45 protein-coding genes and 2 pseudogenes (1 of these 47 running past the window's edge) are annotated in these 57,671 nt (G+C 48.0%); 29 read left to right on the top strand and 18 right to left on the bottom strand.

Going from position 1 to position 57,671, the window contains the following annotated elements; translation table 11 throughout:
* The 20 genes and pseudogenes from BWI97_RS17350 to BWI97_RS17260 form a co-directional block, all read left to right on the top strand.
* On the top strand, positions 1–669 hold the 3' portion of the coding sequence (locus BWI97_RS17350) for an ABC transporter ATP-binding protein (protein WP_094816970.1). 585 nt of this gene lie to the left of the window's left edge; only the last 669 of its 1,254 coding nucleotides appear in the window; the start codon falls outside the window, past its left edge; the stop codon is at positions 667–669.
* Positions 666–1,747: pseudogene (locus BWI97_RS17345) on the top strand (DegT/DnrJ/EryC1/StrS family aminotransferase). The gene BWI97_RS17350 and the pseudogene BWI97_RS17345 overlap by 4 nt, the downstream one beginning before the upstream one ends.
* 11 nt (positions 1,748–1,758) lie before the next feature.
* Complete coding sequence (locus tag BWI97_RS17340) at positions 1,759–3,813, top strand: glycosyltransferase family 39 protein (RefSeq protein WP_102202107.1); 2,055 nt, start codon at positions 1,759–1,761, stop codon at positions 3,811–3,813.
* Positions 3,814–3,928: 115 nt separating this feature from the next.
* A pseudogene (locus tag BWI97_RS17335) lies at positions 3,929–4,477 on the top strand (WbqC family protein); the annotation flags it as partial.
* 73 nt (positions 4,478–4,550) lie between these two features.
* On the top strand, positions 4,551–4,628 hold the full coding sequence (locus tag BWI97_RS29245; protein WP_369826602.1) for a hypothetical protein: 78 nt from the start codon (positions 4,551–4,553) through the stop codon (positions 4,626–4,628).
* Between the two features lie 38 nt (positions 4,629–4,666).
* Positions 4,667–5,653 carry a glycosyltransferase family 2 protein gene (locus BWI97_RS17330; protein WP_102202105.1) on the top strand — a complete coding sequence of 329 codons (987 nt, stop codon included), beginning with the start codon at positions 4,667–4,669 and terminating at the stop codon, positions 5,651–5,653.
* 12 nt (positions 5,654–5,665) lie between these two features.
* On the top strand, positions 5,666–6,769 hold the full coding sequence (locus BWI97_RS17325) for a glycosyltransferase (RefSeq protein ID WP_102202104.1): 1,104 nt from the start codon (positions 5,666–5,668) through the stop codon (positions 6,767–6,769).
* Positions 6,770–6,847: 78 nt separating this feature from the next.
* Entirely contained in the window at positions 6,848–8,026 is a 1,179-nt protein-coding gene (locus BWI97_RS17320) for a glycosyltransferase family 4 protein (protein WP_102202102.1), read from the top strand.
* Positions 8,027–8,138: 112 nt separating this feature from the next.
* Positions 8,139–9,128: a glycosyl transferase gene (locus BWI97_RS17315; RefSeq protein WP_102202100.1), complete on the top strand. Its 990-nt coding sequence runs from the start codon at positions 8,139–8,141 to the stop codon at positions 9,126–9,128.
* Positions 9,129–9,154: 26 nt separating this feature from the next.
* Entirely contained in the window at positions 9,155–10,204 is a 1,050-nt protein-coding gene (locus tag BWI97_RS17310; RefSeq protein ID WP_102202099.1) for a glycosyltransferase family 9 protein, read from the top strand.
* 4 nt (positions 10,205–10,208) lie between these two features.
* On the top strand, positions 10,209–11,159 hold the full coding sequence (locus tag BWI97_RS17305; RefSeq protein ID WP_102202097.1) for a hypothetical protein: 951 nt from the start codon (positions 10,209–10,211) through the stop codon (positions 11,157–11,159).
* Between the two features lie 126 nt (positions 11,160–11,285).
* Positions 11,286–12,266: a glycosyltransferase family 2 protein gene (locus tag BWI97_RS17300; protein ID WP_102202095.1), complete on the top strand. Its 981-nt coding sequence runs from the start codon at positions 11,286–11,288 to the stop codon at positions 12,264–12,266.
* Positions 12,267–12,280: 14 nt separating this feature from the next.
* Positions 12,281–13,003 carry a DUF5672 family protein gene (locus BWI97_RS17295; RefSeq protein ID WP_094816958.1) on the top strand — a complete coding sequence of 241 codons (723 nt, stop codon included), beginning with the start codon at positions 12,281–12,283 and terminating at the stop codon, positions 13,001–13,003.
* 20 nt (positions 13,004–13,023) lie between these two features.
* Positions 13,024–13,920, top strand: a complete 897-nt coding sequence (locus BWI97_RS17290) for a glycosyltransferase family 2 protein (protein ID WP_102202093.1) — start codon at positions 13,024–13,026, stop codon at positions 13,918–13,920.
* A 6-nt stretch (positions 13,921–13,926) separates the two neighbouring features.
* Positions 13,927–15,246: a hypothetical protein gene (locus BWI97_RS17285; protein WP_094816956.1), complete on the top strand. Its 1,320-nt coding sequence runs from the start codon at positions 13,927–13,929 to the stop codon at positions 15,244–15,246.
* Positions 15,247–15,249: 3 nt separating this feature from the next.
* Positions 15,250–16,398, top strand: a complete 1,149-nt coding sequence (locus BWI97_RS17280; RefSeq protein WP_102202091.1) for a glycosyltransferase family 4 protein — start codon at positions 15,250–15,252, stop codon at positions 16,396–16,398.
* Positions 16,395–17,534: a glycosyltransferase gene (locus BWI97_RS17275; RefSeq protein WP_102202089.1), complete on the top strand. Its 1,140-nt coding sequence runs from the start codon at positions 16,395–16,397 to the stop codon at positions 17,532–17,534. Before BWI97_RS17280 ends, BWI97_RS17275 begins: the two co-directional genes overlap by 4 nt.
* 16 nt (positions 17,535–17,550) lie before the next feature.
* Positions 17,551–18,495: a glycosyltransferase family 2 protein gene (locus BWI97_RS17270; protein ID WP_102202087.1), complete on the top strand. Its 945-nt coding sequence runs from the start codon at positions 17,551–17,553 to the stop codon at positions 18,493–18,495.
* The gene (locus tag BWI97_RS17265; protein ID WP_094816952.1) at positions 18,467–19,030 is read left to right on the top strand and encodes a WcaF family extracellular polysaccharide biosynthesis acetyltransferase; all 564 of its coding nucleotides are present in this window, start codon (positions 18,467–18,469) and stop codon (positions 19,028–19,030) included. Before BWI97_RS17270 ends, BWI97_RS17265 begins: the two co-directional genes overlap by 29 nt.
* Before the next feature lie 358 nt (positions 19,031–19,388).
* Complete coding sequence (locus BWI97_RS17260) at positions 19,389–20,435, top strand: MraY family glycosyltransferase (RefSeq protein ID WP_158242783.1); 1,047 nt, start codon at positions 19,389–19,391, stop codon at positions 20,433–20,435.
* Positions 20,436–20,492: 57 nt separating this feature from the next.
* Here the strand turns inward: BWI97_RS17260 and BWI97_RS17255 are convergent, their stop codons facing one another.
* The 11 genes from BWI97_RS17255 to BWI97_RS17205 form a co-directional block, all read right to left on the bottom strand.
* Positions 20,493–21,317 carry an alpha/beta hydrolase family protein gene (locus BWI97_RS17255; RefSeq protein WP_094816950.1) on the bottom strand — a complete coding sequence of 275 codons (825 nt, stop codon included), beginning with the start codon at positions 21,315–21,317 and terminating at the stop codon, positions 20,493–20,495.
* A 98-nt stretch (positions 21,318–21,415) separates the two neighbouring features.
* Positions 21,416–21,997, bottom strand: a complete 582-nt coding sequence (locus BWI97_RS17250; protein WP_102202085.1) for a chemotaxis protein CheB — start codon at positions 21,995–21,997, stop codon at positions 21,416–21,418.
* On the bottom strand, positions 21,979–22,788 hold the full coding sequence (locus BWI97_RS17245) for a protein-glutamate O-methyltransferase CheR (RefSeq protein ID WP_094816995.1): 810 nt from the start codon (positions 22,786–22,788) through the stop codon (positions 21,979–21,981). The genes BWI97_RS17250 and BWI97_RS17245 overlap by 19 nt, the downstream gene beginning before the upstream one ends.
* 14 nt (positions 22,789–22,802) lie before the next feature.
* Positions 22,803–23,168, bottom strand: coding sequence for a response regulator (locus BWI97_RS17240; protein WP_094816948.1), 366 nt, complete (start codon positions 23,166–23,168; stop codon positions 22,803–22,805).
* Positions 23,169–23,212: 44 nt separating this feature from the next.
* Positions 23,213–26,824 carry a response regulator gene (locus tag BWI97_RS17235; RefSeq protein WP_102202083.1) on the bottom strand — a complete coding sequence of 1,204 codons (3,612 nt, stop codon included), beginning with the start codon at positions 26,822–26,824 and terminating at the stop codon, positions 23,213–23,215.
* Positions 26,825–26,832: 8 nt separating this feature from the next.
* On the bottom strand, positions 26,833–28,419 hold the full coding sequence (locus tag BWI97_RS17230) for a response regulator (RefSeq protein ID WP_102202081.1): 1,587 nt from the start codon (positions 28,417–28,419) through the stop codon (positions 26,833–26,835).
* 380 nt (positions 28,420–28,799) lie between these two features.
* Positions 28,800–29,366, bottom strand: a complete 567-nt coding sequence (locus BWI97_RS17225) for a fasciclin domain-containing protein (RefSeq protein ID WP_158242782.1) — start codon at positions 29,364–29,366, stop codon at positions 28,800–28,802.
* A 56-nt stretch (positions 29,367–29,422) separates the two neighbouring features.
* Entirely contained in the window at positions 29,423–29,725 is a 303-nt protein-coding gene (locus BWI97_RS17220) for a hypothetical protein (protein WP_102202077.1), read from the bottom strand.
* Between the two features lie 112 nt (positions 29,726–29,837).
* On the bottom strand, positions 29,838–31,010 hold the full coding sequence (locus BWI97_RS17215; RefSeq protein WP_102202075.1) for a zinc-dependent alcohol dehydrogenase: 1,173 nt from the start codon (positions 31,008–31,010) through the stop codon (positions 29,838–29,840).
* A complete protein-coding gene (locus BWI97_RS17210) occupies positions 30,991–31,782 on the bottom strand; it encodes an SRPBCC family protein (RefSeq protein ID WP_102202073.1) in 792 nt (263 codons plus the stop codon). The genes BWI97_RS17215 and BWI97_RS17210 overlap by 20 nt, the downstream gene beginning before the upstream one ends.
* 369 nt (positions 31,783–32,151) lie before the next feature.
* Positions 32,152–32,868: a hypothetical protein gene (locus BWI97_RS17205; protein ID WP_102202112.1), complete on the bottom strand. Its 717-nt coding sequence runs from the start codon at positions 32,866–32,868 to the stop codon at positions 32,152–32,154.
* Between the two features lie 231 nt (positions 32,869–33,099).
* Between BWI97_RS17205 and BWI97_RS17200 the strand changes: the two genes are divergently transcribed.
* Positions 33,100–34,044 (top strand): glycosyltransferase, encoded by a 945-nt coding sequence (locus BWI97_RS17200; protein WP_102202071.1) that lies wholly within the window; start codon positions 33,100–33,102, stop codon positions 34,042–34,044.
* Between the two features lie 260 nt (positions 34,045–34,304).
* Here the strand turns inward: BWI97_RS17200 and BWI97_RS17195 are convergent, their stop codons facing one another.
* The 5 genes from BWI97_RS17195 to BWI97_RS17175 all read right to left on the bottom strand — a co-directional run bounded on the left by BWI97_RS17195 (position 34,305) and on the right by BWI97_RS17175 (position 41,344).
* Positions 34,305–35,330 (bottom strand): glycosyltransferase family 9 protein, encoded by a 1,026-nt coding sequence (locus BWI97_RS17195; RefSeq protein WP_102202069.1) that lies wholly within the window; start codon positions 35,328–35,330, stop codon positions 34,305–34,307.
* Positions 35,331–35,522: 192 nt separating this feature from the next.
* Complete coding sequence (locus BWI97_RS17190) at positions 35,523–36,491, bottom strand: glycosyltransferase family 2 protein (RefSeq protein ID WP_102202067.1); 969 nt, start codon at positions 36,489–36,491, stop codon at positions 35,523–35,525.
* Between the two features lie 96 nt (positions 36,492–36,587).
* On the bottom strand, positions 36,588–38,351 hold the full coding sequence (locus tag BWI97_RS17185) for a carbamoyltransferase C-terminal domain-containing protein (protein ID WP_102202065.1): 1,764 nt from the start codon (positions 38,349–38,351) through the stop codon (positions 36,588–36,590).
* Between the two features lie 38 nt (positions 38,352–38,389).
* Positions 38,390–39,472 carry a glycosyltransferase family 9 protein gene (locus tag BWI97_RS17180; RefSeq protein WP_102202063.1) on the bottom strand — a complete coding sequence of 361 codons (1,083 nt, stop codon included), beginning with the start codon at positions 39,470–39,472 and terminating at the stop codon, positions 38,390–38,392.
* 9 nt (positions 39,473–39,481) lie between these two features.
* Positions 39,482–41,344, bottom strand: coding sequence for an HAD-IIIA family hydrolase (locus tag BWI97_RS17175; RefSeq protein WP_102202061.1), 1,863 nt, complete (start codon positions 41,342–41,344; stop codon positions 39,482–39,484).
* Positions 41,345–42,461: 1,117 nt separating this feature from the next.
* Here BWI97_RS17175 and BWI97_RS17170 point away from each other — a divergent pair.
* The 6 genes from BWI97_RS17170 to BWI97_RS17145 all read left to right on the top strand — a co-directional run bounded on the left by BWI97_RS17170 (position 42,462) and on the right by BWI97_RS17145 (position 53,394).
* A complete protein-coding gene (locus BWI97_RS17170; protein WP_094816936.1) occupies positions 42,462–44,843 on the top strand; it encodes a GAF domain-containing protein in 2,382 nt (793 codons plus the stop codon).
* 98 nt (positions 44,844–44,941) lie between these two features.
* Positions 44,942–48,592 (top strand): BamA/TamA family outer membrane protein, encoded by a 3,651-nt coding sequence (locus BWI97_RS17165; protein WP_102202110.1) that lies wholly within the window; start codon positions 44,942–44,944, stop codon positions 48,590–48,592.
* A gap of 50 nt (positions 48,593–48,642) precedes the next feature.
* Positions 48,643–49,815, top strand: a complete 1,173-nt coding sequence (locus BWI97_RS17160; protein WP_102202059.1) for a Pycsar system effector family protein — start codon at positions 48,643–48,645, stop codon at positions 49,813–49,815.
* Between the two features lie 392 nt (positions 49,816–50,207).
* Entirely contained in the window at positions 50,208–50,939 is a 732-nt protein-coding gene (locus tag BWI97_RS17155) for a ferritin-like domain-containing protein (RefSeq protein ID WP_102202109.1), read from the top strand.
* A 58-nt stretch (positions 50,940–50,997) separates the two neighbouring features.
* Positions 50,998–51,765, top strand: coding sequence for a ferritin-like domain-containing protein (locus tag BWI97_RS17150; RefSeq protein ID WP_094816933.1), 768 nt, complete (start codon positions 50,998–51,000; stop codon positions 51,763–51,765).
* Between the two features lie 417 nt (positions 51,766–52,182).
* Entirely contained in the window at positions 52,183–53,394 is a 1,212-nt protein-coding gene (locus BWI97_RS17145; RefSeq protein ID WP_102202057.1) for a PQQ-binding-like beta-propeller repeat protein, read from the top strand.
* A 5-nt stretch (positions 53,395–53,399) separates the two neighbouring features.
* Here the strand turns inward: BWI97_RS17145 and BWI97_RS17140 are convergent, their stop codons facing one another.
* Positions 53,400–53,639 (bottom strand): tyrosine-type recombinase/integrase, encoded by a 240-nt coding sequence (locus tag BWI97_RS17140; protein ID WP_158242781.1) that lies wholly within the window; start codon positions 53,637–53,639, stop codon positions 53,400–53,402.
* Positions 53,640–53,812: 173 nt separating this feature from the next.
* Complete coding sequence (locus tag BWI97_RS17135; protein ID WP_094816930.1) at positions 53,813–53,992, bottom strand: Arm DNA-binding domain-containing protein; 180 nt, start codon at positions 53,990–53,992, stop codon at positions 53,813–53,815.
* A gap of 495 nt (positions 53,993–54,487) precedes the next feature.
* Here BWI97_RS17135 and BWI97_RS17130 point away from each other — a divergent pair, with 495 nt between their 5' ends.
* Complete coding sequence (locus BWI97_RS17130; RefSeq protein WP_233207892.1) at positions 54,488–55,840, top strand: site-specific integrase; 1,353 nt, start codon at positions 54,488–54,490, stop codon at positions 55,838–55,840.
* A gap of 608 nt (positions 55,841–56,448) precedes the next feature.
* Positions 56,449–57,671: hypothetical protein (locus BWI97_RS17125; RefSeq protein ID WP_199182029.1), on the top strand; the 1,223-nt coding region annotated here is incomplete at its 3' end.

The raw sequence follows: 57,671 nt of genomic DNA, 5'->3' as shown, positions 1-57,671 counted from the left end.
CGGAAGTGTCTCGGCAAAATGAAGGATGTATCAGACAGCGGCCGGACGATTTTGTTCGTAAGTCATAACCTCACGGCCGTACAAAGTCTGTGTAATAAAGCCGTATTCATGAACCGCGGCCAAATGGTGGCCGTCGGTGAAACGGGGCAGATCATTACCGATTACATGTCCAAGATCAACCAGACCAGTCTGGTACGGGAATGGACTACGCCCGAATCAGCTCCCGGTAATGATCAGGTACGGATCAAGAAGATTGAACTGATGCCTACGCTCGCCGGTACTCAGACCCGCATTGACGTACGTACGCCGATTCGAGTTCGGTTCGAGTTCTGGAATTTCGTTAAGAATGCCAAACTCAACCTGAGTATGCACTTCAATTCGATGACGGGTGAAACCATTTTTAATCTGGCCTCTCCCCAACTCGATGCCAATCCCGGATTGATTACGGGTGAAGTAGAACTGCCCGGCAACTTCCTCAACGATGGTACCTATACCATTACGATGATGATTGTGAAAGATGCCGCGACGGTACTCTATCACTTACAGGAATCCATTCTTTTTGAAATTGACGATTATCGCGGCGAAGTGGCCTGGTACGGTAAATGGCCGGGTTCCGTTCGTCCCTATTTCCCCTTCACTATCGAACAGGCAGAGGAGGTTAATGTATGAGCGAGAAAATATTTGTAACCAAGTCTTACCTTCCTCCTCAAGAAGAATATATCGCGTACTTAAACGGCATCTGGGAACGCTATCATTTGACCAACCAGGGGCCGCTCGTTCTGGAATTAGAACAAAAATTGCGACAATACCTCGGTCTTGAGCACCTGCATTTCAGCTCCAATGGTACCATTGTGCTGCAAATGGCTTTGAAGGCCCTCCGGATTACGGGCGAAGTGATTACAACGCCTTTTTCCTACTGTGCGACCTCCCACGCCATTGCCTGGGAAAATGCCACGCCCATTTTCGCGGACATCCGAAAAGAAGATCTCTGCATCGATCCGGACTGCATTGAGGCCCTGATTACACCAAAAACGCAGGCTATCCTGGCTACGCACGTGTACGGAATTCCCTGCCAGATTGAACGAATCGAAGCCATTGCCAAGCAACACGGCCTGTACGTCATTTACGATGCTGCCCATACCTTCGGCGTTCAGTACAAAGGCAAATCATTGCTGAGTTACGGCGACGTTTCGACCTGTAGTTTCACGCGACGAAAGTATTCCATACGGTGGAAGGTGGCATGATTACAACGCCTAATGCTGAACTCTCCGAGCAGTTAAAACTCTACCGTAGCTTCGGTCATGTAGGGGATGACTATTTCGACATTGGCATTAACGCCAAGAACTCGGAGTTTCATGCCGCGATGGGTTTGTGTAACCTGCCCCGGGTGGATGAAATCATTGCAGGCCGCCGTCGGGTTACGGAAAGCTACGATCAGCACCTGAACTGGGACAGGCTTACAAAACCTGCCATACCGGCAGATGTGGAGTGGAATCACGCGTACTATCCCGTTTTCTTCGAAACGGAAGCTGATTTGCTGAAGGTACGCGATGCCTTAGCCGCTCAGAACATCTTCGTTCGTCGGTATTTTTATCCTTCCTTAAACACGTTGAGCTTTTTGCACGCTCATCAGTCATGCCCGGTTTCGGAGTATATGGCGGTGCGTGCCCTGAGTCTGCCGCTGTATCCGGATCTGCCGGATCACGACGTCGAACGAATTATTTCGATCATCAACGAAAACCTGTAATAGTACCAAACATGTGGGATTGGTTGTACCGCCTACTCTTTCTGATGTTCGTGGGCTTCTGCTTCCGGGTAGCCGCCCAGGTCTCACGAAAGTCTTTAGTAGATGTAATCATCACGGCATTTACGGTCTTTGCCGGTAGTATCATTGTCTCCGGGTTCATTTTATCGTTTTTGCATAAAACGGCGGATGTACGCTTCTGGGCGGGCTTTGTATTCATTCCGCCTTTCATTTTTTACCTCTTATTCTCGAAAGTATTCATTCGGGAGTACGAGGATTTTTCTGTGATCAGTCTTCTGGGCAGTACGCTTCAAAAGACCTGGATCTGGTATAAAGAGCTGTCGCTGTACCTGAAAGTGGTTTTCGGCTTAATGATCACGACACTGGCTACGGTGTCTCTGATTAGTTTACTGCTGGTGCTGTTCACCGTTCCGAATGAATGGGACAGTATGACGGGCCATTTGGTACGTGTCATGTACTTCATTCAGCGGGGTACGATGGCTCCGTTCTACGGTACCAACTGGAATATTGACACCTATCCCCGTAGCGTTTGCGGCATTCAGATTTACAGCTACCTGATTACGGGAAAAATCGAGAATGCTTTCAAGCTCATCAATTACCTCAGCTACTGGATCTCCGTACTGGCGGCTTACGGCATTGCTCAATCCATCAGCCGAAATACCACAGCCAGTGTATTCAGTGCCCTGGCGATGGGTTTGCTACCGAACGTACTCCTGCAGTCTACAACGACCGATACCGACATCGTGCTGATGGGTTACGTTAGTTGTCTGGTGTACTTCCTGTTTGCCTACCACCAGACGCACCGCCGCCGGTATCTGTACCTGGCCGGACTCATTTTTGGTATTGGCCTGGGTCACAAGATCACGCTGGTTCTGCAATTCCCCTCGTTATTCATGGTGGCGTTGTACGTTTTTGTATTCGGTGTGCCCAATGTCAAATATTCCCTGGGTCAGCTGAAGCACTTCTTTACCTCGGCGGTTATCGGCGTGTTGCTGTTTACGTTGCCTACGGGTTATCTGTCTAACCTTCAGCGGTACAACCACCCCATTGGACCCCCAACGGCTACGCGTCACCAATCGGTGGAACGAGCCGGTGGTATCTTTAGCCCAAATCTTTACGAACAAGGCACCCGGAATTTCCTGCGTTACGGTTTTGATTTCATGAACCTGGACGGTCTTACCAACCTGCCCGGCGTGATTGAAGGGCCTAATCAATGGTTTAAAGCTCCGTTTGTATGGCTGGAAGGAAAGGTACACGCACGCCTTCGGGAAGAGACGGATTTTACGATCCGACCGTTCAGCTACAACCGGGATTACATTTTCATGAATGGCCTACCCTACTGGGGCATCATGGGTTTTGCTTTGTTGTGGCCGCTAGTATTTCTGGTGCTGTTTGGGGTTATTCGCTCCAAACCCTTGCTTTTCCTGGCCGGAGCGGCTTTGTTGCACGCGGCTGCGTTGTCATACTCGGCTCCCTACGATCCGTTCAAAGGTCGGTACTTCATCAGTACAAGCATTTACGTGATTCCTTTCCTGACGGTCCTGTTTACCAAACGGCATTCCTTACTAGGTTCGCGGGAACTCGTCCTGAAAAGTTATATTTTATTCATTGTTGCTCTCGCCTGTGCTTCCGCATTTTTTGCCGTATGGTGGAACGAACGTTGCCTGCCAGTAGCTCACAACGGCCATCCTTCGGCGTTTAACGAAGGTCGGATTGAACGTATGTCTTACGCCCGTGAGGATATTACACCAGCGTACAAGAATTTTGATCGAATCGTGCCTGAACATGCGACCGTTGCTCTGGCGGACATCAACGACGATTACGAATATCCTCTGTTCGGCAAAGACCTGACGCGGAAACTCATTCCCATCAATCCTTTTGAACGTGGATTGCAGCCCATTCCCAAAGAAGCGGAATATCTGTTTTTTGCGGCCAGCGTGATCAAACCCCAGCCCGGCGACATCCGGCTCGGAACGGATACAACAGCCGCTACCCGAGCGAAGATGATCGTTCCGGCGGAAGATTACTGGCTCCGGAAATTGAAATAAACAGCCGGGAAGGAGCAGACATTGAACGCTCTGCTCTTTCCCGCTTCAGTATCCTTCGTACATTCTCTCATTCGTAGAGAGCAATCAACCTTCTTTTACCTTGAACCCAGCCGATATGACTTTAGCCATCATGCAACCCTATCTGTTTCCGTACATTGGCTATTTTCAGCTAATGAAAGCGGTGGATACGTTTGTCCTTTACGATGATGTCGCCTTCATTAACCGGGGTTGGATCAATCGGAATAACCTGCTCAATAACGGCAAAGCCCAACTGTTTACGATTCCACTGAAAGATGCCAGTCAGAACAAACTGATTCGGGAAATTTCCATCGATACACAGCAGAAATGGCGGGATAAATTGCTAAAGACCATTCAGCAAACGTACCGGAAAGCCCCGCAGTACGCGACGGTGTATCCAGTATTGGAGGAAATTTTACAATTCCCGGAGGAAAACATCAGTACCTATATCTTTAATAGTCTGGTACAAATCAATACGTATCTGGGCATTACGACGAAGCTGGTACCCAGTTCGACGATTTACGAGAACCAGGATTTAAAGGCTCAGGAACGCATTCTTGACATCTGCTTGCAGGAAAAAGCGGATCATTACATCAATCCCATTGGTGGGAAAGAACTGTACAGCCACGAGCGGTTTGCCGAACACCAGATCCGGTTAAATTTCATTCGTTCCGAAACGGTAGAATATCCCCAGTTGGGCGGACGACTTTGTCCCCTGGTTGAGTATCGTAGATGTACTGATGTTCAACACCAAAGAACAAGTGGATGAGCTGTTAAAAGCGTACGTACTGGAGTGATCGTGTCTCAAAAGCCGGATTTGAAACGGCCCTTTTGTATGGTTGATGTTTCCATTCTGATTATTAATTATAAGTGTGCGGATCTGACGATTGCCGCCATTCAATCCGTTAAAGACTGGACCAGACGGGTCAGTTACGAAGTGATTGTGGTGGATAACGATTCACAGGATCAGAGTAAAGTCCAGGTACTGGAGCAACACCCCGATATTCAGTGGATCGATATGGGCTACAATGCGGGCTTTGCCCGGGCCAACAACCGGGCCATTCAGGCAGCTCAGGGTCGGTACTATCTGCTGCTGAATGCCGATACGCTGCAAAACATGGACGCCATTGATGTGTGCGTGGAACGCATGGATGCTGAACCGGACGTTGCTGCGTCAGCTCCCATGCAACTGTACGGGAATGGCAGCCCTCAACCCTATTTTGAGAGTTTTGCCGAGTTTCGTCGCATTTTCTACATCGTTCCCATCCGCTTACAGGCCTGGGTTGAACGCATGTTACCCGCTACGGTGTATACCGATCCCCGCCAGCACGACTGGCTCGTAGGAGCCTTTCTGGTGGTACGTCGGGAAGCCGTACAAAAAGTCGGTGCTCTGGATGAGAGTTTCTTTATGTACGGCGAAGATGTGGAATGGTCGTACCGGCTTGGTAAAGTTGGGAAGCTGTTGTACTATAAAGATTTAGGTTTCCTGCATCTTACCAGTGACTCCCCCTTCCGCCGGACGGATGTTTCCTACGTCAATCGGTTCAATGTACAGATGCAGGTCTCAAATCTGCTCTGGTTACGCAAGCAATACGGCGTGGGGGCGTACCTGGTCGTCATGCTGAATTATGCGGTATTGATTCCGATTTTTACGGGCTGGAAAGCCTTTGTGAATCTGAAGAATCGGCGACCCTTGGGCAGTGAAATGGAAAATCAACGTCGCTTTGCCCGGCGATTTCAAATGTTATTACGATATTTTTGGCCGACGGTATTCAACCGTCCGGGTTTTTACAAAATAAAACCGGAAGAAAACATTGCCTGAGTCTGTACACTTATGCCTACTCGTAAAATACTGATTATCACTCCCTACGCAGGTCGAACCGGATCAGAAATGATGATGGGGTATTTGCTGAATCGATTCAATCGGGATCTTTTTCAGTTGGGCTTGTGTACGCTGCAGCCCGGTGAATTACTGAATGACCTTCCCCCGGATGTTCCTACGTTTACGGCTCCGCACCACTTTTCAGTCGTTCAGAAATTACAAAATAAATTCGGCGAAAACCCGATTTTCCGGTACCTGCGAAACGTACAGAAACAGTTTAAAGCCGATATCTGGTATCTGAACACCTTAGTACCGGCCTTCTTATTACCGCTGGCTCAGGAGCTGGGTGTGCGGGTAGTGACGCATTTTCACGAACTACCCCTTGAATACATGGCTTTGAAGGGAGAGGCATTCCGGCGATTAATTACCGAAAGCGATCGCATCATTGGCTGTTCGGAAATCGTTTGCCAACGTATTCGCGAGGCTGGTGGACAGCGAATCGAACTCTGCCATTCCCTCATCGATCATTCTCGCATTCAGATTCAGCCGGACCGCGTACAGCAACTTCGCCAATCACTGGGTATTCAGCCCCATGAGTTCGTATGGGTAATGTCCGGACAAAGCACGTACCGCAAGGGGTTTGATCTCCTACCCGATTTCGCGGAGCAGTTAAAGGGCTCTCCTGCTCGTATCATTTGGTTGGGACAGGTTATTGATGACGGATTCGTAACGTATACACAGGAAAAATTAAAACATAATTCGGGCGTCCGAGTTGATGTACTGGGCGTGCAACGGGAGGATTATTATCACTATCTATCCCTCGCCAACGGCTTTCTGCTGACTTCCCGAGAGGACCCGTTTCCCTTGGTAATGATTGAAGCGGCAGCTCTGGCAAAACCCATCGTCGCGTTTAATTCAGGGGGTGTGGCTGAGTTTGTACAGGAAGAAATGGGCGAAGTTGTCGATTCCTGGAATGTACGGGATGTAGTTACTGTCCTACAGAAAGTAATGAATAAAGAGTTGATTTTCAACGCTGAAAAAGCGAAAAATCGAGCCCAACAATTTGATGTTTCCGTGATTATTTCCCGCTGGGAAACCATCATGCGACAGCTTTGATCGACGAAAAAGGCTTTCTTTCTGAGAAAGAGTCGTATTTTTGCCCCCTTGTTTGAGCAATAAACCCTTAATCCCCTTATGAAGAAAATTCTGTTCATCAGTCACGACGCCAACCGGGCAGGTGCACAGATTCTGTTGCTTCGTTTTCTGAAGAAGCTTAAACAACTTCCTGAGTATCAGTTTAAAGTTTTACTCAAACACGGCGGTACACTCATCCGTGATTTTGAAAGAGTAGCTCCCGTCTACCACTGGTATCACCGCGATACCCAGCAGCGGAGTAAGGTTTCGCGTTTATTGAACCGTAAAACCTTTCACGATCAGGTTCTTCAGGATATTCAGAATGAAGGTTTCGACCTGATTGTCTCGAACACCATTACCAATGGCGACCTACTGAATCTGCTACGCCCGCTGGTATCCTGCCCCATCGTGACTTACGCCCACGAAATGCCCATGGGTATTTCGATGTATACGGACCCTTCAAGTTTTAATCAGACCCTTCGGCATACTAGTCAATACTGGGCTTGTTCGCAGGCTCAACGTCTGGTGTATATCGAACGTTTCGGTATTTCACCCGAGTCCATTGCGGTACTGCCCTCGCTCCTGCCCGATGGAGCCTGGGATTTGCAGCCTTCCGCAGAAGCTACCCAGCAAATCCGGCAACTGCTGGATTTACCGGAACAGGCTCTGCTGGTAGGAGCTGTAGGTACCTTTGACTGGCGTAAGGGAATTGATGTTTTCGTGCAACTCGCCCGGCAATCGACGCCCAATACGCATTTTGTGTGGGTAGGCGGCCATGAGCATCAGGTCGAGTATCACATGATTACGGAAGATCTGCGTCGGCTGGGACTCAGCGATCGGGTCCATCTGATTCCGCATTCCGACCGGCCCTTCGACTTCATGGCTACCTTCGATGTATTCGTGCTGACGTCCCGGGAAGAACCGTATCCGCTGGTGGTACTGGAAGCCGCCCTATTGGCCAAACCCATCGTTTGCTTTGCTCAGTCGGGTGGAGCTCCGGATTTCGTGGAAAGCGATGCGGGCTTTGTAGCCGACTACCTGGATACCCAGATGATGAGTCAGCAAATCACCCAATTACTCGGCGACCCTGCCTTACGGGAAGCCATGGGGAACAAGGCTCGGGAAAAAGTGTTTACCCGCCATCAGGACGACCATGCCATGCAGGTGTTTGTGCAACTGCTGGAAAAGAGTCTGGCTGAAACCCGTGGCTCGAAGCCTACGCGGGCAACGTATTCCTGAGACGTTCGGGTGAAATCCGCCGGTTAGAAACACGACTGCCTGGTTGGCCGTTTTAATAAAAATTAGATTTTACATCGCTCAAAGCGGAAGAGCCCCTTAACGCTTCAACCCCTTGAAAACGCTTGCTTTTACCATTTGTTCGATCAATTACCTAGCCCAGGCTCGTACACTGGGCGAATCGCTGGCGGTTACCAATCCCGACATTCATTACGTCATTGGTTTGGTAGACCGACTCGAAGGAGTAGCTTTCGAATCGGACAAAATTCCTTCCTTTGAATTACTGGAACTCCATCGCATCCACATTCCAAACCGGGAGTGGATGGAGAAGAATTACGATATTACGGAGCTGAATACGGCGGTAAAGCCCCTGTTCTTTCAGCATTTCTACAAACAGTATCCTGATTATCAGAATTTTATTTACTTCGATCCGGACATTATTGTTTTTACCCGCTTAACGTACTTACTCGACCGCTTGCAGGAGCATCAGTTTGTACTGACGCCGCATACCCTTAGTCCGTTTCCGGACACGTGTATGCCTAACGAGTGCGATCTGCTCAATACGGGTACGTTCAATCTGGGTTTTATTGCTTTGCGGAAAACCGATCAAACGCAGCAATTTATTAACTGGTGGGCGGAAAAGCTGGCGTATCAGGCCTATAATGACATTTGTAATGGGCTGTTTACCGATCAGAAGTGGATTAATTATGTACCTCACTATTTCGATGGCGTGTATATTAGTCGGCATCCCGGTCATAACGTAGCGTACTGGAATCTCCACGAAAGGCAGTTCACGTATCGCGATGGACAATGGCTCATCAACGATACCTGGCCCTTACAGTTTTTTCATTTTTCTGGCTATTCGCCCACTTCGCCCGATTCCATTTCGCGGTACCAGAATCGGTTTACCTTCGAAGATCGACCCGACGTACGGCCCTTATTCGATTACTACGCGGAACGGATGAATGCGAATTTTAACGCGTACTACCGGCTTTTTCCCTGCGTATACGTGCGTCCCAAGAAACTCATTCGATTACTACGGGTTCGAAAAGCCCTGCGGATGCCTTTTGAAAAAGTCGCTCACTGGTTAAACCCGCAGGCCTAAGTACTGCGGCTACGCGATTCGCTTGTATGGAAAAATTCATTGCCCTCTGGCAACATCGATACCGAAAATACTCCGAGATCCTGCGGACGTATCTTCAATTCTGGAAAGCCTGCGTTTGGATTAAGTGGGTAAAAATCACCAGTGGTAAACCCACCATTGGTGTACTCATGGCCGAGCACCTGGGCGACATTGTGGCCTGTGAGCCGCTGGCACGTACCATTCGGGAGCGGCATCCGGATGCCCAGATTTTCTGGATTGTCAAGAAATCATTCCGGGAGCTGGTTGAATATAATCCCGCCATTACGTATCGCATTGAAGAACCAAACGTGTTATTTTCCTGCCTGTTGCTGGAGAAAAATCCCTTTGATCAACTGTACAATCTGCACTTATCAAACCGGGTGTATTTTCCCCTCAACAGACGACTGGTCAATACCCACGCAGATCAGCAAAATCTAACCATTCACAATTACCTGCATTTTGGCCGACTGGCCGAAGTGTTTGCGGCGGCGGGTGGATTGCCACTACCAGACCGTACAGAAGCTCCTCGCCTGTACATTCCCGATACGGTACGGACGAAAATCGACTCGCTCAAACTTCCGACCCGTTTCGCTGTTTTCCATACGTTCTCCCATCAGCCCGTCAAAGACTGGCAACCCCAACACTGGAATCAGTTAACGGCTCGCGTGCTGGAGGATTTTGGCCCCGTTGTGGAAGTAGGGCTAAAGGGACAAATTCAAAGTTCCTCGCCCGAATTCCGCGATTTATGCGGCCAGCTGAGTATCCTGGAAACGGCCGAAGTGATTCGTCGGGCTAGTTTTTTTGTGGGCGTTGATAGTGGCCCGGCTCACCTGGCGAATGCGGTAGGAACGTACGGGTTTCTGCTCATTGGCCAATTAGGCCATTTTGAAGATTTCAATTTGTACACGGGAGGTTACGGAGAAGGTACCAACGCCCGGGTGATCTGGAAGCGGAAAGGTCCGGCGTCATCCCTCTCCTTTGAAGAGGTCTGGCAGCCCATTCAGGAATACCTGGCGGGTCGCCGCATGACGGAACTCTTTACCAAACGGATTGTCTAAACGTATGTCTGTTCATTTTTTTACCGCGTGCTGGAGTCGGCAGCTAGCCCAGGTCTTTCTCTTAGCCGATCAACTGGCCCAGCATCATCCCGATTCTCTATTGTGGGTGGGATGGATGGACCAGCCCTTCGACGTAGCGGCTCCGGCCAATGTACGGATGATTCAGGTCGGAGATATTCCCGGTTTATTACCCCTGGCTCAACGCTATACGAAAACCGAATTTCTGCATATCAGTCGGGTCTGGCTGGGACGACATCTCTTACACCAGGATGCCCTGATTTTTCTGGAACCCGAAACGCAGGTACTCCGCCCGCTGACCGAACTAGTCATAGCTCTTGAGCAACGACCAGCCGTGCTGTTTTCGCAATGGCTCCAGCCCCATCCGGATACGCAATTTCCGGATAGTAAATATTTTCTGAACTACGGAACGTATTTTTCCGGCATCTGGGCCATTCGTCCGGATGCGATAACGGATTCGTTTCTGGCGTGGTGGTGCCAGAATCTGGAAACCCGGGGCGGTTATCGTTTGTGCGAAGGTCAGGGTTCCGACCAACTCTGGCTGGACATGGCTCCGGCCCTGTTTGAAGGGGTGCTTCCCTTACGAAACGCGGCCTACGGTATTCACGCCGGTAACGCGTTTGAGCGTACGATTGCTGAACCGGTTACCTTACACCACGGGGGACTTTCCTACCCAAGCGGTCATTATGCGTCTTATCTAACCAACCGACCCATGCCTGTTTATTTCAAGGAAGCCAGTAAGCGATATAAAACCCTGGTGACCAGGCAACCCGTATATACGCAAACGCAGTCCCGGCAACCGGCCTTCGGTCTTCCCGACCCGCCGGAACCCGTCAGTCTGCAACGCCAACACTGGGCGGCCTGGGTACAGAAATGGATCAAAACCATTAATACCTACCAACCCGATTTCATGTTCCGTCAATCGCAGCCGCAGTAAGTTCCTGGAGTACTCCTTCGTAGTTCCCCAAGAAACGGCTAACTTTGAATACTTTTTCTTTGAGTTCAACCCCTGGGAAGGATGTATCTGTATACCGAATTCCTGTAAAGGCCCTTATTTGTCTGTATGAAAGTTTCAGTGGCGATGTGTACTTACAATGGTTCCCGGTATTTACCCGAACAATTGGAAAGTATCCGGCGTCAGACACTTCCCATTCATGAACTGGTAGTGTGCGATGATCGGTCGCAGGATACTACTATTCAACTGCTGGAAACCTTTGCGGCTACCGTTTCTTTTCCCGTACATATTCACGTTAATCCCTGTAATTTAGGGTCAACGAAGAATTTCGAAAAGTGTATGAATTTATGCACGGGCGACGTCATTTTCTGTTGTGATCAGGATGACCTTTGGCACGAAACCAAAGTAGCCCGGCAGGTAGCGTATCTGGAGCAGCATCCGGAAATGGACGCCGTATTTACGAATGCCCAGATTATCGACGATGATTCACAGCCCGTCGATAGAACCATCTGGGCTGAGATTGAATTTGATGCCGACGCTCAGCAACGCTGGTCCACGGGTCAGGCTTATGATATTTTGTTTGGAGGTTATGTGGTGACCGGAGCGACCCTAGCGATTCGCCGTTCCATCCTGGCCCGGGTTTCACCGTTCCCGGTGGCGTACAAGGAATTAATCCACGATGCCTGGATCGCTCTGGTGCTGTCGCTACAGGATAAAATCGGCTTCATTGCCGACGAGCTGCTCTTCTACCGAAAACATTCCACCCAACAGGTTGGCTTCGGGCAAAAGAAGAAGAAAGTCACCTTGAAAAGCCGTTTTTCAAGAGACCGTACCCTTAAACTGGCTCCACTCCGGGAAAAAGCAGCCAACTATCAGACGCTGTATGGCTTGCTACAGGCCCGAAACGACATCCCCCGCGAAAAGCTGGCTCAGCTGATTGAACGGCAAAAACATTTTAAGGTACGGGCTACCCTGCCCCAGTCGCGGCTGAAACGCCTGCCTAGGGTGCTTGGCGAGTGTATTCAGGGCCGGTATCGGTACAGTAGTAAAGATTGGTGGTTGCCCTTTTTAGGCGACCTGTTTGAGTAATCTAATTGGTAGGTATGTCCGCATCGGTAGCCGTTGTTATTCCCATGTATCGTTCTGACCTGAACGCATACGAAAAAATAGCTTTACAACAATGCCTGAGGAAATTAAGTCAGTATCCCATCGTTATTGTAAAGCCCGAATCGCTGGATTTGACGTACCTGAACGAGTGGTATTCGGACTTTCATTTTGTGTCGTTTGCGGACGCTTATTTCAAAGGAATTGACGCTTATAATTTACTATTGACCCAAACGGATTTTTATCAGGCTTTCGCCGCCTACGAATACATACTCATCTATCAGCTCGATGCCTTCGTATTCAGTGATGAACTGGCCAGCTGGTGTCAGAAAGGTTACGATTACGTAGGAGCTCCCTTGCTGGCACCGCATGCTGCTCCGCGTTCGCTGACGGACCTCAAGAAGCCCTTGTTGAACGGAGGGCTTTCCTTACGGAAGGTGCAGGCTTCGATACAATTAATCAAGGCGTACCAACGTCTGTACGGTCAGTGGCCCGGCAATGAAGACATGCTTTTTTCGCTGCATTCGACTCGCCTGGTTGTTTTCAGACCACTCATGCATTTACCCACACCCCGACAGGCCATCTCCTTTGCTTTCGAGCAATTTCCGGACTACGGGTACGAATTAACTCAATCACAGTTACCCTTTGGCTGCCATGCCTGGGAGAAATACGATCTCAACTTCTGGCGGCCGTTTTTTCAGCAGGAAGGGTATACGATTTAACCTTATGATCAACCGAGTATATGGGATTTTTTAAAGAGAATGCTATAAAAGAATTTGTCAGCAAAGCTTCCTTTGATGAGCAGGTTCTCCTGAATAAAGATCAGAATTATCCGAAAATAAGTGTCATTACGCCTTCGTATAATCAGGCGGAGTTCCTGGAAAAAACCATTTTAAGTATACTCAATCAGAACTATCCCAATCTGGAATTCATCATCATGGATGGTGGTTCCACGGATGGCAGTGTTGCAGTAATCAAGAAATACGAAAAGTACATTGCCCATTGGGTTAGTGCAAAGGATGGCGGACAAACCGCAGCCATTAACGCCGGCTTTAAAAAAGCAACCGGCGATTGGGTTACTTTCCAGAATTCCGATGACGTTTTTGCTCCCAATGCGTTATTGAACGTAGCCAAAGCGATCCGAAATCATCCCGAAGATTCAGTATTCTACGGTCATCTGTTGATGATTGATGGCGAAGACCGGGTTTTTGAACACAAAAAGCAGATTCCCTTCTGGATGCAGGCTCAGGTGTACGAGGGGATGCAGGTCTTTAACCAGTGCATGATTTTCAAGCGGGACTTATTAACGAAGTACGGCTACTTTGACGAAAATTACCGCTTTGCTTTTGATTACGAAATTTGTACCCGCTGGGGTACGCATTCGGAAATTAAATTCCGTTTGGTTAATGATTTCTGGGGCTGTTTTCGTCAACATGAATTAGCTAAAAGTTCAACCATTTTTACGGTTGGCTTATCCGAACACGAGCAAATCAAACATAAATATTCCCAGACGATACGGCCTTCGTTTCCCGAGCGTATGCTACAAAAAGTCATCCGATTCCGTAAATTCTTTTTATTTCTGACCAGTGGTGATTTAGGCTATTTCTTTTATAGACTCCGGTTTACCCCTAAAGCGTAAGAAGCAATGTTTAAAAGCCTGTTTGAAGGTTTCCAATACAAGAGGATGGCTTTGGGGATTGCCTTATTCTCCATGGGCTATCCCATCATTTTCTTCCTACGGGATGGACTCAAATTAGCTCCCCAGTCGTCCGTTTTTACGGCCATCTGTCTGGCGTTGGGCCTGTTGCTGATGATTCCCAAGACCCTTTTCAGAAAGTATTATAGTCTTAATCAAAAGATTGCGGTACCCGTTCTGGGCTGGATTGGTCTTTGTATTTTTTATCTGTTTATCATCAACCCGGGTGGTAGTTCGCTCTCCCGCGAGCTGATTAACTACGCGATGTCTTTTGCTTTTTGTTTCCTGCTCATTAGTACGCCGGATGAAGTAAAAGATCACGCCTTGCCCGTCTTTATTTTATTTATATTTCTGGGAAACCTAGGGCTCTTTTATTCCCTGCTTACCAACCCCTTTTACGTTGTGGGAGCCCGGGCTTCCATTTATTTTGATGATGAATACGGCGGCAATCCGCACGTGTTTGCCCGTAATGGGTTCTTTGGCGTTATTGGCTCGGCCATCTTATTATTCCTTACGAAAGAGAATATTCTTTACAAATTACTGGCTCTGGTTAACTTTTTCGCTTCGCTGGTAACGGTAATCTTGACGCAAAGTCGTTCTACGCTACTCTCCGTTCTATTGTCGCTGGGCGTACTGCTTTTTTTTCACTTCAAGCTCAGTAATTTAAAGCGAATTGCCAGTACTGTCTTTAAACCCGGCAACCTGATCATCCTGCTGGTTGTCGTTTATTACGTCATTTACAAAATCAGCCGGATGGATTTTATAAACCTGCTGATTGGGATATCGGAAACGTTTTTCCAGAAATTCCTGGACGTTTTTGAAACCAGTGTGCAGGGTGCGGATGCGGATGAAGTAGCCGATTATTCCGCTTTACAACGGGTTATTTCGTTTAATACATTCAAGAATACGTTATTCTATAATCCGCTTTCATTAATTCTGGGCAATGGATACCGGGCTATTTATATGGACTTCCCCATTCTTGAATCGATGTACAATTACGGACTCGCCGGTATTTATTTCTTCGGTAAATCTGTCATCGAAATTGTCAAGGAGTGTTACAAAAGTATACGATCGGTTATCAGTCCTTTTTCGACTTTCTTAGGCTTTGTATTCATTCCCATTACGGTTTCGGTATTCTCACAGGGACAACCGAATGATACTACTTTCATTTATCCATTCTTATTAATGGCCCGCTTCATGAACTTTGAAAAAGATGTCGCGGACGCGAAGCCCGTACCCAAAGCCCAGAAACTGGCTCCTGTTGCTTAACGTATGCGAGTACTTGTAGTTCATAACATTTTGTGGTCTCATTACAAGGCAGCTTTGTTTTCAGAATTGGCTCGTCAGTGCCCGTCCCAATCGGCGTTTCTGGTCGTGCAACTGGCCGAGTCGGAAAGCAAATACCAGCAGTTGGGTAAAGCCGGTGCCATTACCCATGACTACCCCTACGAATTGCTCCACGAAGGTCCCTTGCATACGCTAACCCTGGCTAAAAAAGTGCAGGGGTTAGTACGGGCCATTCGCCGTTTCAAACCTGATGTGGTCAACTTATCCGGCTATTACGACCCTGCGTACTGGGTTGTCATGATGTACTGCCGACTACGCGGGATTGCCCTAGTCTTGAGCAATGAATCTAGTGAAAAAGATGGAGCCCGTGCGGGTGTCAAAGAACGAATCAAAGAGTACATTATTCGTCAGTTCGACGGCTTCATCAATTTTGGCTCTTCCTCCGCTCAGTACGTATTGCGTCTGGGAGCTCAGCCCCGGCAACTGCTAACGCAACACGCGGCCGTAGTAAACGAGGCGGTGATTCAATCGGTTTATACGCAGGCCTACGCCCAGCGGGAAGACTTACGTCAAACACAGGGACTGGCCCCGCATCAGTTTGTTTTCGTAGGCCGGTTGGCCGATGAGAAAAATCTTCCCACCTTGCTGAAGGCCTTTGCTTGGCTGAAGGCGAATGAACCGCAGGCTCACGAGTGGGAATTGCTCATCGTAGGCGACGGCCCCTTGAGATCTCAGGTAGAAAATCAGGCGGGCGTTCGTTGGATGGGTGGACAACCGTGGGACCGGATTCCAGCGTACCTGGCTTTAGCGGATGCCTTGATTTTACCCAGTTACTTTGAACCCTGGGGACTGGTTGTGAACGAAGCAATGGTTTGCGGGCTTCCCGTTCTGGTTTCGTCCCAATGCGGTTGTGTGAATGATCTGGTGCAGGAAGGGAAAAACGGTTATACGTTTGACCCCCGCAACGAACGCGAACTAGCCTCTCTGATGCAGTCTTTCGTTCAGCAAAACGATGCCGACCGGACCCGCATGGGTCAACACTCCCTGCAACTGATTGCACCGTTTAACATCACGCGGGTAGCCAAGGAAATCTGGCAGGGTTACCAACGAATTTTATCAGCAGCGAATTCATGAAAATATTAAATCTGTGTGGGTATTCCTGGGAAATTGGTGGACCGGCGAAGGTGATTTATGATCATACCAACGTACAGATTCAGTTGGGAGCCGAAGTCACCATTCTTACGCCCTTGTCGGAAGGAGAACGGCTCTATATCATTCCCGAAGGAGCGAAAGTCGTTACAACCAAACGGCATTGGCTGGCCCGGTTTATTCCCGAGTTTTCGCCTGAATTGTACCGCTACTACCGGCAACATGCCCACGAATACGACATTGTTCACATCCACGGCCCCTTTCACTTTGCGGGTTGGGTGCCTTTCTGGGTACGGTCGAAAGCGAAGAAAGTATTCACCGTCCACGGTACGCTTGACCGCTGGGCGATGCAAAAATCGGGCTGGAAGAAACAGCTCATTTCCGCTCTTTTTCAGCGAAAATACGTGGCTCAGTGCGATCTGATTCAGGTACACAATCCCGATGAAGAGGAAGATTTGAAGCGTTACCTCGGGCACACGCACCCGCATGTGGTGATGATTAACAACGGGATGCTTCTTTCTGATTATGATCAATTACCGGCAAAAGGTATTTTTCGGAAGAAATTCGGTATTGCCGAGCAGGTACCGCTGATTCTTTTCCTGAGCCGCATCAATGTCAAGAAGGGACTGAATCTACTACTACCGGCCTTCCAAAATCTGCTTAAAACCTATCCCGAAGCCCGTTTGTGCATTACGGGTCCGGATGATGGCTACCTGTCCTACGTTACTGATTTTATTCAAAAACATCAACTGAGCCAGCAAATCATTCTGACCGGCATGCTGACGGGTACCGATAAACTCGAAGCTATTGTAGACGCTGACGTTTTTGCTCTGCCCACGTATTCGGAAAGTTTTTCACTGGCGGCTCTGGAAGCAATGGTTTGCGGCACGGCAGTACTGACTACCGACCGGATTGGCTTTGGTCATTTACTCAAACAAAATCACGCCGCCGAGCTGGTCACGCACGACGTAAGCGACGTGGAACGTGGCCTGCGACGCCTGATCGACGATCCGGTGTATCGTTTGCAACTGGCCGCTAAAGGTCAGACTTTTGCCCGTGACGTAGCCGACATTAAAAAGGTTGCTACCCGATTGTATCGGGCCTTCGAATCTATTCTGTAGTTGTATCCTTTTTCCCATGACCCCTACTCCGTTACCCCTGTCTCCTACCGTTCCGGATCTGACGGTCATATTACTGACATTCAATGAGGAGAAACACATTGAACGTTGTTTGAAAAGCCTGTTGCTCGTCACGGATAAAATTTTCATCGTTGACTCCGGATCGACGGATCGTACCGTCGCACTAGCGACTGCATTGGGTGCCCGGGTCGTTCAAAATCCCTGGGTCAACTACGCCAATCAGTTCAATTTTGGCATTCAGCACTGCCCGTATCAGACGGAGTGGCTCATGCGGATGGACGCCGACGAATACATTCTGCCCGAACTTGCTCAGGAAATCCGACAAACCTTACCGACGCTTCCCGCTTCAGTTTCGGGTCTGTACATCAAACGGCGGGTGATGTTCATGGATCAGTGGATTCGTTACGGCGGCTACTATCCCACCTGGCTTCTGCGAATCTGGCGAAGTGGGAAAGGTCACTGCGAAGAATTATGGATGGACGAACACATCAAGCTTTCTGAAGGTGAAACGGCCCGGATGAAGCACGATCTCGTCGATCATAACCTGAATAACCTGACCTGGTGGACGCAGAAACACAATCTGTACGCCATTCGGGAGGCCATTGATCTGCTCAATGTAAAGTATGATTTCGGAAACGTCGAAATCGTCACCCCTAAACTCTTTGGTACGCAGGAACAGCGGAAACGTTACCTGAAGATCAAATACGCCAGTTTGCCCCTGTTTACACGGCCCTTCCTGTACTTCCTGTTTCGGTACTTCTTCAAGATGGGATTTCTGGACGGCAAACGTGGAATCGTCTGGCACTTTTTACAGGGCTTCTGGTACCGATTTCTGGTCGACGCCAAAATTTTTGAAGTATATCACCGGGCGGGGACCTCGAAGGAAGGCATCGCTCAATTTTTTCTAACCGAATATGGAAAAGACGTACTCGGGAAGCGTTGATCTGTCCCGTTACCAGCAACTGCCGCAGTACTCCAGCAAAAGCTGGCGGAATCGTCTCTGGTTTGTAATCAATGCCTTGCTATTCGCCAGTAACTGGCCCATACCGGTAAGTCTGAAAATCTGGATCTTACGTAAGTTTGGGGCAACGATTGGTACCGGGGTCATGATCAAGCCCAGTGTGAATATTAAGTTCCCTTGGCTTTTGGAAGTAGGCGATTACGTCTGGATTGGCGAAGAAGTGTGGATCGACAATCTGGTACAGGTTCGCATCGGTTCCAATGCCTGTCTGTCGCAGGGAGCCATGTTACTTTGTGGCAATCATAATTACAAATCCTCCCGCTTTGACCTGATGACCGCCCCCATCACCCTCGAAGCTGGCGTGTGGATTGGTGCCAAGTCGATTGTATGCCCGGGAGTCACCTGTTTTTCCCATGCCATGTTAGCGGTAGGCTCGGTAGCAACGACTAATCTGGAAGCGTATGGGATTTATCGGGGAAATCCAGCCGCAAAAGTACGCACCCGGGTCATTGAGTAAGTGTCCAGACGTATGTATTGCCGCTCGGTATATCTTTGGTAGGTTTGTTACCGATGGGCAGCCCTTTGTCAGCTTTTATCAACTTTATACGTTATAAATCTAGACAAATGGTGAAAGGCTACGTTTTGATTAGTAGTTTTAACAGATTTTTGGTGAAGTCCCTAGTAGAAGTACCTGGCAGAGCCCACCCGCCATACTTGATCGAACCAACTGTATTGAGTCAAACGGTATGATAACAGCGTTACGTCAATTCCTGAACGAAGCATTTGTTCAGGTCATCATTTCCCTCCTTGCCGCATGTTGGCTTACGGTTGAAGCAATTCCAGTCATTATAAACATTTCCCGGCTCCGTAACCTGATGAAGGAACCCGAAGCCCGGAGTGCTCACTCCAACAGAACGCCCACGCTGGGTGGTATTGCCATTTTTGCCGGTACCATGATCGGCTACTTTCTCTGGCAGCCCGATGGTGAGACACATCTGCACCACTTAGCCATTGCCGGTATCATCATTCTCTTTTTCACGGGAGTTAAAGATGATATTCTGGTGATTGCTCCCATGAAAAAGATGCTGGCCCAGATTTTCGCCTCGGCTCTGGTCATCATTGGTGCGGATTTACGAATCAACGATTTCTTTGGAATTTTGGGTATTCACCAGATTCCTTACCTGATTAGCGTATTACTCACGGTCTTTATCTTCATTGCCCTTACAAATGCGATCAATTTGATTGATGGGATTGACGGTCTAGCGGGCGGCATTGGATTGATTGCTTCGATGATTTTTGGATCCTGGTTCCTGTTGAATGCCCAGTATCCGCTGGCCATTCTGGCGGCTTCTCTATCGGGGTCTTTACTCGGGTTTATACGCTTTAACTTTTCCCGGACCAGTAAGATTTTCATGGGTGATACGGGCTCGTTGATTCTGGGCTTTGTATTGACGCTATTTGCCGTTAAGTTTATTCACCTGAATACGGGAGCCGGAGCCATTCTCGATGCCCCTATTCTGGCAATCGTCGTACTGGTCGTACCGATTTTCGATACACTTCGCGTGTTTATCATTCGGATCATGGACGGTCGTTCTCCGTTTACTCCGGATAAAAACCATACGCACCACATTCTGCTGGCTCAGGGACTCAGCCACTTTCAGGCCACTTGTGCCCTTTGTGGGTTGACGATTAGTTTAACGGGCTTTTTCCTGCTCATTCGTCATTCCATCACGACGAATCAAAGCCTGCTGATTTTAGTAGGCTTGTTTATTGCCTACAACTATGCGAGCTATCTGCTGATTCGCCGCGTGGGTTACGTTGACCCTTCGCTGGCGGATACGGCTCAGAAAAAGCAAATCAAACGCGAAGCCAAGGCCCGGCTTAAAAAGATCAAACGCCTTCGGAAAGTATACGAAAACTAGCTTTCCAGAAACGAAAACACCGGCTCATCACCGGTGTTTTTTTTGTTATCAGGGTTCTTACTTCTGCCGATCAAAGTACGTCCGCATGTAGAGTAACTGATACGGCAGGGCATTGCTCCAGTACGGCCAATTGTGACCACCGGGACGACTAATGAAGTCATGGGGAATGTTCCGCTCCAGCAGTTTGTCGTGCAGATTGCAGTTTACCCGATAGAAGAAATCTTCACTTCCGCAGTCAATAATCAGTGCCAGGGAATTTGGCGTCAGCAGATGCACCAGATTAATGACGGTGTTTTGCTCCCATTTTTCAGGAGCCTGAGCGTAGGTGCCTAAGCGTTTGGCAATGTCCCAGTTATTGGGAAAGGGCCTGAAATCGACCCCGCCACTCATACTACCCGCTACACCGAACACGTCCTGATGCCGAAAGGCCAGATACAACGCTCCGTGACCACCCATACTCAGGCCCGTAATACCCCGGTGTTGACGGTCTTTTAGCGTTTTGTAATGTTCATCAATCCAGTTAACTAATTCAGTAGCTACGTACGTTTCGTACTTATACGATGGATCCACGGGGCTATCGAAATACCAGCTCGAAAATTGTCCATCTGGACACACGATGATTTGCTGGTAGGCATCAGCCCATTGCCCGATGGTGGGCATTTTCTTGGCCCAGTCGCTGTAATTACCGCTGTAGCCATGCAACAGGTATACCGTCGGAAAGGCTTTCCCGGCGGTATACGCGTCCGGCGTAATCACGACTGCTTTAATCGATTTTTTCATGGAGGCACTGTAGGTATTGACAGTGTCTACTTTGGCGGCCTGGCTACGTTCAGCCTTACCCAACCACACACAAAACAGGAGAAGAGTACAAAGGGTACGCATACGAAAAGAAAGAAAAGTTTACGGGACGAATATGCGGAAACTTTTCCGGGCTAGTTCTCCGGTAGTGCCTGATTTTTTCGGGAATGTGTTTGCTCTGCCTAGCCCAGGGAATTGAGGTAAGCAGCCAGTTCGTCCATCGAGAAAATGTAATCAATGACCGTATGCGTGATGGCGTGCTGGGGCATAAATGGGGCCTGTGCGGTTTCCGGATGCTGGGCAATGGTCAGGCCACCCGCTTTTTTAATGGCCGTCAGCCCAGCCGTACCGTCAGCATTCGCCCCGGAAAGCAGCACGCCCACCGTTGCCGAACCAAAGGTATCCGCTGCGGATTCGAAGGTTACATCGAGGGAAGGCCGACTGTAGTTCACTTTCTCCGAAGCATCCAGGGCAAAGATCATTTCCTGTTCGATCAGCAGGTGGTAGTCCGCCGGAGCAATGTAAATATTTCCTTTTTCCAGCGTGTCTTTATCCTCTACTTCGCGAATGGGAATCCGGGTTCGGGTGGCAAACAAATCGGCCAATGTCGAATCCACGGAGCTTTTGCGATGCAATACGATGACCAGAGCAAAAGGCACCGATACCTTTAGATTAGGCAATAACTTCATTAACGCATCAATGCTACCCATTGATCCGCCAATAACGACCAGCCGGTGCGAAGGGGTTAATAAATTTTCCGCCATATTTTCTCTCGGTTCAACTGCCGGTACTGGGCAGCAACGCTTGAAAACTTCAGCGTTTCCTTGGAGCCCAGAGCCAGATACCCCAGCGATCCCAGACTTTCATCAAAGAGGCGTAACACCGTCTCCTGCAAGTCTTTATCGAAGTAGATTAAGACGTTCCGGCAAAGAATTAAATCAAATTCATTAAACGAACGATCCGACACCAAGTTATGGGTGGAAAAGATCATCTTTTCACTCAGTTCTTCCCTGAATTTTACCTGCCCGTAATGAGCGGTATAGTACGAAGAAAAGTCATGAATTCCTCCCGATGCAATGTAGTTTTCGGAGTATAGTTTCAGGTGCGGTAACGGAAAAATTCCCTTACGGGCTTTTTCAAGTACCGTTGGATTGAGATCAGTGGCGTATAGTAAAGATTTGTGCAGAAGATTCAGCTCTTTCAGCAAAATCGCCATGGAATACACCTCTTCGCCCGTCGAACAACCCGCGTGCCAGATTCGCAGAAAAGGCTTCGAACCCAGGCTGGGTAATACCTCGGTTCGCAGCGTTTTATAAAACTGAGGATCGCGGAACATTTCGGTTACATTAACCGTAATTTCTTCTACAAATCGTTGCAGGTAAGTAGGATCGGACTTGATTCGGTAGCGAAGTTCCGCAAAGCTGGGAAACTTGTCTAACGAACACAGCCGTAAGATTCGTCGTTTGAGAGAAGCTTTTGAATAATTCGTAAAATCGTATCCGTATAATTCAAATAAATCACTCAACAAAATAGTTATTTCATCCTCTTCAATCATCATACTCTATCCGGTTACACCCGATCCAGCAGAGCTAATAAGCGGTCTACATCAATCGGTTTAGAAATATATTCTGTCGCTCCGGCACGCAGGCATTTTTCCCGATCCCCCACCATCGCCTGAGCCGTTACGGCAAAAATCGGCGTATTCCGTCGATGTTCGATTGCCTGTATCAGGGGCATAGCCTCGTATCCATCCATTTCGGGCATCATCATGTCTATTAAGATGGCATCAATGAGTTCATCCGTTCGCAGTAAATCCAGGGCCTCCTGAGCACTCATACGCGACACGCATTCGTAGGATTTGGACCGTAAGGTAGCCGTTAGTGCAAAGATATTTTTGGCATCATCATCGATGATCAATACGCGTTTTTTACCCATAGCGAATGCTTCGTTAGAAAACAAAATCGTTCCAGCCGATACCCTTAAGATCGTTCGTACAACCAGACCCGTAACAACGACAGCAACTGATCGACATCCACGGGTTTGGTGATGTAATCAGAGGCTCCCGCCTGAATGCATTTCTCCCGATCGCCCGTCATGGCTTTAGCCGTAACGGCAATGACCGGCAAGTCTTTCCACTGGTAATTTTCGCGAATTTTACGGGCTGTTTCGTACCCGTCCATTTGCGGCATCATCATGTCCAGCAGCACCACATCGATCGTCGGATTTTCCTGTAATTTCTCCAGTGCTTCCTTACCATCCAAGGCCGTAATGACGTTCATTTTATAATTCTCCAGGGCTTTCGACAGCGAGAAAATATTCCGAATATCATCATCGGCTACCAGTACGGTTTTGTTATGCAAAATCTGACTCAATTCACCCAGTTTTTTAGGACCTCCCGTGGCCTGAGCCGACTGTTTTTGGTCTTCCACCAAATGCAGGAATAGCGACACTTCGTCGAGCATCCGCTGGTAGGAATGGGCCGTTTTGACGATGATTGAATCTGCGTACTTTTTAATGCGTAATTCTTCTGACATGGACAGGCTCTTCCCCGTAAAAATAATGATTGGGAAGTTCTCCAGTCCCGGGTTACGCTTGGCTGCTTCGAGCATTTCGTAGGATTTCGTATCCGGAATGCCCATGTCCAGGATGACGCAGTCGACTTCGTTTCGTTTTAACGCTTCAACGCCCTGGGAAATATCGCTTTTCAGTTCAGAATTAATATTGAACGTTTCCAGGAAGTACGCCAGGGCTTTCGCATGCTTGGGGTTGTCTTCAATGATGAGTACCTTCTTCGGATTTCGGTTGAGGACATACTCGATCTTCTTGAATACCTCATGCATCTGTTCGTAAGCCATAGGCTTGTCTACGAAGTCTACAGCCCCTTTCATCAGGCTCTCGTTTTTCAGCTTGTGAGACGACATGATGTGTACCGGGATGTGACGCGTTTGCGGATTAGCCTTCAACGCATCCATGACCTCCCAGCCGCTCATGACGGGCAACTGAATATCCAGGAGAATGCCCATGGGCTTGTAATGGCTGGCCAGTTTCAATCCTTCATCCCCACGAACGGATACAATTCCTTTGTATCCTTTTCGCCGGGCGTATTCCAGCAGGGACTTGGCAAAAGCAGTATCGTCCTCGATAATCAGTATGCTCTTATCATCTTCCTTAATACTTTGCCGATCATCGGGAATACTTTCGGGAATGGATGAGCTAATAAACTGCGGTGACTCTTCTTTCACCGGAATCGGTGCTGGCGTTTCTGCTTCGGCTTTCCGCGATACGATTTGTACCACGGGCTCATGTACCGTAAGGGCATACACGTTTGAAACGGGAATCCGAACCGTGAACTCACTGCCCTGATTGGCTTCACTAGCCAGTACCAACTCTCCACCCAGCAGTTTCACTAATTCGCGGCTGATCGATAATCCCAGTCCCGTTCCACCATACTTGCGTTTCGTAGAGCCATCAGCTTGCTGAAAGGCTTCAAAAATGAGTTGTTGTTTCTCCCGAGGAATGCCAATACCCGTATCCTTCACCACAAAGTCAATCATGCCGGGCCGTTCCGCATCATTCTTCACGATAATCGATACCGAACCCGTGGCGGTAAACTTGATGGCATTCGAGAGCAGATTTTTCAGAATCTGACCCAGTCGCATCCGGTCTGTTTCGATGACGCTAGGAATATTGGGTTCTACTTCAATAGCAAACTCCAGATTTTTTTCTTTCGCCAGTGGCGTAAACAAGGCCCGGAGTTCTTCCAGAATATCCGAGATAGCCACATTCAAATATTCGAGTTTCATCTGCCCTGCTTCAATTTTAGACAGGTCCAGAATCTCATCAATCAGCCCCAGTAATCCATTGCCCGAAGACTGAATGACCTTCGCGTATTCAATCTGGTCGTTCGATAAATTGTCTTCAGAATTTTCGGCCAGTAATCGACTTAATAAAAGAATGGAGTTGAGCGGAGTACGCAACTCGTGCGACATATTCGCCAGAAATTCTGATTTATAACGAGTCGTTAATTCCAGTTCTTCCGCCTTTTTCTGGATTTCGTCGTTCTTTTCTTCCAGCAAGACACTTCGCTCCTCTAATTCCGTGTTGGTTTGCAGTAATTCTTCCTGCTGTACCCGCAATTCTTCTTCCGAAGCCTGCAGCTTCTGAGCCTGTGCTTCCAGCTCCGCATTGAGGTTTTCAAGTTCGTTATGTTGAGCCTGCAATTCTTCGGACTGAGCCTGCGTTTCCTCCAAGAAGTTCTGCAATTTAATATAATCCAAAGCCGCGTTCGTAGCTATGGCCAGATCATCCTGATTGCTTCTTAAAAATTCCAGTTCTAATTCACTGGGCTTTTGTAAAAATCCAAGTTCAATCACCCCAATACAACTTCCTGCGTAAAGCAAAGGCAGTACCACTAAGGCCTGAATTGGAGCCGTTCCTAAGGAAGAAGTGATAGGTAGATAATCGGTGGGTAAATCTTCGATTACTTTTATTTTTTTCTGCTCAATCGCCTGTCCTAAAATCCCCTGACCCGTGTATACAAATTCCGGCACTTCTACTACGGCCTGACTGCTCGCCAGACTAAATTTAGAGCTGGTATCAATGAAGTATACCGTTCCTACGGGAGCTTTAACGTAGTTAGTAATCGTCTCAATCATACGGGAAGCCAGCGTTTTAAAATTACGCTCGCCCGCAATGGCCGTACTTAGTTCAACTGCTCCGGTTTGTAGCCAATCCCGGCGTTGCAGATCATTAAAGGTAGTTTCCAGAGACTCTACCATACCGTTTAGAGCTTTGGAAATCCGGCCGAGTTCATCCTCTTTTTCGTCCTCGCTACGGATAGAATAATCTCCCGCGGAGATCCTGGCGGCCACGCCTTCCATCGCAACAATTCGCCGAACCGATTCATCGTATTGCTGCTGAGCCAATTGCTGTTGTACCAGGCGATTGTCTAAATCTTTTTTAATCCGACCGTAAGCATAGGCTGTAATTAACGTTGAAATAATGGCAGCAATTCCTAATAAAACAGGGGTGAAATTGATGTAGAATTGCTGTTTCTCGATTCGACTCTGCAGAATGGATGTTTCGTACTTTTTAATACGCTCTACCGAAACCCGAAGATTGTCCATAATCTTCTTACCAACCGCCATTTCCTCGTTTTGCTGGGCCGTGTCACGCGTCATGTATTTAGCCCGCCGAGCCCGATTGATGATCTTCTGCATCTGGTCGAACTTGGCCGTATAAAGTTCCTTTACCTGATTCAGACTCTGTTGCTGGGCTACGTTCTCCTGCGTCAGCTCTTTTAACTTGACATACGTAGCATTGACTTTCTCATAAGCTCCGTTGTAAGGATTCAGATAATCCGAATCCAGCGTTAGCAGAAAACCGCGTTGTCCGGTTTCAGCGTCTTTCATGTACGAGATGATATTCTCCGACTCTAAAATCACCTGATTGGTATGATTGACTAGTTTCGAGTTATCGATTAACCCCTGAATACTGTAGAAAGAAGCCGCTAAACTAATGAGCAGTAATACCGTAGAAATGGAAAATACGACCTGCAATTGTCGTATTACGGAATGCGTTGTTTTAGGCATGGTAACGATTATAGGGATTCCGGCGTTTCGTTGGTCTGATGTATGGGTAAAATCAAAATAAAACTAGCACCTTCGTTTGGTCGGCTTTTTGCGGAAATAAGTCCGTTATGTTTGTCCATATTTTTCTTGGCAATGGCCAAACCAATACCGGTACCTTCGTAACTACTTTGATCGTTTAACCGCTGGAAGATGATAAAAATACGCTGCAGAAATTTTTCATCAAACCCAATGCCATTATCTTCCACGACGATCCGGCAATAGTCGCCGCTTGAAGAAACTTTACTTTCGACACTTTTCTCCTCAATTCGTTCTGCCCGTATCTGAATAACGGGTGGTTTTCCCGCAGCCGTAAATTTTAAAGCATTACTAATCAGATTTTGAAAAACCTGTCGGATACGACTGGGAATGGTATCAATTACCGGTAATTCTTCAATGAATAAAGTAGCCTGTTTGCTACGAATAATTTCTTCAAAATCATTTAACAGCTCCTGAATAAGCGTATTTAAATTCGTAGGCTGAAAGGCAGCCGATACGGAAAGCTGGGAGTACTCCAATACGTCATTAATCAGGCGTGACATCCGGGCGGAGGAATGAATCGAACGCTCCAGATAAGCCACTGCTTCCTGGTTTTCTTTCAGATATTTTTCTTTAATAACGTCATTAAAGATCTGAATTTTTCGTAGCGGTTCTTTTAAATCATGCGAAACTACCCAGGCAAATTGTTGTAATTCGTGGTTCGTACGTTCCAGTTCAACATTTTTAATGAGCAGCTCTTTTGTCCGCGATTCAACTTTTTGTTCCAATAATTCAGCCGCTAATTTTTGCTGATGAATATCGGTCAGCGTACCCACCCAGCGAACGATGATGCCTTGTCGCTTGATGGGTGTAATGCGTAGCAGATGATAGCGGCATTCCTCTGATTGAAGCTCTTTTAAACGCACTTCGCAGGTAAATTCAACGCCTGTATTTCGCTGCTGATTCCAGGCTTCCCAGGCGACATCATCCGGATGCGTTTCCGGAAAGGTCCCCGAATCGGACGAGTAATGAAACCAGTGTTCATTAACGAATTCGATTTGTCCCTCACCCGTAACGGTAAAGGCCATCTGGGGCAATGACTCAAGCGTCGAGCGTAGCTCCTGCATGCGTTCGGCGAGTTCTTCCTGAGCCTGTTTCCGCACTTCGATTTCAGTAAGCAGCGAACTTTGAATGGCCCTTAATTCCTGCTGCTGTTCGTACAAACGATTGAGCGTTTTGACTTTGAGTAGCAGAATATCGGGATCTACGGGTTTGGTGAGGTAATCCATTCCACCAGACGTATAGCCCTTGGCAATGAACTCCTTTTCTTTGTTAACTGCGGAGAGGAAAATAATGGACGTATCCTTCGCCTTACTGTATCCGGCAACGGCCTGAGCCACCTCAAAACCATCCATACCCGGCATTTGGACATCCAGAATAATAACTGAATAGCTCTGATTCAGGACTTTTCTGAGTGCCTCTTCTCCTGATACTGCAGTATCAACGGAAAATTCATGCAGTTCGAGGATCTTTTTGAGGGGAAGAATATTTTCAGGCCTATCATCCACAAGAAGAATCATATCCAACGAAACTGTTTTAAATCAAAATAATAGAGCCTTAAGCACATACCGGGGTTTATATACGATTTAAGAAAGGCGAACCGTACGTCCATAGAAAGCACTGGATAAGGTCTGGTAAATTTACAATAGAATTCGTTTAGTTTATCCAAACAAGGGCATCTCTACCCAACGAGAATAACCATTCCGATAAAAATATGTTTGCTGTAGCGAAATACTTAAGGCTTAATTTTAACGAAAACGCTCACTTTCTGGAGAAAGTGAGCGTTGACCTGGCGTAAATTCTAACATATATCAATTCATTTGAGCACGAAGAGCTGGTGAATTGATTGGTTTGATCAGAATTCAGCATTTACAAACGAATGTTCTGTACACGGCTTTGTTCAGGGTCTTAAAATTGAATTCACCATGTGAACGACACCATTTTTCTGTAGCTCCTCCTTCGGACTCAAATACGCCAACGTTCCTTTCCGATCCTGAATGGCCAGTTGTTTACCTTTTTGTACGACCATAATTTTCTCTCCGTCCAGCGTCACTAGGGCGACTTGACCGTTTACTTTCTTCAAAGCTTCCTGCAAACTACGTACCGTCCATTTACCCGGTACGATGTGTAAAGACATGATTTTCTTAAGCTCAGCAACGTGATTATCGTCTTCCATTAAGGGATGAACTTGAGAGGCTCCCTGAAAAGCCGAATCGGTGGGAGCAAATACCGTAAATGGTCCCGGTCCCTGCAAAGTCTGGACCAGTCCTACGCCCCGGATGGCAGTCATGAAACTGTAAAACAGGTGCGAGTTATTGATGTTTTGTACGATATCCTTGGTAGGATCCATTTTTACGGGCTTCCGGTTGGTTACCCGCATGGTAGTATCATAGGTAGATTCGGTTCGCTCCTGACGATTTTTTTGAGCCTGCAGCGTAAAGCTCAGCAGCAAACCCGTGACAAGCATGACGGTTTTCATTCTCATTATTGTATAAAGTGGGATGGATGATTAATCAGGATTGCTTAAGAGGCCGTTCCGCTCTGGGCAGCCTCCCAGGCTTCGGGTACATCCTCGCGGGACAGCTCAACGTATTGAATTTCCGAATAAAAAGGGGTACCCTGCCCGGCCACATAGACGGCGTATAACTGGCCCGTATGGATATCGACTAAGAGGTCCGTCCAGGAATCATCGCCAACGACGGCTGCTTTTGTAAACTCACCTGTGCTGGACAGCAAGTCGGACGCCTGCTGCGAAAATTCACCCGTAGTTGTAACTTTCCGTTTATCGGTCAGAAACGTTGGACCCGCTACTGATAACGTACGCATAAGCAATGGATTTAGTAAGGAGTTTAGTTAAAGCTTTCAAAAATTCGGCTAGTTGTTTCTAGAAAGAATTGAATGGGCCATGCTCCCTGAATCATGGCCGATCCAACCTGTTTCAGGGAACAAAAACGGCTCGCATACAGTGGTCACGACTCTCGTAGAACAGGTCATAGGCCTGTTGTCCCTGCTCCAGCTCTACCCGGTGCGTAATTAGGTAGGAAGGGTCTACTTTACCATCCCGTACGTATTCGAGTAATCGTGGAATGTACTTCTGGGCGTGCATCTGACCCATCTTAAACGTCAGAGCTTTATTCATGGCCGCCCCCATCGGAATTTTGTCGGCAAAACCGCTGTAGACGCCCACAATAGAAACGGTCCCTCCTTTGCGGCAGGCCATGATGGCTTCCCGTAATACTAATGGCCGATCGTTTTCCAGGCGTACATATTGTTTGGCCCGATCGTAGTAGTAGCCGATCCCTTCGCCGAAGGCTTCCATACCCACCGCATCAATACAGACATCGGGGCCACGGCCACCGGTTAGCTCTTTGAGGGCATCCTGAATGTTTACTTTTTTGTAATTCAAAATATCGGTAGCTCCCCCGATCAGTTGAGCGGTTCGGAGGCGTTCTTCGTGACCGTCAATCGCGATGACTCGTTCGGCTCCGAGCAGGCGAGCACTCTGGATGGCCATCTGTCCTACCCCACCGCAACCCCAGACGGCAACGACCTGACCGGGTTTTATATCGGCCATATCCGCCGCCATGAATCCTGTAGGAAAAGCATCCGAACAGAATACGGCAGAATCGTTGGCAATGCCTTCAGGGATTACGAAACAGCCTTTTTCGGCAAAGGGTACCCGAATGTATTCGGCATGACTCCCCGCGTATCCGCCAAAGGCATGCGAGTATCCGAAGATGGCAGCCCCGGAATCACCGAACATTTTTTCGGCTATGTACGCATTCGGATTGGTGTTGTCACAAAGTGAATAGGACTGTTCCTGACAATGCTGGCATTCCCCACAGGCAATCACTGAAGCGACGACTACACGATCACCTTTTTTAAGTTTCTTGACTTGTGGACCCGTTTCCACCACTTCACCGATGAACTCATGACCCAAAATATCGCCCGACTGAACCGTGGGAACGTAGCCGTTAATTAAGTGCAGATCAGAACCACATACCGACGACAGGGTAACGCGAATAATGGCGTCGTGGGGATTGATAATGCCCGGATCGGGGACGTTTTCGACCCGCAAATCGCGGACGCCATTATAACACAGGGCTCTCATAGATTTCTTGCTTTTTAGATGGTTCAGTAGATTCGGATACACGTTGGCCGGAATACTGGGCTTCACTCACCGGCAATTCGCCCGTTTCAAGCAAATTTTTAAAGCGACGCAGGTCTTCTTTGACCATCTGACCAAAGGCAGGATTAAACAGCGAAGCGAGGGCCTGCCCGGCGTAACCCGCTGGTGCCTGATACCGAATGATGGCGTGAATTTCAGTACCCCGTCCACCGGGAGCATCTTTAAAGTAGACCTCTCCGGCATTATCGACGGTGGCTTCCGCTACCGAACGCCAGAGCAATCGTTCATTTTCCACTTCTTCCAGTATTTCAGCATCCCACTCGATAGTCCCTAAACCTTTGGGAACCGCCGCTACCCAATGGGAACGTTTGGCATCGATGGGGATTACACTCGCTAAATGCTGCATAAACCGGGGCAGGTTATCGAGTTGTCGCCAGAAAGCGTATACCTCCGAGCGGGGTCGGTTTACGGTTATTGTTCGACTGATTTGCAGGGGTTCAATTTCCTTATCAGCCGTATTACGCCCCACGGCCTGATTTATGGGGCAGTAACCCGAAAGGCCGCGATATAGCATATAGCCACCCGCCGATAGCAGAGCCCAGTGTTTGACCGGACGACGAATGGCGTAGAAGGTTAACAAAGCTCCACTAAAGGCAGAAATCATGCGTTCGGTAGAGCCAATATTGACCTGACCTGATCCGCTAGGCTGAGGATTAATCGTTTCCTCAACGGAATACTTTCGTTGAAATACCATATTCTGTTTCAGGTTAAAATGGATAATAAATAAGGCTGTATTCGATGAAACAGCGTATTAAAATAAGTATCTATTAATTGCGAAAAATCCATACCTACTAATCGATTGAGCAATCCCCTCAACACACGTAAAAAAGAAATAAACAATAATATTCTAATACCATTATCCAATGATAACCATATTCATTTCATACTTTTATTGAAAGGATTTAAAAAAACTTGTATTCTAATTACCTATTCCTAGTTTAAAGGAGGATTGCAAACTTTTCTTTATAAATTATATACATGTTAATGAGACAATCCATTAGTATTTATCTGATCATTAAATCAATAATCAATAAATTTTCAAAGTCAGTAGATCAGCTTTCGTTTACTTCGGCGTATAGGTCAATTGTACCACTACTCCCTGGTCACCATTTTCGTTATTCCGTCGCCAACCGACCGCCAGCGGTAGATGTTTGGTCAGGTACACTTCTGCTCCTACAATCAGTTGTCCATACTCATGCGTACCCGAAGCCCAGTCGCCCAACACGTGGAATTTCTGGTTAATAATTCCAATATCAAAGCCCAGATGTGCCCCTACTAAAGCCCCATCACCGAGGTACCGACGGGTACCCGTATACGTCCCCACTACTAGCTTGTAACGGTCATCCTGAAAGCTTCCACCCAGGGTGGCGTACGCAAACCCAAGCCATTTTGTATGATGCTCGGCGGCTACGTTTAAGCCCGTATGCCCGCCCAAACCCACATGAATTTCGTCGGTCAGATCAAATACCTTTTGGGCATTCAAAAGTACCAATGGGGCGTAGGGCATCTGCGTCGTCGTGTCGTTATGAAGCCAGCTACCTTCCTGAGGCATATATTCAAGATTGTACAGGTTCGCTCCTACTTCCCAGTTTTTCCCTAACCCATAGTTAAAGGTTGTCGATGAACGAAATTCTTCCCGGCTAAAATCTACTTGTTGCTGAGCTAAAATTTTTCGTTTAGGAGTAATGTCCGAGGAGGGTACATTAAAAATCGTTTGCTGGGCTTTCAATGTAAAAGAAGCCAGCAATAGTCCACCCAGAAGGCAAACTTTATTCCGCATAATTTTCATTCAGATAAGTCAGTTTGATAGGTAATCTATTCATCCGTTCAAAAATTGAATAAAAACTAATACCATACCTGTTCAACTTAAATTCAGTAGCTACTACAATCTATTAGTAGTAATTCAATTTTATCACCTTTTATCTTTTCAGTTAACCTTTTACGAAGTGGTTCATCTTTTTTACAGCTGTATTTACTTCCCTATACGTATCGATCCACCAACCTCAATTTCATGCGACCGTTAAACATTTTAATCTGGCACATTCATGGGAGTTATTTAACCGCTATTACGCAGACCGAACATAACTGGCACGTTCCTACGAAAGTCGGTTCCCCGGAAGGGTACGCGGGCCGGGGAAAGGATTCTACGATGCCGAATTACGTTCGGGAAGTTCCCGCCGAGGAAGTACGCCACCTTCCCCTCGATCTGATTATTTTTCAGACACCTCAGAACTATCAGCACGATCAGTACGAAATCCTGACGGAAACCCAGCGGCAGTTACCCCGCATTTATCTGGAGCACAATGCTCCCGAACCCCATCCGGTCTTTTCAAAACATCCCATGGACGATCCGAATGTGCTGGTGGTACACGTCACGCATTTCAATCGTCTGATGTGGGATTGCGGCAAACTACCGACGCGGGTCATTGAACACAACGTTGCCATTAACCCCGACCTTCGGTATTCCGGTCATCTTTCGCAGGGAATTACCGTACTCAACGAATTCAAACGACGCGGGCGAATGGTGGGTTTTGACCTGTACGAACAGGCCCGGCAACGTGTCCCACTGACGACCGTCGGGATGAAGTCCGATGAAATTGGCGGTCTCGGTGAAATTCATTACCGCTACCTGCACCAGCGGGTGGCGGAATACCGATTCCTGTTTAGTCCCATGCGGTATACGAGTCTGCCGCTGGCGGTGGTCGAGGCCCTGACGATTGGGATGCCCGTGGTGGCTCTGGCGACTACCGAGATTCCTACGGTGCTTGAAGATGGCGTTCAGGGCTTTATCTCCAATGACCCTAAGATTCTCATTGAACGCATGCAGTTCCTGATCGATCATCCGGAAGAAGCCCGACGTATGGGAGCCAATGCCCGAAAACTGGCTCAGGACCGTTTTGGCAAAGAACGATTTGTTCGGGACTGGAATGCGGTATTTGCCGAGGTAGTCGGTTGATCGGTGATGGGATTTAGAGGGTTGAGTTTAGGGTTTAGGGTTTAGGGTTTAGGGTTTAGGGTTTTGAGTTTGAATTAGGATTGAGGTTTGAATTAGCGTTTCAGGTACAAAGTTCGAATAAGCATGGTTTACTATCGATTACGCAAACCTTAACCCATAACAACCTTACATTTCAAATCCCAGCGTCGTTCGCTCAAACATTAAACTTTAATTCACACCTTAAATAAACTTTAAACACTTAAACTTTAAACCCTCAAACCTTACACCTCAAACCCCTGATATGCCAACAGCTTCATAGCCTCTTCAATCACTCGCTCGGGGTCGGTTGCCTCGGCTTCGCGTATCGTCCGGTGCCGTTGTGGATTCAGGGGTCCCCATTCTTCGGGGCGGGACGTCGTGTAGATCACTACGCTGGGTACCTGCAAGGCAACAGCCAGGTGAGCTACTCCCGTATCGTTACTCAACAACAGCGAGGATTTTCGCAGGACCCAACCAAGACTCCCCAGATCCGTGGCTCCTGCTACTGATAATGCCGGATAATGCATCTGCTGCCGTACTTCCTCCACCGTTTGTTCTTCGGGCTGCGTACCCGTCAGCACTACCGTATAGCCCTGAGCCGCCAGTGCATCAGCGGCTTTGGCAAAGTGTGAAGCGGGCCAGCGGCGGGCGGATATACCACCGGGGTGGATACAAACGAATGGTTGCTGAATTATTTCGGACCATGCGGACAGAGCTTCCGCCCGCCGGGCATCGGCTTTGGTCAGCGGGAATTCCAGCGAAAAGTCCTGCGTCGGAATCCCGAGAAATTCCATCAATCGCACGTGTCGTTTTACTTCGTGTTCGTCCGGCGGATAAGGCATGAACAACCGTTCGTCCGGACAAAATTGCTCGGCGTGCTGCGTCGGATAATACCCCGCCGTCGCTTTCGCTCCCAGCAACAGTACCATAGCATTGACAATCGTACCGTTGCCCTGCATTTGTAGCACGACATCGAAGTTCCGGCCCTGCATCTCCTGTAAAAAAGCTATTGTACGCGAAGCGTCCAGGGCTTGTTCGGGCAAACCAGGATAACCCGGAAAGGGAATAAATTCATCGAAATAAGCAGCGTACCTTCCCACAAATTCTTCGGCCCAGGGCAAGCTGATCAGACTGATGTGAGCGTTTGGAAAAGCCCGTCGAAGGGCTCGGAAGGCGGGTACGGCACAAAGCAGGTCGCCGACTTTCAAAGCCCGAAAAACGGCAATGCGTTCGGGCGTGTATCCTAATAGGCAAGTGAATTTGTCCATCGTTTAATCGAGTAAACGGATCGTTACGGTACTACCCGCCACTTTAAACAGATTTCTGGAGTACTTCTGAAAGCTCCCCGCCAATCTTTTCGGGCCTCTCGATCCACTATGGCTTCGAGCCCTTGCAGTAAAATGTTCAGCCTTTGTACGAAAACCTCTACGTTATCGCGGGTGACAATCACGATACGGATGTCAGGCATACAAAACCCGGTATTGAACGGCTCCGTAGAGTCGCCAGTAAATGGATAAAAAGGGCGTCGCCAGAGCAGACACGAGCGTAGTAGGCAAATGCCGCAGGGGCTGAGCCGTATTTCGCAATCGCCACCCCACCAGAATTAGCGTTCCAAGAGCCCAGATCGCAAAAGCTACAGTGCTGACCGTACCCGCTCCCGCCATTCCGCTTCCTAGTCCCAGCAAAAAACTCAGCACTATGGTATAGTAGAGTCGCACCAGCGGAGCGTACGTTGGAATGCGTTCGCGGAACAATTGGGGATGCCGTTTGTACAGGAGGGCATCGTAGCGGTTTTTGCTTTCGTCGTTCAGGCAACCCCACCATTTCGCACGTCGAATGGGATGGATAATCACGGCCTGATTGCATTTCACAATCGAAATACCGTGCTGAATGAATTTGAATTGCAGGTCGCTGTCTTCCCGCCAGGCCCGATCGAACTGTTCTTCCAGTCCACCGACCTGCTCCAGCAACGAACGGATACAGGCACAGTTAGCCGTAACGAACTCAGCCGTTTCCAGTAAAGCCGTCGTGCGATCGTAATCCGTGGGAGTTTCCGAAAGTGGTACGACTACCCGACCCGTAATCACCTGGGATCCCTGAGCAAAGGCGTCGAGCAGGACTTTCAGCCAGTTGGAATCGGGAATACAGTCGTCATCAGTAAAGGCGACGTAGGGCGACCGGGCCTGCTGCCAGCCCCGGTTTCGGGCAGCGGCAGGTCCGCGACGCTGGGGCTGTCCATAATACCGAATCCGTACGTTGGTGTGAGCAGCGATACTCACGACTTGCACCCGCGTAGAAATGTCGTTGCCATCATCGACGACTAAAATTTCGTACGTTGATGGGTCCAGGGTCTGGTTGGTCAACGCTTGCAGGCACCGCTTCAGTAGTTCGGGCCGACGGAACGTGGGAATGATTACGGAAAGTTGCATCTCAGTTTTTCAGTTTGCAGTTTTCGGTCTTCCGTTTACAGTTGTTTGCTTACTCACCTGCTCGTTCCGATTATAAATCGGAGTGAGCGGGGCCCATTACTGAAAATTGTAAACCGAAGACTGAAAACTCACCTCCACAGTTTTGGGATTCTTTTCGAGCATGAAACTGCCGATAATCAGAGCATCGAGCGGGGAAGTCCAGAACGATTCTACAGCGTCGCGGGGGGAGCAAACTACGGGTTCTCCACGCGTATTGAACGAAGTATTGACCAGAATGGGCACCCCTGTTTTTTCGTAAAATGATTTGATTAAGTTATAGTAAGCCGGATTCTGTTGCGGATTGATGGTTTGTACCCGAGCCGTGCCGTCGGTGTGGGTTACGGCGGGAATGGCGTCTACTTTTTCCTCGCGTACATCATTCACGAACAACATAAACGGTGATTTCCGGGAATTGATAAACCAGGCGGCGGCCTCTTCTTCCAATACTACCGGGGCTACGGGACGGAAATCTTCCCGGTCTTTCAGGTCATTGAGGCGAGCCTGCATTTCCGCCGGGAACGGAGCCGCCAGCAACGACCGGGCCCCCAGAGCACGCGGACCAAATTCCATCCCCTGCTGGAACCAGCCGATGATGTTTCCTTCGGCCAGATACTCGGCTACTTCTTCCGCTACGTTGTTCAGGCGACGGTAAGGCAGTTTCGACCATTGCAGAAACGTTTCGATTTCTTCGTCCGAATAGCTGGGGCCGAGGTATACGTGTTCCATTTCGTAACTCCGCTCGTCGGTTTTGCGTTGCTGGGCGTCAATCCACATCGCCGCTCCCAAAGCCGTACCGGCATCCCCGGCGGCGGGTTGTACCCAGATGTTTTTGAATGGACCGCGATCCCGCAGACGAGCATTCATCACGCAGTTCAGAGCGACGCCACCGGCCAGACATACCGAATCCGCTTGCGTTTTTTCGTACAAAAACTGAAGCAATTCGAGTACCGTCTCTTCCAGCACTACCTGCACCGAATGAGCAATGTCGTAATGCATCTGCTCCAGTGGACCACCCTTCTCGCGGGCCGGGCCAAACGTGGCTTCCAGGTTGAGCGGATCGATGGTGTATTGACCCTCTTCTTTTAAATGAATCAGTCCTTTAAAATAATCTTTGTAGACGGGGTTACCGAACGAGGCCAGAGCCATCACCTTGTACTCATCCGAGGAGTGCAAAAAGCCCAGATAAGTCGTCATCTGCTCGTACATCAGTCCCAGGGAATGCGGCATGATTACTTCCCCAAGCAGAGTCATCTGATTGCCCTGCCCGTGCCAGTAACTCGTTGTAGCCACCTCCCCGCGACCGTCCAGTACCAGTACCGCCGCGTTCGTATACGGGCTGGGCAGGAAGGCACTCGCCGCGTGGGATAAGTGATGATTGGTAAAATGCCACTGGTACGGTCCCAGTCGGGAAGCTCCTTTAAATCGGGCCGCCAGGTGCAGCGGTACGCCATCCACCAAATGCCCCGGAGCATTGACAATGGACGACAAAAACAGCGAATCCCAGGGATTATGCCAGTCACCCGTCGAGGCCGTAGGTTTCAGCGGAATTAGTAGCGTTTCGGCCTGCGACTGCTCGCCCAGTTGAATATACGGATCAAACGAATAAGCGATGTGATCCACTTCGGCCAGCGTGATTCCAGCTTTCTTCAGGCAAAAATCAATGGCATGATACGGAAGTTCGTAGGTAGAAAAAGGAATGGGCCGTTTACCGTGTTTGATGTGCGTAAAGCGTTCTTCTTCGGCAGCGGCCAGCACTACTCCGTCTTTGACGAGAGCAGCAGCCGGATCGTGAAACGCAGCGTTGATTCCTAGTGTGTACATGGATTAAAAATGGGTTTAGATGGATTGAGTCGCTGCGGTTATACCGCCTTTTCTACGGGACGCATTACAGCCCGTACCGACTCGACAATGCGTTGGGGCGAAGCCTTCGGCTCGGCCGTGCCGGGGAATTCCTGTAATAGCACGTTTCGGGAACGAAGGGCTTCGGGCACTTCGAAATACAATACCCGGTTCTCGACCAGCCAGGGGGTATGTTGCGGGTTGGTCATGGCGTACAAAACCACCACCGGTGTCCCGAGGGCAGCGGCGATATGTACCGGCCCCGTATTGTTGGAAACCAACACCGGAGTCTCGGCAATCAAGGCGAGAAACCATTCGAGCGATAGATCGCCCGCTACGGCAAAAGCCCGGTCACCCAGGGTTTGTTGTAAGGTGGCGACGTAGCTTTTTTCGGAAGCATTTCCCGTCAACACCACCTGAAAACCCTGCTCCTGCATGAGTTCCTGACAGGCTTCCAGATAGCCTTCAGCCGAATAGCGACGTTTCTCTTCACTGACACCCGCGTGCAGGACCAGCCAGGATTCGTCGCGTTGCAGACCGATTTGATCCAGATACGACCGAACCCGTTGCCGGACGTTTTCACTAACGCTAACTGATAAACGTTGATTTTCGGTAACGCATCCAATCCGGGCGACCAGATGCAGTTGCCGTTCTACTTCGTGACGCGTGGCGTACAGCACTTCGGGATCCGGCACCCAGTCCGACATCAGCTGATACGGATTTTCCCGGCAATACCCCAACAATCGCGGGATACCCGCCAGGTAACAGACCAGAGCGGTTGGTAGCGGATTCTGACTTTGTACGGTAAAGAGAATGGCCCCGTCAAAATTCCTCACTTTTAGTTGCTCAACCAGGTCGTTTACAGCCGTGGAAGCTTCCTCCGAAGCCCCTTTCATCCACGGAACATCGAAGGTCATTACCTCATCGACCTCGGGAATGAATGAAGCAATGGCCGCCCCTACCGAGGAAGCCAGCAAAGTAAGCCGAACCTGCGGGAGCCCTTCTTTCAGGGCCCGAAACGCGGGCGTCGTCATCAGCACATCGCCCATGTTATCCAGCCGGATGCACAACAAGTTGCGAGCGTTTTGCCACGTCTTTGTCATAGCCTTGTCCTACGCTTGAATGGGTCGTTGCAGCGGTCGCGGTGCCACCGGAATCACGACTGGATTCAGAATGGTATCGGCCATTTCTTTCAGGGATTGAACCGTGTGCGTGGGCGTCCGAAATTCCCCCGGCACCCATTCGGTTTCGTTGCCGTTATTGAGGAGCACGGTACGGCAACCCGCCCGGCGGCCCGCCTCAATGTCGTTGAGAATATCGCCCACCATCCAGGATTCGGACAGGTGAATGCCGTGTTGCTGGGCCGCTTCCAGAATCATTCCTGGCAAGGGTTTTCGGCAGGTACAGTCAATGGCGTACGAAGGTACCGAACCCTGCGGCGAATGCGGGCAATAGTAAAATCCGCTCAGTTGCACGCCCCAGGGCAGTAACAGTTCACGAATGCGACTTTCCACGCCCGTCAAGGCCTCTTCCTGAAAAAATCCCTTCGCCACACCCGACTGATTTGAAACTACAAAAATCTGGTATCCGGCCCGCTGGAGGCGAGCCAAAGCTTCTCCCGCGTCAGAGTACAGGCGGATTTTCCGGGGATCGATGTTGTAAGGAATGTCAGGAATGAGCGTTCCGTCTTTGTCCAGAAATATAGCCTTCTGACTATGACGGTACGGACGAAAGGTCGGCAGAGCGTATTGTTCGTACAATTGAGCCGTTTGCCGGGCTACTTTCTCCCAGGTAAAGTGAGCGTGTACGTTTTGTAAAGCCTTTTCTTTTAGTGAAGTACCCAGCATTTTATCCGACAAAACCTCGTTTAATTTTTCGGCCAGAGCTTCGGGATCTTTGGGTGGTACCAGCAGGCCGGTTTCGCCGTCGGTGATGGTGTACTTGATGCCACCCACATTAGCTCCAATGACCGGAGCACCCGAGGCCATGGCTTCCAGCGGCGTAATACCGAAGGGTTCGTACCAGGGCGTGGTTACGAAGACATCCGAGGCACTGTAGTAATACCGAAGCAGAGCCCGGTCTCTCCGGCCCACAAAGGTTACTGAATCGGCAATTCCTTCGGTTTCCGCCAGTTGCTGTAACCGACCCATTTCGGGCGTGATGACCGGATCAGGCACATCCGATTCCCCGCCCACAATCACCAGACGAGCCTGTTGACCGTACTGCTTTTTCAGGCGAGCTAGGGCTTCGATGACGGTAGCCACTCCCTTCCGTGGCACCATCCGGCCTAATTGTAAAATGATTTTCTCGTCGGCGGGAAGGCCTACTTTAGCCCGTGCCCGCTTTTGATCGGTGATGAAAAATTCGCCGGGGTTAAAGCCATTCGGGATAATCGTTAGCTTGTTCGGATCGGCGTTGTACAGCGTCAGCAGATCGTCGCGGTCTTGCGGACACAGAGCAATCACCTGATCGGCTTCGCGAATGACCCGATCTTCCAGATCAAACCGTAGAGCAGGAAATTTATCGCTATCGCCCTGAATGAGTCGCCGGACTTTTCCCAGGGCATGGAAAGTAATGACGAAGGGAATACCGAGCATCTTTTTCAAATCAGCGGCGACCATTGCCGACAGAAAGAAATGGGCATGAACGAGTCGGTACGGATGCCCTTCGCGTTTGGAAAAACGCAGTACATCTGCCGTAAACTCCGGCATGTAGGGTAGAAATTCTTCTTTGGGCAGAAAGGTCTTCGGACCCGCTTTTACGTGCACGACCCGAATTTGCGGTTGCCACTGAATCACCTGCGGCAGCTTTTCATCCGCCCAGCGGGTAAAGATGTCGATGGAATAACCCAGATCCGCCAGGTGCTGAGCCAGCTCGGCTACGGCTATATTCTGCCCGCCGGCATCGACGCCGCCGCAAATGGCCAATGGAGAAGCATGGTCACTGATGAGTGCAATTTTGTACTTGAGTTCCATAAATGCGAGCAGAGATTGGTACGCAAAACCTTCCAAAAGCAAATTCCGGCGGGCGACTTACTTCTTAGAATTACTGATATGAAAAACGACTTTATCAGACAGGATTTACTTCGGAAAAGACCCATACCAATTTCGGAATTACTTCTCGTATTTACTTCTCATTACGATTCATTTTCACTTCATTAAAACATGAAAATTATTTTCTCATTTATACAAAAACCAGACTAATATAAGTAAATACATGCATCCATTATCCCGATCAAAAAGGATTGACAGACACAAAATTAAGGCTTTCCTCAACTCTCCTTAGCTAGCATTACTCATGAATCCTGACAGCTAAAACTCTTGGCTGTTCATGTATTTTCTGTTTATGCATAAATCCACTACCGCCTTAGGATCAAAATTAAATTTTAATCTCAATTTTAGATTTATAGCTTCCCAACCCCTGGAAACACAATTAACCTGACACTAACTCATTTTATAAGTTCACAATACATTGGCATTTATCTTAAAGGCTACTCATTCGTGTTGGTCAATCTAAGCAGCTCATACACCCACAAATTTTAGGGTTATTGCATAACTGGCTTTTATTGAATGTAGACTACCGTCAACAGAATGAGGAATCAAAGGCGTATAAAGAGATTTTAATTACTCAAAACGCATTAAACTTCCTCAATACTTTAAAACAATGATGTATTGGTTCAATTCATCAAATCATGCATTTTTAAATACCTACTAAACAGCATTCTTATCAATAAATAGTATTGATTTTAATTGAAATAAACCCGTTAAAATTAGGGGCATTCAACTACGTAATAAACGCTATTTTAGTTCTTAAATAGATCCCTCACTTCAACCTACTACTTTGATATAAGATAATTTCAAGATAAACTTTCAACTTTTCTATAGCAAAGAAATTTTAAAGTGCATAAACGGATTTTGAAAATGCTCCTACCTTTGTTATTCCACCTTTTCCATTCCCTGGCAGTACAAACCGTTCAACCCTCCTTTCGCACGATCCACACGATATTTTGGAAATATTTGAACCCAAAGTCAAAAGTTTAGATTATATACTTCAAGATTAACTCCTTGTTTACGTACTAATCATCCATATCGCATGGATACCATCGCTATACCCCCTGAAGTAGCCGAGTTCCCGGTACAGTTCAGGTTATCCTTTAAACCCTTTATTGCGTACTTACAGCAGCAAAAGGGTTCTACGTCCACGGGTGCTGCCCGCTCGCACGTATTTGATTACTTACTTCAACAATTTACGCCACTCATTTCCGAAGACTCTATTGATGAAACGTATACGCCACAGCAATTGGAAGACATGGCTCAGCTACTCAAGCTGAGCGTATTACCCTTACTGAGTAACGAAAAGGAAATACCCTATGGCTTTGGATTGCCGATTCCGCTGGACTTATTTCACGCTTCGGATTCGTTCAACGCTCTCCTGCATACGTACGAAGGGCTGGAAGTGGACGAGGCTCATAATCACAAAGAGAAACTACGGTTTCTGTACCAGCTGATTCTGAATAAGTGCTACGGCGTTCATTTTATCAAGGAACTTACGCCTTCGCTGTCGTTTCAGCGGGTCGTCAATGGCGTTACGAAATTCTATCGTTTAACGATAAACGTCAATTTCGTAGAACCGCAACATCAGGGCTCTGCCTTGCCGCCTCTACAGCCCGAATGGACGGAATTCGCTAAAGGTCATCGTACCCTGGATCGCGTGCCTTCGCCCCTGCCCCTCGGCGAGTTTGTTCTCAAAGGATTTTGCGTTTTTCTGATTGAAGACATTACCGAGGACAAGACCATTCAGCAGCTCAAAGAGGTGTTTGTACACTTGCAGAGTGATTCGGAGGAGATGATCTACCGCCGCTTCGAGAAAGCCATGCGGGATTTGTGCGGACAACCCGACATCCGGATTGGTCTGATGCCCTTCATCAAAATCAATCAGCAGTACGTTTTTCACCCCGATTTTGGTAGTCGTAGTGTGGTACTGGCGATGGCCGATTTTGAGAAAACCTGCGGCGAAGCCTGGGTGGAAGGCAGTCAGCAGACCATGCAGGAACGCATTGCCGAGCGACTCGCTCAACACGATTACCCGCACGTTTTCTGTAACCTGAACAAGTTTTCGGAGCCCGAGTTACAGCGGCTGGTTTCTAACGGCCTGCAAAGTTTTATTCTGTATCCCATTAAAGCGGCGGATCAGGTCGTGGGTGTACTCGAAATTGGCAGCCCCAACGCCGACGCTCTGGACGACGAAATTCTCTTCAAGGTCGAACGCGTCATTCCGCTCGTTCGGGAATTATTACTCTTCCAGATCAGTGAATTCAATAAACGCATTCAACGACTGATTCGGCAAAAATTCACGACCCTGCAACCGGCCGTTGAATGGAAATTCAACGAAGTAGCCTGGCAGTATCTGCGGGCTGGTGGCAAAAAACCGGCGGACCGGGAAACTGCCCGCATTCGTTTTCCGCAGGTGTATCCCTTATACGGAGCCATCGACATTCGGAATTCGTCGCTGGAACGGCACTGGGCCATCCGTACGGACCTGAGCCATCAATTGGCTGCTGCTGCTTCGCTGTTGCAGGAACCTAGTGTAGCTTCGGAGCGATCGCAGCAATTGCAGGTGGAAACCCGGTACTGGCAGGAGTTATTGCTCGACGATCTGACGCCCGATACCGAAGAAAGTATTCTCCTGTTTTTGTCGCAGCAGGTTACGCCTTACTTCCGCCGTTTGCAGCTCGATTCCAAAGCACTGGAACCATCCCTTGAGTATTATTTTCAGCAAACCGATCCACAAACGGGCCATTTCCACCAGGCTTCCCGGAATTATGAACGCAGTCTGGACTGGATCAACGCGGCCGTTAACGGGTACATTGAGCAGGAAGAACAGCAATTACAGGCCGTTTATCCGCACTATTTTGAGAAGTACCGGACCGACGGCATGGAGTACAATATCTACGTGGGACAGTCGATTTCCCCGCAAAATCCTTTCGTAGCCAATGACTTACGGCGGTTGAGACTCTGGCAATTGACGTCGATGGTGGATCTGGCTCAACTCACGCATCGTCTGTTACCGCACCTGCCGCGACCCCTGCAAACGACGCAGCTGATTCTGGCTCATTCCCAGCCCGTGAACATCAGTTTCCGGGAGGATGAACACCGCTTTGACGTGGAAGGCTCCTACAGCATCCGGTATGAAGTCATTAAAAAACGGATCGACAAGGCCCTGGTGCGTGGTACCAACGAACGCCTGACGCAACCCGACCACATTGCCCTGGTGTATACCCATCAGCAGGAAATCGCGGATTATCTTCCTTTAATCACTTTATTACAGGAACAGAACCGGATTAGCCCTACGTTGGAATACCTCGATCTGGAGCCTTTGCAGGGCGTTGTTGGACTAAAAGCCATTCGGCTGGCCATTCAATACGCGGAACCCCTGGGGGTACCTGAGCAGGAACTGCTGGTCGCTCAATCCTAAATAGATAAACCGTAGCTTTGGCCGTTCCGGGTTCGGGACGGCCCTTCATTGCTGACAACGAAGCGGTGCCGCTCTTGTGTTTCACCTGTCATTCTTTTATGCGTACGTTCTTCTTCCTCCGCCGAAGCCTGATTCTGCTGCTGGTTTTTGGTGGAATACTTCCGATACGGGCCCAGCAGGCCCGACCCGACTCCGTCGTGCATCGACTCGTACTCATTGGGGACGCCGGACGCCTGTACAAGGGCAAAAATCCGGTGGTAGATGCGGTACGAGCCCGATATTCCTTCGACGATCCGCAGACAACGATGCTGTACCTCGGCGATAACGTGTACCCGCACGGATTATCCGACGAAGCCAGTCCGGATTACGACTCCCTGACGACCATTCTGCGTTACCAGGCCCAGCTTGGCATTGGGAAAGCGTCTCAGGTATTGTTCATCCCGGGTAATCACGACTGGAGTAAGGATCATCCCGACGGCTGGGAGAAAATCAAACGCCAGGGCCGTTGGCTCGACAGTCTGAATTCGCCCAACATCCGTTTGCTTCCCGCCGGCGGCTGTCCTGGTCCTGAACTGGTGGAGCTAAACGATCATCTGGTTCTGATCATCGTTGATACGCAGTGGTGGCTACATCCCAACGATAAACCCGGCAGAGATTCAGACTGTGCCTGCAAAACCGAAGATGAAGTCGTCACGCGACTCTCGGAGTTGGTATACCTCAATCGTGACAAGGGAATCATTCTGGCGACGCACCAGCCCTTCCGCAGCTACGGCATTCACGGGGGCTATTATACGCTCAAGCAGCATATTTTTCCATTTACCGATATTAACCCTCACCTGTACATTCCGTTACCGGTCATTGGATCGATTTATCCCATCGCCCGGGGCGTATTCGGTACCGTGCAGGATTTGCCCAATCCGATTTACAAACACATGGCTCAGGTACTGGAGAAAGCCACCCAGCCTGCCCCCAACGTTGTCTTTGTCTCAGGGCACGACCATGCCCTACAGCATATCGTAGACGGGAACCGGAATTTTATTGTCAGTGGATCAGGTATCAATCGGGAACGGGTCAAAAAGGGCAAGAAGGCTCGTTTCGTTAGTGGTGAATGGGGGTACGTAGTCCTCGACGAACTACGGGACGGTCGGGTACAGGCCGCGTTCTACACCGTCGACGAAGCCGCTCAGGCCACCCTGGCTCATACGGCCCCGATCTACAAAATTGACCGCAAGGCCACGCCAGATCATGCCCGGATCCGGGAAAAATCCTGGCCCGATTCCGTAACCGTAGCCATTGCTCCGGACTACGATAGCGTGAGTACCCTGCACCGTCGACTGTTCGGAGAAAACTATCGCAAAGTCTGGGCGACCCCCGTCACCCTGCCGGTATTCGACATTACCAAAGAAAAGGGAGGCTTCAAAATTCTCCAACGCGGCGGCGGTCAGCAAACCAAATCCCTGCGGCTGGAAGATGCTTCGGGCAAGGAATGGGTACTTCGTACCATTCAGAAGGCTCCCGAAAAAGCCCTGCCTGCGTACCTGCGGCAAACCGTGGCGAAAGACATTATTCAGGATCAGATTTCGGCGGCATTTCCTTTCGCCCCCCTGGCGGTATCCACGCTGGCGGAAGCCGCTGACGTACCGCATGCCAACCCCAAAATAGTTTATGTACCGGACGATCCGGCTCTGGGCGTATACGGCGTTGATTTTGCCGGAACCGTCTGTTTGCTCGAAGAACGCAATCCCGTTACCGAAAAAAGCCTTAGTACCCCCAAGTTGATCGATGCCCTGCAAAAAGACAACGATGACCGCGTTAATCAGCGGGCCGTCGTTCGGGCCCGTATGCTGGATTTAGTGATGGGCGACTGGGATCGACACGAAGATCAGTGGCGGTGGAGCAGTCGAAAAACCAAAAACGGCAAGGTGTACGAACCCATTCCCCGCGATCGCGATCAGGTCTTTTTCAAATCGGGTGGACTGTTCCCCTACATTGCAGCCCGTTCGTGGTTACAGCCCAAATTCCAGGGTTTTCGCGACCACCTGCATAATGTGAATGGATTTATGTACAACGCCCGGTACTTCGACCGGATGTTCTTACAGGAGCTTAGTCAGCAGGATTGGCAGGAAGAAATCACCGCTCTGCAGGGCAAGCTGACCGATGCCGTACTCGAAGCAGCCGTCCGGCAGTTTCCCGATCCAATTCAGAAAAATTTCGGAACCGACATTCTATCGACCCTCAAAGCCCGTCGGGCCAATCTGCTCAGTGAAGGCCTTACCTATTACCGTTTCCTGGCCCGGGCGGTCGATATTCCCGGCAGTAACAAAGCCGAGCGTTTTGAGGTGGAACATCAGCCGGATGGCCGCGTGTCGGTCCGGGTGTACAAAATCGGCAAGGATAGTACGTTGAAACAGCAATTGTACCACCGCGTATTTGACCCAGCCGAGACGAAGGAAATCCGCTTGTACGGTCAGGCGGGTACCGACCAGTTTGTCGTGCGGGGTACGGCTTCTTCCGGTATAAAAATACGCCTCATCGGTGGCGAAGGCATTGACCGATTTGCCCTTCAGGATACGCGAAAAAGGCAGACCCAGGTGTACGACCTTCGTACGGAAGCCAATGTCTGGCCCGAGCCCCAAACGGCTCAAGTGCACGCCTCCAGCGATCCTACCATCAACGCTTACGACAACCACGCCTTCCAGTACAACCGCCTGGCTCCGCTGGCCTCGGCGGGCTTTAACCTGGACGATGGTATCCTGCTTGGAGCCGGATTTCAGTTTACCAAACACGGCTTCCGTAAGTCGCCCTACGCGTCCATGAACCGGCTGCTCATCAGCCACGCCCTGGCTACGGAAGCGACGGCCATCAAGTACGACGGTATTTTTACGCATTTGCTGGGCAAAAACGACCTCTGGATCAACGCGTATCTGCGGGCTCCTGACAACGTGACCAACTTTTTCGGCATTGGTAACGAAACGGTCTACGAAAAAGGGCGGAAAATTCGTTATTACCGCACCCGCTACGATTTAAGTACGGTATCGGCCCTACTCAAACGTCGGTTGGGTCAGCACCTGCAAGTCATGGCGGGTCCGGTTTTTCAGTATTTTAACGTAGATATGGAGGATAATCAGGGGCGATTCCTGGAACGCTATTTAGCTAAAAATAATGCACCCTTTTTGCGGCGACAGTTTTACGGCGGTTTGCAGGCGAGTGTCGTCATCGACAACCGAAATAACCCTACGCTCCCTACCCGGGGCCTGTACTGGAATACGACCGCAATGACCCTACAGGGTTTTAGCGACCAGCGAAACCACATGACGCAGTTGAGTACCGACCTGACCGTTCATGCCAGTTTCTCGAACGCCGCCCGTATCGTCATTGTCAACCGGATTGGCGGGGGACTAACCTACGGCAACCCGGCCTTTTATCAGTTGCAGTACCTCGGTGGACAGGACAACCTGCGGGGCTTCCGGAAGTACCGTTTTGCGGGAGAGAAACAGGTGTATCATAACCTCGAAATCCGGACGAAGCTATTTAATTTTAACTCGTACCTCTTTCCGGGAACCGTGGGGCTTACGCTTTTCAACGACCTCGGACGCGTCTGGGTGAAAAACGAAAACTCCCAACGCTGGCACGATGGGTACGGAGCTGGGCTGTACGTTTCACCAGCCAGTTTACTCATTTTCAACGCTTCCGTGGCATTTTCGAGGGAAGGAACCCTACCCTACGTTTCCGTAGGATTCCGTTTTTAAGCAAAAGTTGACTTATATTACCAGTCCGTATTTTTCTAAACCGAGTCGTAATGACTGATCCCTTAGTATCGAAAGCGGAAGCTCATGTGCTGCGTCTGTACGACGAACATCCCACGCCTTCACTGGCGTACCATACGCTTACCCACACCCAGGAAGTCGTGCAAGCCGCCGAGGCCCTGAGCCGTCAGTATCAGTTGAACGACATCCAGTACCAGACGGTACTCGTAGCCGCCTGGTTTCACGATGCGGGCTATTTATTCAGCCCGAAGATGCAACACGAGGAAAAAAGTGCCGAGCTGGCGACGGCATTCCTGCAGAGCGAAGGACAGTCTGCCGAGCTAATTGCCCAGGTGGAAGGCTGCATTTTGGCGACCCGAATGCCCCAAAAGCCCCACAATTTACTGGAAGAAATTATCTGCGATGCGGATCTGTCGCACCTGGGTAGCGTCGATTATAAGGACAAAACCAAACTTTTGCGGAAAGAAATAGAGGCCATGAAAGGCATCCAGATTTCGGGAAACCTCTGGCGAATGGGTAATATCGAATTCATCCAGTCGCATCAGTATTTCACGCCGATGGCCCGAAAAATGTTTGACGCAACGAAAGCCGAAAACCTGCGGCGACTCCTGGATAAGCAGGCCGAAAAAACCGACGCACCCATGCAGCCACTCGTCGCGGAAAAGAAAAAGAAAGACCCCGAACGCGGGATCGAAACCATGTTTCGGACGACGTCCACCAACCATTTACGCCTGAGTGAAATTGCCGACAGCAAAGCCAACATCATGATTTCGGTCAATTCCATCATGGTTTCGGTGGTGGTATCGGTCTTGTCGCACCGGCTGGAAAATCACCCGCAATTGATTCCGCCTACGGCCATCTTTCTGCTTACGGCTGTCCTGACCATCATTTTTGCCGTACTGGCCACGCGACCGAACATTACCCGGGGCACGGTGAGTATGGATGACATTCGGCAGAAGAAAGCCAACCTGCTCTTTTTCGGTAATTTTTACAACATGACCCTGGAAGACTACGAACGTGGCATCGACGCCATGATGAAGGACAGCGAATTTCTCTACGGCAGCATGACCCGCGACATCTACCACCTGGGCGTCGTACTGGGCAAGAAATATAAGCTCCTCCGCATCGCCTATAACATTTTTATGTTCGGGTTTGTCGTATCCATTTTATCGTATCTGATTGTATTCACGTTCCTGGAAGATTAGCCTTTGCGTATATCCCTGACAGGTTCGTCTCCTATGGTTAACCTACGGTACTAGATTTAGCACGCTCCAGCTTACCTATAGTTAATAACGTTTATTCACCTTCGTTGGATCGCTGGTATACCTTTTTTTAGAAGTATACCAGCGTTTTTTGTTGCCCCTTACAAAAAACCGTACGTCGAGGCTTCCTCTACGAGCCCTAAACTGTGGAGGGAAAAACCGCACCGTAGACGTACCGCCATTAGCACATTTTACTCAGTTACTCTAATAAAAGTGAATGCTTGTGCATGTGTTCAGTCGTGCCCGAACCACCCGAGGGGTGTTTTCGCGTACGAAGTTGAAAGATGTGCCTGAACCTTGAGTATTTGTCCTTTTTCATCTTTTTTAACCGTTCTATGAATCAACTTTCTACGGGTTCAGCCGCATCGGGCGGCTCGAACAACGGTACCACTGCTGTAGGTCGCCGCACCTTTCTCCGTTTTGCCGGCTTGTCCTCTATTTCAGCTCTTACGTTAACCACGTTAGCCTGTGAAGACCACAAACCCATCGTATATGATCCTAACTTCATTGATTTAGGATTTGGCGATGTGGGCATTATGAACCTGTCGTATGCCCAGGAGCAACTGGAAGTAGCGTTTTATTCAACCGTGATTGAAAGTCCCGCGTTTAATCAACTGTCGGCGGAAGAAAAAGCCCTGTTTGTGGATCTCCGTGACCGGGAACGTACGCACCTGGAGCTGTTCCGGTATCTGCTGGGAGACAAAGCCATTCCAATGCTGACGCCGAACTTCGACAACATCAAGATTGGATCGCGTGAAGAAATTCTGAAAACGGGTCATACGTTCGAAGACCTGGGCGTTGCCGCTCTGAACGGAGCGGGCCGTTTCGTAACGGATATGGAACTGTTGAATCTTTCGGGTAAAATCGTATCCGTAGAAGCTCGCCATGCGGCTCTGCTCCGCGATCTGCTGCATCCACGATCCAACATGCCAGGCAGTTTTGCCGGCGATGACATCATCACGCCCGATACGGGTCTGGATCGGGCCCTGTACCCGCAACAAGTGGTCGTACTGGCTCAGCCCTACATCAAAGAGCGAATCACGGCGGAGCGGATTCCCGTTCAATAGCATCGGCCTTTTTCTATCTACTTACTACTTGACTCTCTCTTGAACTTCGATTCAATCCATGAATATTTTTCAGATTTTTTCCGATATTGAAAAGATAGATGGCGACGCTACGGAGCGTTTATCCTTCTACTCGCGTCGTTATTTTCTCCGCAAGGGCACGAAGGCAGCGACAGCGGCCGCCCTACCTCTCGCCCTGGCCAGCGTCACACAGGAAGCCTTTGCTCAGTCCACTGAAGTACAGGAAGTGCTGAACTTTGCTCTGACGCTGGAATACCTGGAAGACGAATTCTACAAAAAAGCATTGAGCACTAGCCTGTCGTTTGGTGGGGATCGACCCGTATTTGAGCAAATCAGCAAGCACGAGGACGCCCACGTCAAGTTGTTGAAATCAGTCCTGGGCAGTGCTGCGGTAGCCAAACCCAAGATGTTCAAATTCGAAGAAGTATTTCCGAACGTATTCTCGGACTACCAAACCTTCCTGATCGTTTCGCAGGCCTTTGAAGATACGGGCGTTCGGGCCTACAAAGGACAGGCTCCGAAACTGTACAAACAGGCGGTACTGACCACGGCCCTGCAAATTCACGCGGTTGAAGCCCGTCATGCCGCCGAAGTGCGTCGCATTCGCGAAGGCCGCGTCTGGATCACCAAAAACGAACCGGACGGAGCCCCTGCTGCCGTATACGCCGGCGAGGAAAACGTGGTACAGAAAGTGGACGTAACCAAACTGGGCCCCGGATTCTCGGACATCGTGGTCTCGGAAGCCTTCGACGAGCCCCTGACGAAAGAGCAGGTACTCGCGATTGTGTCTCCGTTGATTGTAATGTAGATTCGAAAGTATCCGTTTATCAAAAAACCTGGGTCTTAGGGCTTGGGTTTTTTGGTTTTATAGGGATCGAGTTCGTTTTCTTATATCATTTAGAGGGTGCCCAATACAGCCAAAACCGTAAACGTTGGCTTTGTTAGGTCCCAACGATTATAATTCGCTTCATTTTAACGAGGGGTTATTGGATCAGCAATGCTAACGGTATTTGATCGCCGCTTACTGTAACTATAGGGCGAAAGCAACAGTGCTCTCTGGAGTATCAATGCCAAGCCGAGTGTATTCGCAGACGCGATTAGCCGGAACGGGGCTACGGCCGGCCAGAGTACGTTTGGTTAATTATTGTAGATCAGTTGGCTAGGATCCTAAGCAACTGATCTACTTTTACCAACAATAAGCCTTCTTGATTGAGTACTCCTCTTTATGAAACGACTTCCCCTCTTGTTCTTTTTGTTCTACAGCATTCTGGGATACGCTCAAAAACAAAATTCTGTTCGAAACGATAAAGCGTTTATGGTCTTGAGCGATCTTAATTTATATGCTATTGATACACAAACGGGTAAGATTGTATGGGTTACAGAAAATGATAGCCTTTTTGCAGGTCCAGTATTAGCTGACTCGACTATTTATGTTCGTACGGCTCGCAACAAAATCTACGGATACCATGTGCATTCGGGTAAAAAGGTATGGGAAAGTCAGTTGACTTCTCCCTATCAGAACCAGACGCCTTACGTTAACCTTTTTACTAATTTCAACTCTCTCGTTATTAGAGATGGACTTATCTATGGGGCTTTTCAACGCAAGGACCACTTAGAAAGATTCGGTTACAACAACACCAACTTTAGTATTCTAGCTATTGATATAAGCAATGGTCAGATTAGATGGTCTTATGAAATGTCACCCCGTTCTTATGATGGGACAACAAAAGACTATATTCCTCTGGGTCATCCTCAATTTCATAGAAATGCCTTGTACATAGAAACTTCCCTAGGTTTTTTAGCTTTAGATGCTTCTACAGGCAACAAATTATGGGAAATAGATTTTCCCTATTCTGAAATTGGAGGACCTAAACCAGCAGGCTATCAGGATTATATAATTATGTCCCGACAAAACTATAGCTCTGACCTTACATCAGGAATTGAAGCATATGATGCTCAAACAGGACGTAAATTCTGGGAAAATAAACAAATAGATAACGGTTCAACGATTGAGATAGCCGATACTATACTCTACGTAGGAGATGGAGCAGGGTATCTTTTTGCACTAGAACTCACTACAGGAAAGTTAATATGGAAAGTTAAGGTACCTGGAAAGCATATCTCTATTTCAATCGATCACGAGCGAATCTATGTTATAGGCGATAAATTAAGTCTCTATAGTAAGATTGATGGAACACTTCAATGGCAAATAGAGGATAAAGATTTTGACTTTTACAATTTACCAACTTTAGCAAATGAAGTGCTCTATCTCGTGGGTTCTGACGCCTTTCATGCAATTGACGCCTTAACAGGCCGTAGAAAATGGTCAACTACATTTAAGCCGCATACTATATCTATTTCACAATATCCTTTAATTATTGATTTGAACAATAAAGGCTACTACCCATCTTCTTCGCCTATGAAGTATATCAAATAACTGAATCAATTAGATTCATCTCGATTACCAGCGGGAGCGACAATCTGCGATAGTTTGTCAGCTCCCGTTTTCAATTCTTTATTGAAATACCCTTCGGTGATACTCACAGAGCTATGACCTAAACCCGCCGAGATGAAATAAATATCATTGCCCGTCAGTTCACGAGTCATTTCAGCAAAGTTATGTCGGGCAACATGCGTACTGATGGGTTTGTCTATACCGGCTTGCCTGACTGATTCTTTCAATAAACCATTGATTTCAGCGGGCCAGCTCTAATAAGGATATCTTATTCCTTGCCGGTCCTTTCGGAGCTTATTCACTACGGAAATTACTTTGTTCTGGAAAGAATTGTAATACGTTTGATGTGCTTATCTGCAAATCAAAGAAGTTCCCTTACTACCTCTTTACGAGCTTTCCGCTAAAGATCGCGAGCCGATAGGCTGGTGTTTTGCACATTCGCCTTACTTATTTCGGACATGAGCTTGCTGACCTTCTCCCGAATAGCGGCGTTAATAGCTGTCGCGATGGGATGCTCCTTACGCACCTTGTGTTTATCAGTGTTCCAGAAATTTTCGTGTACACTGTATTCCGTAGCCACACGGCGATGCTATTTATTCTGCGTAATTCGAAGCTGAATCTGTTGAGTGTGGTCTTTAAGAAATTCGTAATTTAAGATTCGGGTGTGATGGATATATCCCTCATGAAGATTGCAGGTTTGGGTGTAAGACTAGGGTGTAACTTTTTCCAAACTGTGGCAAACGCTGACGAACGCAGATAAAAGCAAAACGCCCTAGAAACGTGATTTCTAGGGCGTTATAGATTGCCAGCCATTGCCAGCGTGTTGATAAGTGATCCCAGCAGACGTCGAACCTGCAACCTACTGCTTAGAAGGCAGTGAAAATAAAATACCTATCTTATACCTGTTCCTTACCTAAGTAAAATACTTTACAGATACACAGCACTTTACTTTATATACTCATCCTTTCACATACCCTTTTTATCTCTTATAATTGTAGGCAATGTAGGTGAGTTCGTAGGTGAGTTCCTGCATTGTAGGTGAGTTTGTAGGTGAGTATCCATATCCATGATTTCAATGAATGCTGTTTCTGTAAACCTGAGCTTTGACACCTTAAAAGACCACCGAGTATCCGTAAAAATACGCATTACTTTCAAAAGAGAACAACGAAAATACGCTTTGCCCAACGCTGAGCCCGTTATTGTCTCTAAGGCCGTTTATGCAAAAATCGTATTATTTCATACTACGGGTAACTTAAGAGTCTCCGAGGAAGTCAGACAACAGTACTTTCTGATCCGATCCCACCTGGACACTGCAAAAGCGATCATAGAAAAGCTATCTCCCTTTGACTTCAAAACCTTTAAAATCTTATTTAGCAATTCTGGTGCAGAATCAACCAGCCAGAAGCTATCTGATTCGCATGTACCCAGCAACGGCAATCCTTTGAATATTCACGCCCGGTTCAAACTACTGAAAGAGAAAGAGTACGCCCTTGGCAGCATCAAAAACGGAAATCTCTGTATATCGGCCAGTCAATCACTGATCAGGTTTCAAAAGGGTGCAGATCAATTGCTCTTTACGGACATTACCCCCGAATTCTTAGAAAAATACGAGTCATGGATGCTGAAATACGGGAAAGCTTCTAAAAAACAAAACGGTAAACCCCTACCCGCCTCTATCAATACCGTCAACATTTACACCAGGCAAATCAGGAAAGCTTTTAATTCAGCCATTAAGGATAAAATCATTTCGGAGAACGCCTACCCTTTCAAGTCAGCTTACGTGATTCCCAGTGAAGAAGGTAACCCCAAAGCACTAGAACTTACTGACATAGAGAAAATCTTCAAATACGAGGCTGAAGCGGGTTCCACTCGTCAGCGTAGTAAAGATTTATGGATTCTTACGTACTTATCGAATGGAATTAACATGAAAGACCTTTGTATGCTTCGCTGGCACCAGGTCAATTTAATTACCAAAGAGATTACGTTCAAACGCCAAAAGACCTTACGTACTCGGAAAGAGCGTCAAAAAGATATCATCGTTAACCTACACGATGAGAGTATTGAAATATTCAAGCGTTGGGGCACGCCTTATTCACCCAATGAATATGTCTTCCCCTTTCTCAGCGATGACATGGATGAAAGCCGGAAACGATCAGTTATCGACTCTTTAATCAGCGTCACGAACAATCACTTATCTATCATAGCGAAAGAAGTAGGCATTTCGATCAAACTAAGAACGTACGAGGCTCGACATTCATTCGCAACCGTTTTGTTGCAGTCAGAATCGGTACCTCTTTACTTTATTTCAGATGCGTTAGGACATACTACCTTTTCAACCACTGAGCGGTATTTAGGTCGATTTAGTAAAAAGCAAAACAAAAAATACGTAGCTAACTTATTACCTAATAATCAAGAAAAAAAACCCTGATCGTATACATCGTGATTAGTGCTTTCCAAATATTTTTTGTATCGGCCATCAGAACTCCAGCGTTTTTCAGCTTATACCTTCAAATATTCTTTTCTTACGCCCGTTCTATATATATATCCTGGCCTTTCATTCAAATCGTATTTATAGACCGTTTACTTTACATTAAGCGAAGCTGTTTTTAGTATGAAAATGAAGAGTCTAGCCCATGTACACCCTTAAAACCTATTATTATAACGGTTGTATTATAAAGCGTATTTTTAAATAATCTTATGTGTTTAAACACTTACTGGTATTCAACAAACCAACTCCCTATATAAAACCCTCATTATGAATACTTTAATAAAATAAAGTATGTATATATTAATAATTATCTAATTTTATTTACATTTTAACATTTAAGTAAAGTATCATGCTAAAATGATAAGATTAAAAACATACAATTTAATTAATAACAACTACTAATAATCTTTTACAAACTAATATTATAATTATCTTATTCCAAGAACATTATCAGTAATTAAAGTTTTTGCTTGTATTTTTTTTATATAGAGGTTACATTTTTAATTCTAGATTGATATAGGGCTGATAATTCACCAAAAAATTCAATTATGAAAAAAACAGTACTATTTTCTCTTTTTTATTTTGTATCATTATCCATATTTGGACAAAGTATTACCTCAAGTAACCGTTTAAAGGGTTTACAACAGCAGCATATCAAAGTTGAAGTACACCGAGGTGATTCCTTACTTACATCTATTAGAATTACTCCATTTAACACTTCTTCAACTTGGAAAGCTTTTATCTATTCTATTGGACTAGGCGTCCTTCCTTCTGTAATAAATATTGATAATGAGTCACATAACAGGTTCAAACCACCATATCAGGTAAGCTTAGCTGTATTGCCATACACGCTAAAAAAGATGAAAAAATCTATAGTTGAAATGGAGGTTACTGCTTATGATATAAATGGAAAATTACAATCACATTCACTATCTAGAAGATATTTAAATAGCAAAAGTAACATTATAGATAATAAAAGTTACATTGAAAAAGACGGTTATGCTATAGTTTCTATAAGCAACCTTAGTAAAAAAGAAATTGGTATTTCTGAATTAAACATTTATGCCGAAGGAGGTACAATTTTCAAGGCTACGCAAACAGACCCTTATAATGAGACAGTCAATTTGGAAGAAATTGTAGTTAGGGCTCCTAGGCTTACAGATGATGGTAATTATTGTGGTTGTACCACTGACCCTCACCCTCATCAATATGATCCAGGCCATACTGGTGGTGGTGGTAGTGGTGGTAGTACGTCAAGCGGCGGCGGTGATAATCCAGCCTCCTCTGAAGAAGGTGCAGATGACACTGAACTTAGAAAAATCAGGATAGTTAATGGCCAATGTGCTGCCCTCAAACTGATGCTTCAGTTACAAGCTGGTTTTGACAGAGAAATTGTAGGAATATATACTACAGATGGTAAGGTTTTTATCTTACCCAGTATTGAGAATAACCCGGTAACTTCATATACTTCTAATCAATATACAGATGAAAGCAACAGAACTGTTTTTTCTATGGGTCAATCAAGCAATGGTACATGGGAAATAACTACTTATGATTATAGTAAGAATCCAGTTGAATACAGAACTCACACAGTTGCAGGGCATTATCATACTCATCCTAATGGCGTGAATCAGGATATAGCTAGCGATAATGATAAGGCATTTGCTACAAATGCATACCTTGGTATGCCAAAATATATTCTAAATTCATCAAATATTGTACACTATACTTCATATGGTGAAGGCAATAAACAAAATTTACATTCCGTTTG

Source organism: Siphonobacter sp. BAB-5405, assembly GCF_002872335.1.
Taxonomy (GTDB): domain Bacteria; phylum Bacteroidota; class Bacteroidia; order Cytophagales; family Spirosomataceae; genus Siphonobacter.
The sequence above is the reverse complement of the archived record's forward strand: the minus strand, read 5'-3'. Positions and strand labels throughout refer to the sequence as shown.

Coding starts and splice junctions, on each gene's coding strand:
- BWI97_RS17340 (WP_102202107.1), top strand. CDS start 1,759: ATGTGGGATTGGTTGTACCGCCTACTCTTTCTGATGTTCGTGGGCTTC.
- BWI97_RS17330 (WP_102202105.1), top strand. CDS start 4,667: ATGGTTGATGTTTCCATTCTGATTATTAATTATAAGTGTGCGGATCTG.
- BWI97_RS17325 (WP_102202104.1), top strand. CDS start 5,666: ATGCCTACTCGTAAAATACTGATTATCACTCCCTACGCAGGTCGAACC.
- BWI97_RS17320 (WP_102202102.1), top strand. CDS start 6,848: ATGAAGAAAATTCTGTTCATCAGTCACGACGCCAACCGGGCAGGTGCA.
- BWI97_RS17310 (WP_102202099.1), top strand. CDS start 9,155: ATGGAAAAATTCATTGCCCTCTGGCAACATCGATACCGAAAATACTCC.
- BWI97_RS17305 (WP_102202097.1), top strand. CDS start 10,209: ATGTCTGTTCATTTTTTTACCGCGTGCTGGAGTCGGCAGCTAGCCCAG.
- BWI97_RS17300 (WP_102202095.1), top strand. CDS start 11,286: ATGAAAGTTTCAGTGGCGATGTGTACTTACAATGGTTCCCGGTATTTA.
- BWI97_RS17295 (WP_094816958.1), top strand. CDS start 12,281: ATGTCCGCATCGGTAGCCGTTGTTATTCCCATGTATCGTTCTGACCTG.
- BWI97_RS17290 (WP_102202093.1), top strand. CDS start 13,024: ATGGGATTTTTTAAAGAGAATGCTATAAAAGAATTTGTCAGCAAAGCT.
- BWI97_RS17285 (WP_094816956.1), top strand. CDS start 13,927: ATGTTTAAAAGCCTGTTTGAAGGTTTCCAATACAAGAGGATGGCTTTG.
- BWI97_RS17280 (WP_102202091.1), top strand. CDS start 15,250: ATGCGAGTACTTGTAGTTCATAACATTTTGTGGTCTCATTACAAGGCA.
- BWI97_RS17275 (WP_102202089.1), top strand. CDS start 16,395: ATGAAAATATTAAATCTGTGTGGGTATTCCTGGGAAATTGGTGGACCG.
- BWI97_RS17270 (WP_102202087.1), top strand. CDS start 17,551: ATGACCCCTACTCCGTTACCCCTGTCTCCTACCGTTCCGGATCTGACG.
- BWI97_RS17265 (WP_094816952.1), top strand. CDS start 18,467: ATGGAAAAGACGTACTCGGGAAGCGTTGATCTGTCCCGTTACCAGCAA.
- BWI97_RS17260 (WP_158242783.1), top strand. CDS start 19,389: ATGAAGGAACCCGAAGCCCGGAGTGCTCACTCCAACAGAACGCCCACG.
- BWI97_RS17255 (WP_094816950.1), bottom strand. CDS start 21,317: ATGCGTACCCTTTGTACTCTTCTCCTGTTTTGTGTGTGGTTGGGTAAG.
- BWI97_RS17250 (WP_102202085.1), bottom strand. CDS start 21,997: ATGGCGGAAAATTTATTAACCCCTTCGCACCGGCTGGTCGTTATTGGC.
- BWI97_RS17245 (WP_094816995.1), bottom strand. CDS start 22,788: ATGATTGAAGAGGATGAAATAACTATTTTGTTGAGTGATTTATTTGAA.
- BWI97_RS17240 (WP_094816948.1), bottom strand. CDS start 23,168: ATGGGTAAAAAACGCGTATTGATCATCGATGATGATGCCAAAAATATC.
- BWI97_RS17235 (WP_102202083.1), bottom strand. CDS start 26,824: ATGCCTAAAACAACGCATTCCGTAATACGACAATTGCAGGTCGTATTT.
- BWI97_RS17230 (WP_102202081.1), bottom strand. CDS start 28,419: ATGATTCTTCTTGTGGATGATAGGCCTGAAAATATTCTTCCCCTCAAA.
- BWI97_RS17225 (WP_158242782.1), bottom strand. CDS start 29,366: ATGCTTGTCACGGGTTTGCTGCTGAGCTTTACGCTGCAGGCTCAAAAA.
- BWI97_RS17220 (WP_102202077.1), bottom strand. CDS start 29,725: ATGCGTACGTTATCAGTAGCGGGTCCAACGTTTCTGACCGATAAACGG.
- BWI97_RS17215 (WP_102202075.1), bottom strand. CDS start 31,010: ATGAGAGCCCTGTGTTATAATGGCGTCCGCGATTTGCGGGTCGAAAAC.
- BWI97_RS17210 (WP_102202073.1), bottom strand. CDS start 31,782: ATGGTATTTCAACGAAAGTATTCCGTTGAGGAAACGATTAATCCTCAG.
- BWI97_RS17205 (WP_102202112.1), bottom strand. CDS start 32,868: ATGCGGAATAAAGTTTGCCTTCTGGGTGGACTATTGCTGGCTTCTTTT.
- BWI97_RS17200 (WP_102202071.1), top strand. CDS start 33,100: ATGCGACCGTTAAACATTTTAATCTGGCACATTCATGGGAGTTATTTA.
- BWI97_RS17195 (WP_102202069.1), bottom strand. CDS start 35,330: ATGGACAAATTCACTTGCCTATTAGGATACACGCCCGAACGCATTGCC.
- BWI97_RS17190 (WP_102202067.1), bottom strand. CDS start 36,491: ATGCAACTTTCCGTAATCATTCCCACGTTCCGTCGGCCCGAACTACTG.
- BWI97_RS17185 (WP_102202065.1), bottom strand. CDS start 38,351: ATGTACACACTAGGAATCAACGCTGCGTTTCACGATCCGGCTGCTGCT.
- BWI97_RS17180 (WP_102202063.1), bottom strand. CDS start 39,472: ATGACAAAGACGTGGCAAAACGCTCGCAACTTGTTGTGCATCCGGCTG.
- BWI97_RS17175 (WP_102202061.1), bottom strand. CDS start 41,344: ATGGAACTCAAGTACAAAATTGCACTCATCAGTGACCATGCTTCTCCA.
- BWI97_RS17170 (WP_094816936.1), top strand. CDS start 42,462: ATGGATACCATCGCTATACCCCCTGAAGTAGCCGAGTTCCCGGTACAG.
- BWI97_RS17165 (WP_102202110.1), top strand. CDS start 44,942: ATGCGTACGTTCTTCTTCCTCCGCCGAAGCCTGATTCTGCTGCTGGTT.
- BWI97_RS17160 (WP_102202059.1), top strand. CDS start 48,643: ATGACTGATCCCTTAGTATCGAAAGCGGAAGCTCATGTGCTGCGTCTG.
- BWI97_RS17155 (WP_102202109.1), top strand. CDS start 50,208: ATGAATCAACTTTCTACGGGTTCAGCCGCATCGGGCGGCTCGAACAAC.
- BWI97_RS17150 (WP_094816933.1), top strand. CDS start 50,998: ATGAATATTTTTCAGATTTTTTCCGATATTGAAAAGATAGATGGCGAC.
- BWI97_RS17145 (WP_102202057.1), top strand. CDS start 52,183: ATGAAACGACTTCCCCTCTTGTTCTTTTTGTTCTACAGCATTCTGGGA.
- BWI97_RS17130 (WP_233207892.1), top strand. CDS start 54,488: ATGAATGCTGTTTCTGTAAACCTGAGCTTTGACACCTTAAAAGACCAC.